We start from the raw sequence: 57,131 nt of genomic DNA, 5'->3' as shown, positions 1-57,131 counted from the left end.
TGAAAGTTCGGGTTGAGCTGCGCCATGATCTTGCGGCATTCGGCCTCCATGGCTGCGTCGTTGACCAACCCAAACGGTGTCGTCATCTCGCGCCCAAGAAAAAGGTTCGAGGTCGCATCCAGATTGTCGGCCAAGGCAAGCGTTTGATAGATGGTCTCAATATTGTTCGCCCGGGCGTCCCGGGGATTGCCAATCTCGACCGGCTTGCCATCGATCAGAATTTCGCCGTGGTCCATCTGATACGCGCCGGACAATACCTTGATCAACGTGGACTTTCCGGCCCCGTTATGGCCAAGCAAACCAACGACTTCACCCGGATAGAGATCGACCGAAACATGGTCGACGGCCTTGATCCCACCGAAGGAAATCGAGATGTCGCGCATCTCGACCAATGGCGGTGCGCCTGAACCGCGCCCTGCGCCGGAAGGTTTTTTCTGCGTATCCTGAGCTTGCATCACTTGGCCCCCAGTCGCTTGCGGTAAACGATGTCGATATAGACGGCCAACACGAGGACGCTGCCGACGACGATGTTCTGAAACGGTGCGTCAACGCCAACCATTGCCATGCCCGATTGCAGCGCCTGCATGATCAATGCACCCAGGATCGCGCCATAGATAGTGCCGATGCCGCCTGACAATGCGGTTCCTCCGATCACTGCAGCGGCTATCACCCGAAGTTCATCGAGCGTACCAATGTCGTTCGAATGGTTTGCCAGGCGGGCCGAGGCGACCACCGCGGACACAGCGCACAAGAAACCCATCAAAGCAAAGATTTTCACAGTCAGCAGCCGAGTGTTAATACCCGAAAGCTCTGCCGCATCAGGGTTGCCGCCAGTGGCAAAGATGTAACGACCAAACCGGGTTTTCCGTGCCACGATCGTCAGGGTAACCGCTACTATGATGAGAATTAGGACAGAAATCGGTATACCGTATCCTACAACCAGCCCTTCTGGCATTGTCTCGCCGCGCGCTTCGAACATACGTTGCAGCCGGCGTGTCGGTATGGCGTAGCTGTTTACGATGTAAACGTACCCAAGGATGGCGATTGCGATTATCCCGGCCAGAGTGGCCTCGGCCCAGACAGGTTTGACAGGGAAACCATGTGCCGCTTTTGCACGGCGGCCACTCCACAAAGCCCAGATCGCGATTGCGGTAGCAAACAAGCCGAACAGCCAGCTTGTCGTCGTTCCCAATGTTCCGTTGGTCCCGCCAAACATCAGGAATGTACTATCCAGAGGACCAATCGTCTGGCCGCTGGTCAAATACCACGCCACGTTTCGCCAAACCAGAAATCCACCAAGCGTAACGATGAAGGCTGGTATCGTCAGATAACCAACCATCCAGCCATGAAACGCACCAATCAGCGTGCCGACAAACAACCCGACGACAATGGTGATCGCCCAGGTTGCAGGATTGTTCAAACCCATCCCAAGCACCTGCGGCAAAAGCTCGGTCTGCGTCATTGCCATCACAGCCGAGGTTGTTGCCAATAGTGCGCCAACCGACAAGTCGATATGTCGCGTGACGATAATGAACACCATCCCACATGCCATGATAGCAACCGATACTGTCTGGATGGACAGGTTGAACAGATTGCGCGGCGTCAGGAACCTTCCATCTGTGAAGATGTTGAATCCGATGCACAAGATGACAAACGCGCCGATCATTCCCAAAAGCCGCATATCCAGTTCCAACTGCTGGAACAGGCTGGGTTTTGCTTTTTCCGGTATCGGCTGAGACGAAGTTTCGGTCATTTCCGATCTTTCATTGTCAGCAATTGTCCCCGGCCCACAAAGGGCCAGGGACCAGGGAGTTTAATTGCAGGGCGCAGGGCCGTTTTCGACACCCTGGCAGAGGTCAGCCAGCGGGATCCATCCGGCATCCACAACAACAGACAGATTGTCCTTGGTAATCGGAACCGGTGCCAGGAAAACCGAGTTCATCTCGGTGCCACCTGGTGAAGTCCAGCTCACTGCACCTTCGACATCAGCAGGACTTGTGCCACCGCTCAGCGCAACAGCGATTTCGCCAGCGGCCTTTCCAAGTTCGCGAGCATCCTTCCAAACCGATACCGTCTGCGTTCCCAGTGCAACACGGTTCAACGCTGCGTGGTCGCCGTCCTGACCGGAAACCGGAATGCCTTCCATGCCCTGTGCGGTCAGCGCTGCAACAACACCGCCTGCAGTACCGTCATTCGACGCAACGACTGCATCCACGTTGTTCTCGTTCGCGGTCAGGATTTGTTCCATGTTCCGCTGCGCGTTTGCGGGCAACCAGCCATCCGTATAGGCCTCGCCCACGATAACGATGTCACCACTGTCAACGGCCGCGCCGATGATCTCTTGCTGGCCACCCCGCAGGAAATCCGCGTTTGGATCGGTGGGTGAGCCCTTAATCATCACATAATTGCCCTTAGGCATGGCTTCAAAAACAGCCCGGGCCTGCATTCTGCCTACCTCGACATTGTCGAAGGTTAGATAGAACGCACGGTCGTCCTCAATCAGGCGGTCATAGGCAATGACCGGAATACCTTCGTCCGCCGCAGCTTGAACAGCCGGTCCGATTGCCTGCGCGTCCTGCGCCAGAATGATAAGCGCGTCTACACCTTGGGCGATCAAGCTTTCAATGTCCGAAAGCTGCTTTGCGGAAGACGACTGCGCGTCAGCCGAAATGTACTCGGCACCGCCTGCCTCAAGCGCGGATTTGATTGCGGCTTCGTCTGTTTTCCAACGTTCTTCCTGAAAGTTCGACCAGCTTACGCCGACCACTGGCTCTGCGAATGCGGTCGAAGCCAACAAAGTGGCCACAGCCGAAAAGCTGAGAATTTTTTTCATGATTTCCTCCCATTTGCCGAGCCATCGCATTTCGATTCGCGGCTCTCACAAATTTGAATACCACATTTATTTCAGTCGGTAAAATATTTACTCTACAAGAGGCACTCAAATTCAAATAGATTGGGCCAACAGCAAGATTCGCGAGGACAAGATGCTGAAAAGCAAAGCCTCTCCGGTTTCTTTGGAACAAAGAAACGCAACCCGATTGCGGGTATTGGAGCACATCAGAGCCAAGGGATCCGTCTCGCGGATCGATATTGCATCCGCCTTGCAAACCAGCCCTGCAACTGTCACCGCCGCCACGGCTGATCTCATCTCGGCCGGGCTGGTCAAAGAGACTGAAAGCCAAGCACAGTCAATGTCGGGGAAGAGAGGCAGACCCAGAGTATTGCTGCAACTGGACGGCCAGATGCACCTTGTGGCCGGCCTCAAGGTGGCTCGGCAAGTAATCTCAGTTATCTTGGTCGACTTTGAAGGTAACGAAGTCGCATCCCATAAATATGCTCTGGATCAAGCCAGAATGTCGCCGCAAGAATTTGTATTGGCGATCCGCGAAGCACTTGAAGAAACTTGCAGTCAGATCGACCGTTCCGTCGCTCATTTGGCAGGTGTTTCTATCGGGGTGGCTGGACTGGTCGATGCTAACAAGAATTATGTCCACTGGTCTTCCTCGATTACTGAGAGAAATATTGATTTCAGTCACTTGCTTTCAAATGAGCTGCCCTGCCCTGCATTCGTTGATAACGACGCCAATCTTGTCGCCAAGGCCGAACAGCTTTTTGGCTTTGGCAAAGGTTTGAAGAACTTCCTCGTCGTTACGATCGAACACGGTGTGGGCCTTGGCATCGTATTGGACGGTAAACTATACCGTGGAGAACGAGGCTGCGGCGCTGAGTTTGGGCACACCAAGGTTCAACTTGACGGAGCTTTGTGCCAATGCGGCCAACGCGGATGTCTTGAAGCCTATGTGGGCGACTATGCTTTGATCCGCGAGATGACGGTCACCGGTCATACCAACGGCATGGAATCCGTTTCCGACATACATGACCGCTCTAACTCAGGTGACGACAGAGCATCGTCGGTGCTTGCTCGCGCAGGTCAGATGTTTGGCCTCGGGATCTCCAACCTGATCAACTTGTATGACCCAGAGTGCATTATCGTCTCAGGGGCCCAAATGAGTTTCGAACATCTGTGTTCCAACGAAGTAATGAACCGTATTCGAAATGGGGTCGTGAAGGTCGATGCGCCTTTACCCGAGATCAAAGTTCATCATTGGGGCGACATGATGTGGGCAAAGGGTGCCGCAGCATATGGGATCGAGCAGATCTCGATCCTCAAAGTTAAGGAACTTTCTGCGAATGCGTCCTGAGCTTGCGATACTTTTGGTTTTTGCCTCTGTTGCGAACGCGAACACTGACGTTCCTAAGTTTTCAATCGTGGATGTGCCGAAACATATCTATGATGGCGGCTGGGAGCATTTTGTTGGCGGAGGCGTCGCCGTTTTTGATTGCAATGGGGACACCCTGCCAGAGCTCTTCTTAGCAGGCGGATCCAATAGCTCTCAACTGTTCATAAACACTTCGAGAGAACAGATATCATTTAAGACAGGAACACCAGAAAGCTTGTCGTTGACAGGCGTGACCGGGGCTTATCCTCTCGACGTTGATGGTGACGGCATTATGGATCTGGCGATTTTGCGTGTTGGTCCGGACCTGCTTCTTCGGGGCCATCCCGACTGTCAATTCAGCACTTTCACTGAACTCGGCTTTCAGTCCGAGGATCACTGGACCACAGGGTTTTCGGCAACATGGGAAAGCGGGCAAACCTTACCGACCTTGGCATTTGGCACTTACGTTGATCGGTTCGATCCCGAAGGTCCTTTTGAATCATGCGGCCCGACCCTTCTCTATCGCCCCGAAGGTGGTTTATACCGTGACCCGCTGCACCTTGAACCCGGTTATTGTTCGCTGTCTATTTTGTTTTCGGACTGGGCCCGAACTGGTCGCGCGGATCTTCGCGTCAGCAACGACCGTCACTACTATGTGCGCGGCGGTCACGAACAATTGTGGGCGATGGCGCCCGAACCCCGGCAATATACAGAAGACGAGGGCTGGCTTTCTTATTCAATCTGGGGAATGGGGATCGCCTCGCGGGATCTTACAGGAGATGGCTTTCCTGAGGTTTATCTGACCTCGATGGGTGATCAGAAACTCCAGGTATTTGACCCAGTTACAAACGGCCCGACTTGGCGCGACGCGACTTACGAAAAGGGTACGACCGCTCATAGGCCGCATATTGGAGGAGACGGAAGGCCATCGACCGGATGGCACGCACAGTTTGGCGACGTCAACAACGACGGCCGGGACGATATATTCGTGGCCAAGGGAAACGTAGAACAGATGCCCGATGCGGCTCTGAACGACCCCAATAACCTACTACTACAGAACTCCGACGGTCAGTTTATTGAAGCTGCTGCAGATGCCGGTGCTGCCTCGATGGCTAAGTCTCGTGGCGCGGCGCTTGCTGACCTTAACAACGATGGCAAGCTGGATCTGGTGGTCGTCAACCGAGGTTCTGAGTTCGAAGTCAGTCAGAACACTACTCAGGGTGGCAACTGGCTATTGCTGGATGTCACTCAGGATCAATCCAATCACGCAGCAATTGGTGGATTTATTGAAGTCAAAACCTTGCTGGGCGTTCAGACCCGCGAGCTTACAATCGGCGGCGGTCACGCTGGTGGTATCGCTGGGTTTCAGCATTTTGGGCTTGGGAGTGAGGACCAGGTGCAAGTTCGTATGATCTGGCCGGACGGGTCGAAAAGCGAGTGGTTGGACTATCAGTCCAACCAAATCATACGTCTTCGCCGCTAATTACTTTTCAAACGGTAACCCGCTTGGAACTTGGTCAGGCACACCTAGCCGCTCTGCCGGGTCTTCCAGGCTTTCCAGAAATCTTAGAAGAGCGTCGATTTCCTGATCCGTTAGGTTAACATTCGACAGGCTGTTGCTTTGGGCAATCGCCTCCACGTGCTGATTGTCCGACATTGCCCTTTGATCTTTGGAGCCCGGGAAGTCCGGCAATGCGGCCAACTCGATCGAGTAGTTTTTTAATGACGAAACCGCGTCCAAATGATGCCGCACGATGTCCTCAAGTTCGGCAAATGCTCCGTTGTGCCCGTACGGAGCTGTCAGTGTCACGTTGCGCAAAGATGGCGTGCGGAAAGCAAACGCGTCGTCGGGATTGCCGGTCACGCGAAGACGCCCGTCGTCCCTGACATGGTTTTCAAATCGCGCCGCCTTTCCGGGGCCAATCTGCGGTATTGCGATCGAATGAAACTTGTGATCCGTCTGGAACCAGCCCGAGTGGCAATTGCTGCATCCGGCTTTTCCATAAAACAAGCCCATACCAATCTTGGCCTCTTCTGACAGCTCAGCTTCACCTCGCATCGCGCGATCGAACGGGCTGTTATCCGCACGCCACTCGAATGCGATAAAGTCCGCGATTACGTTGGCAATCGCCGTGAACGTAATTTCATCATCCGGCGCTAAGTCATCAAACCTCTGCTCATACTCCGGAATGGCCGCAACACGTTCTGCAATCAGATCCCACGCACCGCCTTGCTGTGTCAGAAATCCGAGGCGAACCGCTTTGCTCACGTCATTCTCGGAATAGTGACCCGCCATTTCGTCTGGCGACAAAACCGGGAACATGGCCTGTGCGGCCAGCGCTGAATTGAAACCAGACCGCATATGAGTACCCAACGGGGTTCTGATACCATCAGGTTGCGTTGTGTCTGCCTCCAGCCGCCCATCATGGAAAAACGCTGTGAACTCAGTGGCTCCGAGGTTCCAGAGCCCTGGCGAGTTACGTGGGATACGCTGTTCCGGGGCGTTCTCTGGGTCTAATGTTCGCTCTGGACCCAACCCAATTCCCCCTTCCCCGATACCAAGGGAAACACCGTCGGACGTGCCAAGCCTGGGATGATGACAGGTCGCACAACTGATATTCTTGTTGCCAGACAAAATCGGGTCATAGAACAGCAAACGCCCCAGCTCAGCACTTGCAAAGTCGGGTTCGAGGAACTCTGGCAGAGGACCAAGCGATTGGGCACGCGCACCACCCACCGCTGAGATTGTTGAGCCAATAATCAAGAATAGCGAAACTGCTCTCATGTCATTCCTCAGAAACTTCTAGGATAAGTTCCTGCCGATACGGATTCTCCGGAGTATAGATGATTGAGGGAAACGACGAGATATTCGGTGCATTGGGATAACCCGATGGCTCGATACACACACCACGCGAAGCGCGACGCGGTTTCGTCAGCTCATAACCCGAATAAACCTGTGCTCCGGGCTGGTCAGAGTAGACTCTCAACGCAAGGCCAGAGGGTGAAGTGAGTTCCGCCACCGGAGCATTTGGGTCGCGATCATGATCAAAGCAAAAAAAGTGATCAATCCCTTCGGAAGCACTTCCAATCGTATTGGGCGTTGAAAAATCCAACCCGTTTCCGTTGATCGGAAGCACTCTGCCCGACGGAATACCCTGATCGTCGATTTCCAGATACCAATTTGAAGCGAGTTTTAGCTTATGCTCGTCTACCCCTTCTGCAGCACACAAAGTGTAGTAGTTGTGCTGTGTAATGCTTATCGGCGTCGGCCGGTCAGGCTGTGCAGTTATTGAATAGACCAAGCGTGAGCCCTGCAGGCGGATCCTGACTTCGAACCTGATATTCCCCGGAAAGCCTCCCTCTCCGTCGTGAGAAACGTAGCTCAGCAAAACCTCGTTCTGTGCAATCTGTTCGAGTTCCCAAAACTGTTTAGACAGCCCATCGTCGCCGCCATGCAAGGTGTTTTTGCCCTCGTTGGCGTTCAATTCAAAACTGGTGCCATCCAAGTCAAACGTCGCGCCGCTGATCCGGTTGGCAACGCGCCCAACAATTGCGCCCAGGTAACGCGTATCGGTGAGATACTCATTTGGGTCCTCGAACCCAAGGATGAGCGGGACGTCCTTGTACCACCACCCCAGCGTAATAGCCCCATAGTTCAGGACCGAAACACGCATATCCCCGTCCGTGATAATTGCAGCTTCAATCCCAGAGGCTTTACCCGTTTCTGGTTTCATCTTACTGCCAGCGGCGCAAGCGCCTGATAGAATTGCTTGTATCTCCGGTATTCGTTTTCGTAGGCGTCAATCAGATCGCCGCGTGGTTCGATGCGTTCCTGAATTTCCGGCGGCGTCATGACTTGCGCTGGTTCCGCATCGTTGGCTGCACATATCGCGAGGCGCGCAGCGCCCATTGCGGCACCGAATTCGCTGCCTTTTGGCAAATCCAGTGGAACTTGCAAAACAGTAGCTAAAGTTTCTAGCCAGAACCGAGATCGTGCACCTCCTCCAACTGCCATAAGGCTATTTGGCTGGGTTCTGGTGCTCTTCAGTGCTTCCAGGCAATCTCTCATTCCGAAAGAAACACCCTCCATTACGGACTGGGTCAACTCAGCGGGTTCCGACGAGATGTCCACGCCCAAAAACGCGCCTCGAATATGGCTATTGTTATGCGGTGTCCGCTCTCCTGAAAGATATGGCAGGAAGGTGATCGCTGTAGGTCCGTTTAGTTTTTCAGGCATAGATGCAGCAAGTTTTTCCACGGGTTCACCCAGATTGCGAGCAAGCCAGTTCATGCTGTTCGTCGCTGAAAGCATGACGCCCATTTGTATCCACCGATCGGGGACTGCGTGACAAAAACAGTGCACAGCAGATTCCGGATCAGGAGCATAGGTTTCCCGCGCAACAAGCAACACGCCAGACGTTCCGAGTGAGACAAAACCGGTGCCGTCGTTGATGCTCCCGATCCCGCAGGCAGCGGCAGCATTGTCGCCAGCACCGCCGGCCACGACGACGGAATTCGAAAGCCCCCACTCCTGCCTCAAATTGGCCCTCAACTCTCCACCCGGATCACTGCCCTCAACCAAGCGCGGCATCTGCTCGACACGCATGTGACCTACCGTTAACGCCTTTTCTGACCACCGCCGTGTGTCAACGTTCAACCACGATGTCCCTGCGCTGTCAGACATGTCTGAGACATATTCGCCAGTAAGCCAAAACCGCAAATAATCTTTCGGCAGCAGTACCTTGCCCACCTTTGAGAACACATCCGGCTCATGGCTGCGCAACCACTCGAGTTTCGGCGCTGTAAACCCGGGGAATACGATGTTTCCCGATATTGCGCGCATCTCTGGCGATTGATCCAGTATCCTCGCCTCATCAGCTGACCGTGTATCGTTCCAAAGAATACAGGGCCTCAATATTTCGCCATCAGAATCCAGTAGTGTAGCGCCGTGCATGTGTCCGCTTAGGCCAATACCTCGCAATTTTGAGAATGCTTGCTGGTTGCCGACGCGAAGCTTTCCAACAACCTCTTCACAAGCGTTGGTCCAATCCAAAGGATCCTGCTCAGACCAGCCAGGCTTAGGCGTTGAGGTGGAAATGCTGACTTCAGCATCACCGACGACGTGTCCTGTGTCATCTACCAGAATCCCGCGGAGACCTGACGTTCCCAAATCTAAGCCCAGATACATTGAGGACCACCTGCATAAATATTTTAATGATTAAAATTATTTGAAACAGGAATCTTGTCAAGGCTCCATCAAAGGAGTTCCCTCTAATCATATCTTGATCAGAAAGCGCGAACGTAACGTCCTTCGATACCCCCGTTAGCCAAAAGAAAGACAGAGCAAGAGTTGAGTTTAATCGTCTGACCGGACATGGCTCAAACCTCTTTGAAAAGCCACTTTGGCGGCGGCAAGGTCTAGGCGAGTATTTCCCCAGTTTGACCGACCGTTAGCGTTCCACCATTAACCACTTCGACATAGACGCCCATATCCATATGACCCATCAATTTCCAAATAAGGTAGGGTATTTTCAAGTCGCGCTCGGCCGTTTTTGGGTTCACCTCAGTTGCTGCACACCTTTTCGTACGTGAGAGTATCTTCAACTCGACATCGCCAAATCTTAAAACTGACCCAACTGCATCCAGCTCAGCAAACGAAGGTAATCCGTCTATTTCAATATTCGCTCGGAAGCGCGCCGGATGGATTTCTGCGTTCAGTTGTTCGCCCAACTCTTTCACAGAGGCCAGATTCAAAACGGATATCGCGTTCATCATTTGCGGTGATACGACAGATACATCTGTAAACCTATGTGGAGCAGAGGAGACAAACTTTGGCGGCTCTGGATCTTTTAAATCGATCTCTGAAGAAAGGAATTCTGCCGCCTTCTCCCGATCTTCAGACTCTCGCATATCAAAGCGTCGTGTCTTTCCGTTCGCATTTATCTCAAGTGCCTGGGACGTAATTTCAAAACTTGTCTGAATGCCTGCCAGTGCAGCCTCGTTCAACAAAACGACAAAACGATCTTTCGGCAATGGCATTGGATTTTGCATATCGAAACCGGAGTTGTAGCGAGCAAACCCAAACAGGCGATCGCCCGGAATGCCATCTCCTGCTTGCAGCGTCACAGTTCGCATAGGCTCGGAACTCAAGCCTTTTATAGGGTAACGGTTCAATCGGACGATGGAGAGATTGTTCATACGTCTGCACCTGACCAAGAAGTGTTACGCACGGTTCTGAGTTGTCCGCGCCGTTTGACGCTATCTCGAATTTTCAAAGGTATCGACCAAATAATCTTTGAGCGCTTCAGAAGCGAGTTCGCTGAACCTGTTGGCCGCATGACGGCTGCGCCTAATCAAGTTGATATGACCATTCAATACCGCGATGCCGAAAATACAGGCGCATCAAGGTCATGGGGATATTTCTATATAAATCAATAAGTAAGAGGAGAAACTAGCGATCTCTTTTGGTTTTTTGAGGTACGAACCTCAGAAATATCTGGACTTGAGGTGCGTACCTCAAATAGCCTTAGATGTATGCCGCGATTCGCACATCCTCGATTGACGGCGCAAAAAAGGGAGGAATGGATGACTTACACAAAACTGGCCTCGGTCAGCGCAATAGTCCTTGCCGCTACTACTCTTTCTACCAAGGCAAATGCCGAAGACCTGACGCTATGTTGGGCTGCATGGGACCCGGCCAACGCGCTTGTTGAGCTATCAAAAGAATTCGAAGCAGAATCCGGACACACGATGAACTTCGAATTTGTTCCTTGGCCTAATTTTGCGGACCGGATGCTGAACGAGTTGAACTCGGGTGGTAAGCTCTGCGACCTGCTGATTGGCGACAGCCAATGGATCGGCGGTGGCGCAGAGAATGGTCATTATGTTCAGCTGAACGAATTCTTCGATGCTGAAGGCATCAGCATGGACGATTTCGCACCGGCCACGGTCTACGCATACTCGACCTGGCCTAAAGGTACACCAAACTATTATGCGCTGCCTGCGATGGGCGATGCAAATGGCTGGTTCTATCGCAAGGACTGGTTCGAAAACCCTGAAATCCAAGCCGCATACAAGGAAGCGACTGGTCAGGACCTACGCGAGCCGCAATCTCAGAAAGAGTTGCTGCAGATTGCGCAGTTCTTCCAGGGTCGTGAAATCGACGGCAAGACAGTCTATGGGGCTGCAATCTTTACCGAGCGCGGCTCGGAAGGGATCACCATGGGTGTGACCGGGGCGCTGTATCCTTGGGGTTTCAAGTACGAAAACACTCCGGGTTCCTATGACATGGAAGGTGCCGTGAACTCACCGGAAGCGGTAGAGGCGCTGGAATTCTACAAGGAGTTCTACAAAACGGCGACGCCTCCGGGATATACCAACTCTTACATGGGTGAGAGCTTGGACGCCTTTAAATCCGGTCAGGTTGCCATGGCTATGAACTGGTTCGCGTTCTTCCCAGGTCTTTATGCCGACCCCAATACTGGCGGTGACAAGATCGACTTCTTCGTGAATCCACCACAAAATCAGGCAGGTTCAACGCTGGGCGGCCAAGGTATCTCTGTTGTCAGTTACTCTGACAAACAGGACGCAGCACTTGAGTATATCAAGTGGTTCGCACAGCCAGAAGTTCAGGCCAAATGGTGGGAGCTTGGCGGCTACTCAGCACATAACTCTGTGCTAGAAGATCCTGGTTTTGTAGACAGCCAACCGTTTGCCGGTGATTTCCTGGAAGCGATGGGCGGTGTGCAGGATTTCTGGCAAGAGCCTGCCTATGCGGAACTTCTGCTGGCCATGCAGAAACGCATCCACGACTACGTTGTTGCTGACCAAGGCACTGCGCAAGAAGCACTTGATCTTCTGATCGAAGATTGGACGGAAGTCTTCGAAGACGAAGGCAAGCTGTAACCCGGAAAAAGGCAGGAGCGGGTGCGAATCCGCTCCACCTTCACCCGTGAGTGGCAAACCAACAAGAGCTGGCAAAGAGATGTCTGACAGGACCGTAGATCGCGTTGCGCAAGCAACGCCCGTGCAAGTTGCGCGAAAAATCCGAGGGTTGTCCGACCGCGCAATCGCTTGGATATTCATCTCTCCAACGATTTTTCTGCTGCTTGCGATCAACATCTTTCCGTTGATCTGGACCATCCAGCTTAGCTTTACCAACTACAAAGCCAACCGGATCGGGCGCGAAGTCAAAGACGTCGGTCTCAGGAACTACGAGCGTATCCTGACGGACTCGGACACCTGGCTGAACATGCAGGCGACGGCGCATTTCCTGTTCTGGACGATCTTTTTCCAGGTGCTGATCGGGTTTACTCTGGCGTGGTTGATCAACAAGAAATTCAAGGGCAACGACCTTTGGACCACGATCATCGTGCTGCCGATGATGCTGTCGCCGGCGGTTGTCGGAAACTTCTGGAAGTTCCTGTATCAGCCCCAAATCGGCCTGTTTAACTACATCGTGTCCTGGTTCACCGGCAAGGACCCGTCGAGCTTTGAAATGCTGGGATCAGTCACGTTGGCCCCCTGGGCGATTGTGATTGTCGACACCTGGATGTGGACACCCTTCGTGATGCTGATTTGCCTGGCCGGACTGCGCAGCATCCCCGACTATATCTACGAGGCTGCCGAGATCGACAGGGCCAGCAAGCTGCGGCAGTTCTTCACAATCACGATCCCAATGGTGCTGCCATTCCTGATGCTCGCTGTGCTGTTTCGAGGGATCGAAAACTTCAAGATGTTCGACCTGGTGGTACAGCTAACCGGCGGAGGACCGGGGTCTGTTACGGAACTCACTTCGATCAACCTCAAGCGTGAAGCGTTCGAGAAATGGCGAACCGGCTATGCCTCGGCCTATGCGATCATCCTATTCGTCACCGTGTTCGGCCTTGCGTCGATCTACGTCAAAGCCCTGAACAAGGTGAAACAGAGATGAGCAGTTTTTCCGTCACCGAACCTTCAAACCGGTCCAAGTGGATCGCAGGCTTCCTGGTCATTACTTACGCGCTGATCACGATGATCCCGCTAGTTTGGATTTTTCTGACTGGCTTCAAGTCCCCGGCCGATGCGATCAGCTATCCGCCAAAAGTGGTGTTTGATCCGACGCTTGAGGGTTACGTCAACCTCTTCACCACGCGCACACGGCAAACGCAGGAGTTTCTGGAAGCCAACCCGCCGCAGAACTGGGCCGATGAGATCGTGCGCCAATACGACATGGTGATTGTCGGGCCATCCAAGTTTGGCGAGCGTTTTATGAATTCGGTTATCATCGGGTTTGGCTCAACGTTCTTGAGTATTTTCCTGGGCACGCTGGCCGCCTATGCATTCAGCAGGTTCAAGGTCCCGCTTAAGGACGATCTTCTATTCTTCATCCTGAGTACAAGGATGATGCCCCCGGTCGCCGTTGCCATCCCAATCTTCCTGATGTTCAGAAACCTTGGGCTAAGCGACACGCATCTGGGGATGATCCTGCTATATACGGGCGTGAATATTTCCCTGGCGGTCTGGTTGCTAAAAGGATTCATCGACGAAATCCCAAGAGAGTACGAAGAAGCCGCTCTCATAGATGGGTACACGAGGTTTCAGGCCTTCTACAAAGTTGTACTGCCACAAGCCGCGACCGGTATAGCATCAACCGCGATCTTCTGCCTGATCTTTGCCTGGAATGAGTACGCGTTTGCCGTGTTGCTGACATCCGCGAATGCGCAGACCGCACCGCCTTTCATCCCGACTATCATCGGCATCGGCGGTCTGGACTGGCCTGCAGTTGCCGCTGGTGCCACGATCTTCCTGATCCCGGTCATGATTTTCACCATCCTGATGCGCAAACACCTGCTGCGTGGGATCACATTCGGAGCCGTACGCAAATGAGCGATTTCCTTACCGGATTACTACGGCTTCGCCGCGGCCCATGGGAGATGGTCGCGACCATCCTGATCGCACTGGGTGTCTTCATGCTGATGCAGCCCTTTGTCCTTTGGGCTTTCACCTACTCTTTCATCGTCACGCTGATCGGAACCGTCATGTTCATCATCGTCAGCCATTTCCCGGAGTAGAAATGGCCCAAATCGTAGTCAAAAACGTTAAAAAGATGTTCGGCGACTTCACCGCTGTTCGCGAAAGCTCGTTCACGATCGAGGACGGTGAATTTTTCATGCTGCTCGGGCCGTCCGGGTGTGGGAAAACGACGACTCTGCGGATGATCGCAGGCTTGGAGCTTCCAACGTCGGGTGAAATCTATCTGGACGGCGAAGAGATTAGCCAGCGACCCCCGTCAGAGCGGGACATAGCCTTCGTGTTTCAGATGTTCGCGCTGTATCCCCACATGAACGTGCGTAAAAACATCAGCTACCCGCTGATATCGCAGGGAATGCCGCGTGCTGCTGTCAAAGCTAAAGTAGAAGAAGTCGCGGGAATTCTGGGCATACACGACATCCTCGATAGCCCGGTTGGTGGATTGTCAGGCGGCGACAGGCAGCGCGTGGCGCTGGGGCGCGCAATTGTTCGGGAGCCCAAGGCGTTTATGATGGACGAGCCGCTGGGCGCTTTGGATGCCGAGTTTCGGGAACACATGGCCGAAGAATTGCGTGCGCTGCATGATCGCATGGGCGCAACCACTGTTTACGTTACACATGATCAGTTGGAAGCCATGCAAATGGGCGACAAGATCGTCGTGATGAACAACGCGGTGATCGAGCAATTCGGCACACCTCAGGAAATTTACGACAAACCAGCCACAATGTTCGTTGCGGATTTTATCGGGTCTCCTTCAATGAATTTCCTGCCATTTCAGGGAAAGGTCGCGCCTGGCTCGGAAACGGTCCGATTGAATGGCCATGACGAAGCCGTGCCGAGGCTGATGGAAGGGGCAGAAGGTGACTTGGTTTTTGGTGTTCGCCCCGAACATGTTTTTCTATCCGATGCGAGCGAATACCGCGCCAAAGTCTTGGCGGCGGAATACCTGGGGACCACCCAGATCGTAACACTGCAAAGCCCGAACGGAGAGCTGAAAGCCCGGATTGATGCGCGCGAAGTCGTAAATCCCGGCGAGACAGTGGGGTTAGAGTTCCGCTCATCCGCAGTAACTCTCTTTGAAAAGTCCACCGGACGCGCGTTGAGGTCCGCTCTGAACGACGAGGTACTAAGCAATGGCTGAAGTCGTTTTAGAGAATATCTCGAAGTCATTCGGCGATCTAATGGCGGTGGATGATATCTCAATGACAATCCCCAACGGTGCCTTTGTGGTGTTGTTGGGCCCGACTGGTGCCGGAAAAACAACGACGCTGAGATTGATATCCGGGCTTGAGAAACTGGATTCCGGAACGGTGCGTATAGCCGGACGAGATGTTGGAATTGAAACGCCCGCCCAGCGAGATGTGGCGATGGTCTTTCAGCAATACTCGCTTTACCCGCATATGACAGTGCGGGAGAACCTGTCTTTCCCTCTGAGGTCGCCGATCCTGAAGACACCAGAGGATGAGATCACGAGGAAGGTTAACGAAGTCGCCGAGATCCTCCAGATCCCGCACAAACTGGACAACAAAGCGACTGAACTGTCTGGCGGTGAAATGCAGCGCGTTTCAATTGGACGAGCGCTGGTGCGTGATCCCCAGATATTTCTGATGGACGAACCGCTCAGTTCCCTTGATGCCAAGCTGCGGGCGGATTTACGGGTAGAGCTAAAGAGAATTCATGCAGATCTGGGATCGACTTTATTGTACGTGACGCATGATCAGGTCGAAGCCATGACAATGGCGACGCATATCGGGGTTTTGGAAAACGGCCGGTTGGTTCAGTACGGAACACCCCGGGACATCTATGAAAACCCGGGCAGTGTTTATGTGGCCAGCCGTTTGGGTCTGCCGCGGATCAACATCCTGCCCTCCGAGCTGTTCGGAGGCGATCACAAAGGTCCGCAGATCGGTCTTCGCCCGGAAAACATCATCGAAGGCGATGGCAGCGAAGCGCGGGTAATACGCGCTGAGCATCTGGGGGATCAAACGCGGCTGCATCTGGATCTGAACGGTCACCCGGTTGTGACCTTGATTGATGTCCATCAGGATTATCCGTCTGGAAAACTTATAAAAATCCGCCCACACAACCCGTTGTATTTTGACGCGTCCGGCGCGCGCGTGAATTAAGGAGCAAAAGCATGGCCCAGTTCCTCAACACAAAAGAAACTTTGGTGACAGAGGCCATAGACGGTCTTCTGGCGTCTTCCGGAGGGCAACTCACCCGGTTGGACGGCTACCCGCACATCAAGGTTGTTTACAGGTCGGATTGGGACAAGTCGAAGGTCGCCCTGGTATCTGGCGGGGGCTCTGGTCACGAACCCGCCCATGCAGGTTTCGTTGGCGCCGGCATGCTGACAGCCGCAGTCTGCGGAGAAGTGTTCGCCTCGCCCTCGGTCGAGGCGGTTTTGGCGGGCATTCTTGCTGTCACGGGTGAGGCAGGGTGCTTGCTTATCGTCAAGAATTACACCGGTGATCGTTTGAACTTTGGATTGGCCGCTGAACGCGCCCGTGCATTGGGCCGCAAGGTTGAAATGGTCGTTGTCGACGATGACATCGCCCTGCCCGATCTTCCGCAACCACGTGGCGTGGCGGGTACGTTGTTCGTTCACAAAATCGCCGGAGCGCTTGCTGAAAGCGGTGCCGATTTGGAGACTGTCGCCGCCGCTGCGAGACGCACCATAGCAAAGGTTGTCAGCATCGGTATGAGCTTGGACACCTGCACCGTTCCGGGATCTCCAAAAGAAGACAGGATTGCACCCGGGAAGGCAGAGCTTGGCTTGGGTATCCATGGTGAACCCGGCGTGCAGCAAGTCGAATTCTCAAATGCTGTATCGGCGATGTCCACAGTGGTGGAGAAGCTGAAACAAAGGGTTGGGTCCGGCGATTGTGTGGCGTTGGTCAACAACCTTGGTTCCACAACTCCGCTGGAAATGTCTGTCCTCACACACGCCTTGTCCGAAACCGAGATCGCTCACCATATCATCGGCCCGGCACCCATGATGACCTCTCTTGATATGCACGGGTTCTCCGTTTCCATTCTGCCAGTGGATCAGGACGACTTATCCGCACTCCTGGCTCCTGTTGATCTGGCGGCTTGGCCCGGCGTCAATTCCATCAATCCGATTAAAGTGGCGCCTTTACCGGATGGCCTGACCCCTATCGACCCAATCCCTTCAAACAATGCCGCCACAAGGGAAACGATCACCCGATTGTCTGAACTGCTCATCAACGCCGAGAAGAAACTGAACGAGCTGGACGCGAAATCTGGGGATGGCGATACAGGAAGCACATTGGCGACTGCCGCAAGAGCATTGCAAGGTAGCCTTGATCGCATGCCGCTTGCTGATCTGACACAACTATTTCCTGCGTTAGGCAATGAGTTAAGCCAGACAATGGGTGGTTCTTCCGGCGTGATACTCGCAATCTTCTTCAACGCAGCTGGAGATGCCTGTGCGAGCGGCGCGTCGGCACCCAAGTCTCTGGTCGAAGGTCTGAATCGCGTCAGCCAAGTTGGGGGTGCTAATGTCGGTGACAGGACAATGATTGACGCCCTGGCACCAGCACTTGCCGCACTGCCATCTGGTCTGACGCATGCGGCCGAGGCTGCCCGCGAAGGCGCGAATAACACCGCGAATATTCGACGTGCGAAGGCAGGCCGCGCAGCCTATGTTCCCGAAGAAAACCTAGTTGGACATAACGATCCCGGCGCTGAGGCTGTTGCTTTGTTGTTTGAAGGCTTAGCGCGGGAGATTGAGGGCTGAAGAACACGTGGAAGATCAAACACGAAAACTAGAATTGGTGAAAAAGCCAACTGTCAATGACATCGCTCGCGTGGCGGGTGTCAGCCTGGCGACCGTTGATCGGGTCTTGAACAGACGCCCCGGCGTGCGGGCCATTACCGTGCAGAAAGTGCAAAAGGCAATCGATGAACTGGGCTATGTGCGCGACACGGCCGCAGCCAACCTGGCGCGAAATCGCGTCTACAATTTCCTCTTTGTTTTACCAGACTCGGACAACGAGTTTGTGGAGGCAATAAGCAGTCAAATCGCTGAACAAACACGTGACCAATTTATTCAACGGACGCGCATTGCAGTAAAGAACGTCGCTCCGTTCGAGCCGCAAGATATCGTCAACATTCTAGATGCAGTCGACAGTTTGGACGTTGACGGTGTCGCCGTTTTCGGGCCCGAAACGCCTTCTGTCCGCGACGCTGTAAAAAGGCTCAGGGACAAAGGCGTTCCGGTGGTTGCCTTGGTGTCCGACTTGCCGAGTTCTGAGCGAGACCACTTTGTCGGAATTGATAACGTTTCGGCAGGACGAACTGCCGCTCGGCTGATGGGAAGATTTGTCCATCGCGAAGGTAAGGTCTTGGTTCTTACAGGATCCCGTTTGGCGCGAGACCACCTGGAGCGTCGTCAAGGCTTTGACCTTGTTGTGGCTGAAGAATTTCCGCACCTCGAAGTCGTAGCATCAGTCGAGGGCCGAGATGACCCAGATCTGATTTACAGGATGATGCCCGAAATATTTGAAACCTACCCAGATCTGGTCGGAATATACTCGTCAGCAGCGGGTAATGCAGGCCTGATTCAATTCCTTTCAGAGAACAAGCTCAGCGAAGATCTGGTGATCATAGCGCATGAGCTTACACCGCTCAGTCGTGAGGCGCTCATGCTCGGTACATTTGACGCTTTGATCTCGCAAGACACCGGGCACATTGTACGTTCAGCCGTCCGCCTGCTGCGTGCGACTTCGGATAAGGTTCCGTTCAACAAAGCGCAGGAACGTATCCGCATCGACATCTATCTGAAGGAAAATTTACCGCCATAGAGGCTTAGGTTTTGGGGAGGAGATTTTATGAAGACGATCAAAGGTCCAGCTTTGTTTCTTGCGCAATTTGCCGGGGACGAAGCGCCGTTCAATTCGTGGGACGCGATCACTAAATGGGCAGCTGACTGTGGATACAAAGGCGTTCAGGTTCCCAGTTGGGACGACCGGCTGTTCGACCTGGAACAAGCCGCGTCCAGCACCGGTTACTGCGATGACTTCAAAGGTAAAGCCAGGGAAAATGGTGTCGAAGTCACTGAACTGTCAACGCACCTTCAAGGCCAGCTTGTGGCCGTTCACCCGGCCTATGACAGTGCATTTGACGGCTTTGCGGCCGAAAGCGTCAGAGGGAACCCGAAAGCCCGGCAAGAATGGGCAGTAGACCAGGTCAAGAAAGCGCTATCAGCTTCAAAAAACTTGGGTATTTCTGCACATGCGACATTCTCGGGCGCATTGGCATGGCCTTATGTCTATCCTTGGCCGCAGCGACCCGCCGGCTTGGTTGAAACGGCGTTTGATGAACTCGCTCGTCGTTGGGTGCCCATCCTTGATCACGCCGAAGAATGCGGTGTCGATGTCTGCTATGAAATTCACCCCGGGGAGGACCTCCACGATGGTGTGACGTACGAGATGTTCCTTGAACGGACGCACAATCACCCACGCGCTTGCATGTTGTACGATCCGTCCCACTATGTGCTGCAATGCCTCGACTATCTGGACAATATCGACATCTACAAAGATCGAATCCGGATGTTCCATGTCAAAGATGCCGAGTTCAACCCAACCGGGCGGCAGGGTGTTTATTCCGGGTACCAAAGCTGGGTTGATCGGGCCGGGCGGTTCCGGTCGCTTGGCGATGGCCAAGTGGATTTCGGTGCGGTCTTCTCAAAAATGGCCGCAAATGACTTTGATGGCTGGGCTGTGGTCGAATGGGAATGCTGTCTCAAACACCCCGAGGATGGAGCGCGCGAGGGCGCTCAGTTTGTGTCAGATCACATCATCCGTGTGACCGAGAAAGCCTTTGATGATTTCGCTGATGGTGGCGCAGACGAAGCCGCCAATCGTAAAATGCTGGGGATTGAGTGATGGTCACAGGACGGAGTGAAGAAACCTCGGGCCGAATTCGGCTTGGCATGGTTGGCGGCGGAAACGACGCCTTCATAGGGGGTGTTCATCGCATAGCTGCACGACTGGACGACAAGTTCGAGCTGGTTGCCGGTGCTTTGTCTTCGACGCCAGAGAAATCCATGGAAAGTGGGCAGGCATTGGGGCTCGAACGGGTCTATGAAGACTTCAAACAAATGGCAATCAGGGAAGCTCGGTTGAAATCTGGAATCGAGGCGGTCTCAATCGTCACGCCAAATCACGTTCACTATGCAGCCGCGCGTGAGTTCCTGAAGCGCGGTATTCATGTCATTTGTGACAAGCCACTCACCTCGACTCTTGCCGATGCAAAAAAACTGGTCAAAGCAGCAGAAAGCGCGAATGCCCTATTCATTTTGACCCACAATTACACGGGCTATCCGATGGTTCGGCAGGCGCGTGAAATGGTCGCTAACGGAGATATTGGCAAAATCCGCGTGGTTCAGGTCGAATACCCTCAGGACTGGCTGACCGAGCAGCAGGATTTCAAACAGGCCGAGTGGCGAACCGATCCCGAACGCTCGGGCGCGGGTGGATCAACCGGTGACATCGGAACCCACGCTTACAACCTTGCTTGTTTTGTAACCGGGCTGACAGCGGAAAGCCTGGCTGCGGATTTGCAAGCATTTGTGCCTGGGCGCCAAGTTGATGATAACGCGCACGTCTTGCTTCGTTTCGACGGCGGAGCGCGTGGTATGCTCTGGTCCTCTCAGGTGGCGCCCGGCAATGAAAACGCACTTCGTTTGCGCGTCTATGGCGAAAAAGGTGGGCTGGAATGGGCTCAGGAAGATCCAAATTACCTGTCGTTTACCCCTTACAACGAGCCAAAGCGTCTGATCACCCGAAATGGAGCTGGAGCGGGCGATGCTGCCAATCGGTTGAGTAGAGTCCCTCCGGGCCATCCAGAGGGATATCTTGAAGGTTTCGCCAATATCTATGGAGAGGCAGCTGAGGCGATCCAAGCTTTCCGAAATGGGATTTCACCTGACGCGTCAGTTGTTTATCCAACGGTTCATGACGGGCTCAATGGTGTTAAGTTTGTAGCCGCATGCGTGCAAAGCTCTTCAAGGAATGCGGCTTGGGTAAGCTTGATCCATCCCCTCTGAAGTGGTCCGCCGTTGTGGTTATGAAAACGGAGGAACCACATGGCGAACAAGCGACCGAAGCCGGAAGAGATTGTCTCGAAGTTGCGGTAGGTTGAGATATTGGTGTGGCAAGGCATGTCCCGTCTGGATGCAATCCGTCAGATTGGTATTGTTGAACAGACCAATTATCGCTGGAAGAAGAAGTACGGCGGAATGTGCTCGGATCAATTGAAGGAATTCAAGCGTCTTCAAAAAGAGAATGGGCGTCTTCGAAAGGCCATCTCGGATCTTACCCTGGACAAACTGAGCCTGACGGAGGCGGCCAAGGGAAACTACTGAGCCCCGCTCGTCGCCGTGCCTGCATTAACCATGTGTGCCACAAACTGCGTGTCTCAGAACGTCCCGCTGCCCGGCAGTCGTTTGCAAAGCTAACGATGAAAGGGGCGTGTCGTGTCCTGAAACAGCACCGATCCATACCGCGAAAGCTGCCGAAAGTTCGAGCCGACAAGAAGCGCCTCGTGGCGGACATGATAGAATTGGCCCACCAGCACCGGCCGGTTCCAGCATTTGATTGGCTGCAGGATCGAGCTTGTTAGGCGCGTAGCTTTCATACTTCACCGACCCGTCAGGGTTTTACCAATACACATCCCAAGGCGGATTTAATGTCATCGTTCGGAAACGATTCACCCGACGTGATGTCGCCGGCGCAAGTCTTGGTCTTGTCATCATTGCTGAGTGCACAATCCGCAAACGCAGAGGACGGCACCAGAGCGCAAACTAAACATGTGATTGGCACGATGTGGTGCGCGGGATTAGCGAGTTGTATTTTCTTAGACTGGGTCATCGTCAACATCTCTTGCGTTTAGACTGCAAGCTATCATATTTATGATTTCGAAATTCACTTACGGTTAAGCTGCGGCAATTTCAACAATGCTCTTGTAAATTTGGATAGTTCAAAAAGCCCTTCTAGTATTGACAATTTCGACGGTAAGAACAGTGTTATGACCTGGAAAAGGCACCTCACATCGTAAGAAAAATGAACCATAGTTTTGATTTTACCAAATAACCAGCACTAAACTACAACCATTGAATCAGCGAACTGCATTTCTGGTGTTTCGTCTCATCGTTCCACCTGCTTGCATAAAGTGGGACAAAAACGCCCCTTTCCGAATAAAACGGAAATCGCCCCAGTTGCTTCGCCGCGGGACAAACAACGAAACCAGAGAGGATGATCACCGTTTGTTAAACGAGCGATCAGGCCGCCCAACCAAGCACATAAGTATCCAAGGGTAGGTCGTGGTGACATAGTACCCATACTGGCCATCGACAGTCATACCGTTGCACTGATCCAGATCGCCGGCACCCGTGAACTCGTAGTCGTCGATGTATGTCCCGTCTGGAGTGCCACCAGGCCCTGCAGGCGGAGCAGGTCTCGCTGTGGTTTTGAGTTCATATCCAGAGATCGCCGGTCTAGTTTTGCCGTCTCGTCTTTGAATATCGTCCCGTAGATCGGAAAGCCGTCAGCTGCGAAGCCAATCATTGGTGACTGCTTATCAAGGTCGTGATCCAAAAACAGAGCATTTGGATTGGAATGATAGTGATACCTACCATCGGGCTGGGCGTGGGCATTGTGAAGATCTACACCGAAATACTTATCGTAGGACGGAGGATCGAGCAGCCACGGATTCGTCTCCCGACATCCTGCCAATACGTTGCCGTTCTTGTCTGCTCGCCTTCCGCTTGGGCGATAGCAGCCGGCCGAAAGCAAATCGACCGGCACACCGTTGAGCAGTATTGCGTCATAGCTACGTTGAGATAGTGCAGTTTGGCTTCCGGTTTTTTTCGGCTTTCTGGGAATCCGAAAAGTGCCAGGCAATTCTCGTACGTCATTGGCAAAGTTGGCTGTAGGCCCGTTGAAATCGTGGTTTGGAATTCCGTTGGTTGTGATTGCACAACGCTGACTATCCGCCGAGATTTCGATTTTGGAATTGAAGCGTCGCTGGCGCGTTATGTCCTCCACTGAAGCGGAATACACTCCCGCATAGTCCGTGCAGTCTCCAGATCGATTGCTGAGCAAGAGATTGGTGAAGTCTTGGGTTGCGTATTGCGCATGAGCCTGCACGGTACCAAAGCCAACCAAAAGCGCGCTGATTGCCAAATATTCCAATCGCATAGTTCAATCTCCGAAGGTTTTTCGAAAATCCAAAAAGTAAGTCACTCGATGAGCGGTTAGGCCAAGCGTCCAATCCTCAGAACGCGACGTGGTCCCCTCCTTTCAAGTCTAGGATTTCCCTTGCTTCATCAGGTTTCGCGACCTCACTGCCCAAATCTTCGACGATGCGTCGAATTTTGGCGACTTGCTGCGCGTTACTTTCGGCCAGTTTTCCGCGAGAAATAAACAAACTGTCCTCTAGGCCGACACGAAGATTGCCGCCCATCTGGCTTGCCGTTGTGGCAAGCGACATCTGTGAGCCACCAGCCCCGAGTACAGACCAGCGGTAATCGTCGCCAAACAGTCGGTCTGCCGTGCGTTTCATGAAGATCAGGTTGTCGACTTCGGGTCCGATGCCGCCGAGGATGCCAAAGATGAACTGAATGAAAATGGGTGCTTTGAACAGCCCAATATCCATGCAGAATTTCAAGTTATACAAATGGCCCACATCATAGCATTCATGTTCGAACTTGATGTCATGCGGCGCGAGTGTTTCCGCCGCCTCGCGAATATCCCGGAACGTGTTGCGAAAGATATTCTGATCGGAGTTCGCGACGTAGTCTTTCTCCCAATCAAATTTCCAATCATCATCGCCATACCGGTTGGCCAATGGATGAAACGAGAAGTTCATCGAACCCATGTTCATCGAGCACATTTCGGGGCTGAAAGTCTTGGCCGGATTGATCCGGTCCTGAATGGACAGAGTCAGCGATCCGCCGGTCGATAGATTCACAACGGCATCTGTCGCCTGTTTTATCCGGGGCAGGAAAGGCGCGAAGTCATTAGGGTCGACCGATGGAGAACCGTTCTCGGGGTTGCGCGCATGCAGGTGTAGGATCGACGCTCCGGCCTCGGCGGCCTCGATCGCCTGCCGCGCGATGTCATCATAGGTGTACGGAAGTGCATCCGACATAGTTGGCGTGTGGATTGCGCCTGTTACAGCGCATGTGATGATCGTTTTTTTCTGACGGGCCATGGGTTCAGTTTTCCTTGGATTGTCCGGTGTGCTTAACGCGATAGCCCAGCGGGAAAAGTTGCAGATCATAGCGGCTACGGATCACGCCCCAGATGCCTTTTGGCGCTTTGAGCATGACAACGATTGCGACCACACCGAGAACGATCAGGTAGGTTGTTCCAAGGTCAGCCAGCGTTTCTCGCAAGGCAAAGAAGACAAGCGTTCCGATGATCGGTCCTTCGATGGTGCCAATACCGCCGATCACAACGATGAATATGACGAAGGCGGTCCAGTCATTGACGTTGAACGCCGCATCCGGTGAAATGCGCAGCTTCTGAAGGAAAATAAGAGCGCCGATCATTGCCGTGAATGCCGACGTGACGACGTACACTATGAACTTCGTTCGCCAGATATCGATGCCGAGGCTACCGGCAGCCAATTCGTTATCGCGAATTGCAGTCAACGCCAAACCTTGGCGCGAGCGCAGAAAGAGATACACGGCGGTCACCACCAGCACAGCGGCTCCGAGCGCCAGCCAATAGCTTAGCGCCTCACGCATCGCGCGCCCGGACGCCAGTGATTTAACGATGGCGACGGGCAACGAAGATCCTGACCCTCCGCCAAGCGCTGAGATTTGCGCGAAGCTTAGCCGAAAGACTTCAGCGATGACCCAAGTGCCTATTGCAAAATATGCACCTCGAAGCCTGAAGATGAGGACGGCGACCGGAATCGAGATCAACGCCCCGAGTACACCCGCGGCTGCGACAGCAACCAATGGATGCAAACCGCCCAACATTGTAAGCGCAAAGAGCATATAGCCGCCGAAGCCGACATAGGCTTGCTGACCGACCGAGACGAGACCAGCGTAACCCGCCATGAGGTTCCAAAGGGTGGCGAGGGATAGGTAGAGGAAAAGTTCACCCATCAGGCGCATGTCTGCGCGGCCTGCCCACCAGGGCGCTGCAATCAGAACAAGCAAACCGATTGTGGCCAGGATCGCGGCAACCCGCGCTGCTTTGGATGAGCGAGATACGAAATAATCCTGTAGGTTCATCCGGAAACCCTCGGGAACAGGCCGTTCGGACGAACGGCAAGAATAACAAGGAAAGCGATATGGCCGGCTAGCAGTTGCCAACCCGGATCGATCTTGGCTCCGATGGTTTGCGCGACACCAAGAATGACGCCACCAATCAGTGTGCCCCAAAGATTGCCGAGCCCACCGATAATAACGGCCTCAAAACCAAAGATCAGGCGACCACCACCGATGGACGGATCAAAGCTGGTCCGAATACCAAGAAGGATACCGGCAATCGCGGTCACGCCCAGCGCCAGCGCCATCGCCAGTCCAAAAATATGCCGTCGATTGAGGCCCATAAGCTGTGCAATGTCTTGATTGTCGGACACAGCCCGAAAAGCGCGGCCAAGCGCGGTGTGATAGAATGTCCATTGCAGCCCCCAGATCACCACGACAGCGATCCCGAAGGTCAGGAGCGGAAGAAGCCCAAGCGTCAACCCTCCAACCGCGACGCTCGCCGTTTCCAATGCGCCTGCATCAAGGTCCTGCGGGTCAGCGGTGTAGACCTCTAGCAACCCGTTCTGGATAATCACGCTCAGTCCGAAGGTGACAAGCAAGGGCGGAAGGATATCGTCGCCCAGAGTTTGGTTCAGCAGGCCGCGTTGAAGGGCGTATCCGATCAGCGCCATAGCAGGCACCACGACCACCAATGCGGCCATCGGATGCATCCCTGTGGCTGTCGTCACAGTCAGCCCCAGATACGCGGCCAGAACAATCAAATCGCCATGGGCGATATTGACGAGCCGCATGACTCCAAAGATCAACGACAGACCCGCGGCAAACAGCGCGTATAGCCCACCCAGCAAAGTTCCCTGCACGATAGCGTTCAGCCATTCCATATTATTCGATCCCGAAATACGCGCGCGAAATGTCTTCGCGCGAAACGGTGTCGGACGCACTTTCCAGCGAAACGCGCCCCTCTTGCAGGCAGTAGACCCGGCTTGAAACCGACAGTGCCTTGGTTATGTCCTGTTCGACGATGATTGCGCTCATGCCCTCGCCGATGATGCCGGGCAGCGCTTCGTAGATGTCTTTGATGATGATCGGTGCCAGTCCGAGGCTGATTTCGTCGAAGAGGATCAGATCAGGATTGGCCATCAAAGCGCGCCCGATGGCGACCATCTGCTGTTGACCGCCTGAAAGCGATGTTGATGCCTGATCTTTTCGCTCCTCCAGGATCGGAAAAAGATCGTAGACGGCTTTCAGATCCCAAGGGCCTGCGCGGCCAATCTGAGCACCGATCATCAGGTTTTCTTTGACCGACAAAGAGGGGAACAGCTGACGACCCTCAGGCACCATGGCCAGGCCCAATTCGGCGACTTTATCCGCACGAAGGCGGCTGATGTCCTTGCCCCTGTATTGGATCTGCCCCGGTTCGTTCGCCAGCAACCCAGTGATAGACCGCATCAGGGTCGTCTTGCCTGCGCCATTCGCACCGATTATGGCCAGAACTTCGCCCTCGCCAACGTCCAGATCGACATCATAGAGCGCTTGGAAATCGCCGTAGTAAGAATTCAAACCGCGTGTCTGGAGGATCGGATCAGGCATCGGCTTCGATCCCCAGATAGATCTCTTTGACTTCAGCGCTTTCCATGATTGCCTGCGGCTCTCCCTCGGCGATCTTCTTGCCAAAGTCGATAACGATCAGGCGGTCGACGACGGCCAGCAGCGCGTGAACGACATGTTCGATCCAAATTATGGTAACGCCCGAGGCGTGGATGTCCTTGATGGTCTGAACCAGTGACTTGCACTCGGCTTCGGTCAAACCACCTGCAATCTCATCGAGCAACAGCAGTTTGGGCTTGGCACACAAAGCACGTGTCAGTTCCAGGCGTTTCCGTTCCAGCAATGTCAAGCTTCCGGCAAGAACGTTTGCCTTGGGCAGCAGCTCTGTCTGGTCCAGAACTTTCAGACAAAAACGTTCTGCCTGATGTCCACGCATGCCCGCCAACTGCGTGGCGGCGATCATCGCGTTCTCAAAAACGGTCATTCCCGAAAACGGCTGCGGGACCTGAAATGAACGCGCAATACCAGCATGACTGCGCTTTGCCGCGCTCCATTTCGTGACGTTCTGCCCACTGAATTCTATCACCCCGGAATTTGATTTGAGCGTCCCGGTGATCAGATTGAACATCGAGGTTTTACCTGCCCCATTAGGGCCTATGACCCCAAGCGCTTCGCCTTGCTGGACCTCATAGCTCATGGCATCGGCGACAGTGACCGCGCCAAATGCCTTGCTCAGGTCTTGGAGTCTCAAGATTGTCGTCATGCTTCTCTCGGATGGAAGGTTCGGCGCCAAGATCGGCGCCGAATGTCTGGTCAGCCCAGCAGTTTCATATCTGCGGTCACCGGAACTTCGGGCGCGGTGCTGTTTGCAACGATCTGCAACTCGTACGCATCGCCGTTTTTTTGCCACTGACCACCAACCAGAGGTGTTTTGGTGACGTTGTTCATAGGCCCATCACCCCAGTTCACCGGCCCAACAATCGTGTTCAGGTTCGTGGAGGTGATTGCCGAAATGATCGATGACGGGTCTTCCAGATCATCCGCTCTTTTGACGACATCCGCGACGACCTCGAACAAGGCGTGTTTAAAGCCAAGCGGCTGAGTCCATGGGCGGCCCGACTCTGCCGTGTAACCCTCAGCTAGGTCTTTCGAGGAAATACCGGTCAGAGAAGACGAGAACGGATGGTGTGGAGACCACCAGACCTCGGTCGACAACCCGTCCCCACGGTCACCGAGCGATTCAATGACGGATGGGAACAGCAGTGCTTTGCCAATGGTCACGACCTTCGGGTTAAAGCCTTGCTGGGCGGCCTGGCTCCAGAACGTTGCGAAATCGGGTGGGATCATGTTGCCAGTGACGATTTCACAGCCCGCGGCCTTGAACGCAGCGATTTGATTTGAGAAGTCATCGGACAGAGGCTGATAGCGACCGGGATCGGTCAGCGTATAGCCAGCTGCGGCCAAAGGTTTTGGCAGGCCCAGTTCCGCATCACCCCATGCATTGCCGTCAGCATCGTTGGGGAATAGACCACCCACTGTCTTGGTCACGCCAGTTTTGTCCCACATATCAAGGAACGCTGCGATCACATCTTCTAGGCCCCAGAAGAAGTGATAGGTCGTTTCAAACCCCTCACCCGGAACACCATTGCGACCAAAGAAGTAAGGCTGCCACGGACAGTCGGTCGTGATGCAGGGAACTTCGTTGATCTCTGCCTGATCGGCGACCGGGTTCACCGTATCCGGGGTAGAAGCGGCGACAATGATATCGACCTCATCACCCAGGATCAGATCTGCGGCAACCTCGGCTGCGCGGTTCGGGTTGGACTGGCTGTCTTTTGATATGATCTCGACATTCCAAGTCTTGCCGTTGTTCTCCATCCCGGCTGAGAACACTTGTTGGATGGCCTGAAGCACGTATTCATCAGCCTCGGCAAAACCAGCCAGCGGTCCGGTGCGCGGGCTGACATTGCCGACACGCAAGGTCGGGTTCGCAGCATAAGCACGCGTCGCCATCAGGATTGCCGGTGCCGCAATTGCTGCCGTTGCCCCGGCGATGAAACTGCGCCTAGTGGCCGTTTTGAATGTCCTTGTCATTGCGTCCTCCCTTCACCGGCCTCCCGCCAGTGTTTGATTGATCTTGCAAAGTCTTTTCGAGATTTTTCAGATGCTTCGCGACACGTTGGCGAACCTGATCTGCCTCGCCCTCGGCCCATGTCCTGAACCCTTCGCCGGATTTCATGCCCAGCTTGCCCGCTTCGACAAGCGACTTAAGATAGGATGAAGGGCCCCTTTGTGCCTCAAGATCGTGCAGCACGTTTTCGTGGATATCGAGCGTCAGGTCAGTGCCGACCAGATCCGCGTTCTCCAGCGGACCAAGAACAGCAAGCCTGCGCCCAAAGCTGGACTTGATCACGGTATCGACGGCTTCGGCGTCACAAATACCGTTTTCCACCAGACTGACCGCTTCGCGCCACAACGCATGTTGAAGGCGATTGCCGATAAAGCCGGGCACATCTTTTTCGACCATAACCGGCGTTTTCCCAGCATCTTTCAGCAGATCGAACATCGTCTGTGCGATCTCAGGGTCTGTCCACTGGGTCTTGATGACCTCGACCAAAGGGATCATGTGCGGCGGGTTCCACCAATGGGTTCCCAATGCTCGGTTTTTCAACCGCAAACCGGACATGATCTGGGTGATTGGCATGACCGACGTATTCGACGCGAGTATGCAAGTTTCTGGTGCATGCGCCTCAATCTCAGCAAAGATCGCTTGCTTGAGCTCGAGCTTTTCGGGTGCGGCTTCGAACACGGCAACAGCGTTTCGCACAGTACCTTCCGTCGTCGCAAAAATCTCAATCATCTTGAGGGTTTTCGTGATTGTAACCTCATCATCCCCCATTGCGGCCATACTGGCGCGGATGCGGTCAGGCACGCTGGCTCGTGCCTCCTCAAAGGGATCTGTGATGGCGACATATTGACCTGCTTTTGCCAAGGTCAGGGCGATACCATGCCCCATCAGCCCCGCGCCAATTACCGCTATTTGCTGCTTCTTGCGCACCATTCTTTATCCCGCCGTATATCCGCCGTCGGCATGAAGGATATGCCCGGTGTAAAAATCAGAGGCGCGTGAGGCGAGAAAAAGCAGGGGTCCGGCAAGATCTTCCGGCTCACCCAGCCGCCCCTTAGGAACACGGGTCAGGAAGCCATCGCGCACTGCCTTCGCTTCGTCGGTGTCTTCAAACATCCAAGCCGTCAAAGGCGAACGGAACACTGTCGGTGCGATCGCGTTGACGGTGATCCCTGTCGGACCCAGCTCACATCCCAAGGCTTTTGTTATCCCGTTCACGGCGGCCTTTGACGCGCAATACGCCGTGTATCCGGCAGGGTGTCCAAGGGTGCTGCGCGCGGAACTGACGAATATGATCTTGCCATATTCGCTTTGCTTCATATGCGCTGCCGCTGCGCGCGCCAACAGCCAGCTTTGGTTCACGTTGGCGTCCATCACTGCATCAAAGGTTTCCGGCGCCATGTCGTTGATCAGAGCAACTTTGTTCATACCGGACGCGACAACGAGAATGTCGAGCCTACCAAAGGTATTGACGGCTTCGTCGACCAAAGCATTACAGGATGCTTCATCGGTCGGGCGTGTATTTTTCGCAACGACAGTCGCACCAAGTGCTTCGCACTCTTTCGCAATGCTATCCAGCGCCTCTTGGTTTCCCGCCGCCAAAACAAGGTTGCAACCAGCGCCGGCCAGGACGCGTGCCGCAACCATTCCAAATGCGCCCGAAGCTCCGGTGATCAATGCGACGTTGTCTCTGACATCAAACATCTTGAGTGGATCAGACATTCTCTTGTCCTTAGTTTTCTGGCTGATACGGAATGACAACCAGCATTTTGCAGGTCTGGTTCGCGCGATTTTCAATTTTGCGCACTTCGCTCGGTGCGATCGTGCAGCTGTCCATGGGTCTAAGAGTGGTTTCTGTGCCATCAACGATGACGGTCATTTCGCCCTCCAGAACGACGTAGACTTTCTCGAACGGAGTGGAATCCGGCCCGGCACCACCGCCCGGCAGGAACTGGCTGAAGCCAATCCACTGATTTGTCGGCCCGCCTTCCTCAAACCCTTGTAAGCGTAGCCCATGACATCCGAAGTGGTTCGGTGCTTCGTAGGGCTGGGCGTCTTTAAACCGCTTCAGATGCATGTCCATCTCCGCTCAGGTTTAGTGGCGGCCACCGGCGAACCGGCGACCGGTCCGTGAGTGTTCAGAAGTCTTCGCCAGCCTCGATGCGGTAGGATTGGGTCTTGTCGATCATCGCCACCAAGCGGATGATGCAGCCATCGCCGCGGTCCCAGTTCCAAGGAAAAAACGCAAACGTACAGCGTTTGCCTGTTACCGCGTCCAGGTCCCCCCCGACATTTTCGATGCCCAGAATACCTTTGGAGAACAGCATGTTGTGCACCGGCTCCCACTCGGGGAAATCAACCTCCCACGGTGTCCCGCCAGACCACTCAAGATACTCTTTTTCGAGGTGTGGCATGATTGGACCGTTTCGCTGCGGACCAATGGCCGTGGCCAGCGGGTGATCGTTCGCCTGGGTATCGTGGCCAACGACTTTCACACCTTTCTCGATCATCCATTCAGCGGCGGAAGGAACGAGACCCGGGCAATAAGCAAAATAGTCGCCATCTTCATACTGCTTGTGCCAGCCGGTATTGATGATCAGCACATCGCCTTCGCGGATAGCATGTCCACAGGCCTTTTCCAGATCATCTCCGGTGATTTGCTCCCATTTCTTTTTTGGTATGGAAACCACCAGACCCGAGCCAAAGAAATGGGGTAGCGGAACCTCGTCGATGAAAGGTGTTCCTTGAACAACGTGCGCTGGGGCATCAATATGTGTGGTCACATGCATCGTCGTGGTAATTGTCTGAGACAACACGCCGGACTTGGCCATATAGTGCTTTCGGTCGATCTGGACGTCCTTGAAATACGGCCAGTTGGGGCACTGAAACCCGTATCTGTGGCTCAGGTTATAAAACTCAAGCCCCATGTCATTGTCGGTGTTTGCCTGAAACTCAATGCCGCGGATTTCGACCATTGGGCACGTCTCCTCTGTTCGCCGTCGATGCGGCGTTGTTCGCGTATCGATTGTCCGGGTGGCCTCCCCACCTGTCCCGAATGATGATGCATGCGCACCGCATTGCGGTCAACTAAAAACTCGCAATACGGTTGACTTGCACCGCATTGTGATACATCACTAATGAACCGGTTAGCATCAAAACCTGCGATACCATGAGAAGTTGAGGACAGTTAAATGACTGAAAAAACGGACAAAGGTGGCATACAGGTCATTTCCAGAGCGGCCTCGATTCTGCGTGTGTTGAAAGAAACGCAATCCGGGATGAGCCTGGGAAAAATCGCGGAACGTGTTGATCTGCCCCGCTCTACGGTGCAGAGAATCACGAGTGCTCTTGCTGAAGAGAAACTTGTCATAGCGGATGCAAATGGGGGTGGTCTGAGGCTTGGCCCCGAACTAAGCGCACTTGCCGGCGCGGCGCACTACAGCATCGTCGAACACTGCCGACTTCTTTTAACGGAGCTGACGCAGAAGACTGGGGAAACTACAGACCTCGCTGTGATGCGCGGTATCGGCATGGTTTTCTTGGATCAGGTACCAGGCGTTTACCGATTGACGACGGTTTCGCAAGTGGGAGAGGTTTTTCCGTTGACTACGACGGCGAATGGAAAAGCTTGTCTCGCTAAACTCGGAATCGAGGAAGCGACAAAGCTTATTCAGAACGAATGGGAGCGGAACGGTATCCAAAGAAACCTGGATGAGTTCCTTTCCGAGTTGGCTACCGTCCGCGCGAAAGGCCTTGCCTATGATTTGGACGAGCATTCTGCCGGCGTATCGGCGATCGGATTCGCCTTTATCGATTGGGTCGGAGATCTGCACGCGATCTCAATTCCAGTGCCAACGACGCGATTTGCACGGCAAAGAGCAGCCATCGAAAAAGCGCTAATCGAGACATCTACGAATATACATCAAACGTTCCAATAAGCTTGTGAAGCTGACTTGAGGCAGGTTGGTCTCTCTCGACCGACATTGTCCGGCAGCCCACGCTTCCAACGGAAAAAATCCATACAATACACCCAATGTATTGCGGTTAGTTCCGCATGATTGCGAAGGTTGGCATTCGTGTTGGATCGCAAGTTTTGCAATCATTGGATGTTTGTTGACATCGTTACGAAACGGGAAAATCGCAGAGGGTGTTATGTGAAGCGATCTCTGGTTGTATCGTCACCCATCTCAGTCTTCATCATTCGGGTCTCCTGGCTCATAAAACCCCAGCCTTTTCAAACGCCGAATGGTTGCAATTCGATTTATGACCTGATCGATCTTAACCGCGTTTCCTCTGGCATAGTGGCTCGTGAAATCGGCCGGGCCAAGCCGAGCCAATACGGGCCTGAACCGCAGGCCTACCGATTACAAATACCTAGGGCTAGACGCTACAGACCTCCGTTTCTTGCACCGGAGGGCCGCAGTTAGTTCGACGCTGACCTCGTCAATTCTCACTTGGACGGCAAACCGAGGATAGCTCTGGCTTGCGCCGGTGTTGCAACTGGTCGGCCGTACTTTAGGCAAATATCCGACGTGCGTTCGACCAATGCGGCGTTTGATGAGGCTAAAGTGTTTTTGTTCAAACGAACATTGTCTTCCAGACCTGTTCGCGCATGGCCTCCTGATGAAATTGCCCAGTCGTTCAAGACAGTCTGTTGCGCACCAATCCCAGCGGCACACCAGGGCGCGCCAGGAAACAGCCTGTTGACAGTTTTTACATAGAAATCAAAAACCTCACGGTCTGCTGGCATCGCGTTTTTGACACCCATGACAAATTGGACGTAAGGCGTATCTTTGATTTGTCCCTTCCGGTGCATCTCAGCCGCCTTCAGAATGTGGCTCAGATCGAAGGCTTCGATCTCGGGCTTGACGCTGTGGGTAACCATCTCCGCCGCCAACCAGTCGACAAGATCAGGCGGGTTCTTGTAAACACGCGTTGGGAAGTTGTTCGATCCTACCGATAGTGAGGCCATATCCGGCCGCAACGGCAACATGCCACCACGCGCCTTGCCTGCCCCGGACCGCCCGCCTGTCGAAAACTGAATGATCATGCCGGGGCAGTGTTTCTCGAGCCCCTCTTTCAATTTTGCGAATTTGTCAGGATCGCTTGACGGCGTTTCGTCATCATTGCGCACATGCGCGTGGCAGATGGATGCCCCCGCCTCGAACGCTTCATGGGTGCTTTCGACTTGTTCTTCGACTGTTATGGGCACGGCCGGGTTATTGGCCTTGGTTGGCAAAGATCCGGTTATCGCGACGCAAATGATGCACGGATCGGCCATTTCACACCTCTTTGGGTGCTAAGACGAAATCGAACTCGACATCCCAATAGGGACCCTCAAAGCCAACTTCAGCAGAACGTGCCGGGTCATCGACGCGGTTGAATTCGGCAATTAAGCTTTCCTTGACGCCAAAAACGGAATCCGAATGGAGATATTTGTCCTCGGGGTCAAAAATGTGGGTTGTCAGCTCGTCATACCCGTCCTTTGACACAATGTAATGCAAATGGGCTGGGCGAAACGGATGGCGACCCAGCCGCTTCAAGAGGTCCCCTACGGGGCCATCGTCAGGAATCGAATAATGTTTGGGCCTGACGGCGCGAAACCAGTATTTCCCGTCCGGTCCTGTTCTAAAAACACCGCGCAAATTGAAATCGGGTTGGATGCCCTTTTGCTGAACGTCATAGAATCCTTCGTCGTTTGCCTGCCAGACGTCGATTTTGACGCCTTCCAACGGGTTGCCGTCAACGTCGGTTACACGCCCGCGCACAACCATGTCTTCGCCCTTTTGATCGAGGCATATATTGTGCCCCATTGCGTATTCAGGGGCATCGCCGACGTGAAATGGGCCCAACACAGTGTTCTCCGAAGCGCCCGAGGGGCGGCGAGAGTTTACAGCATCCACCAACATCGACACGCCCAGGACGTCAGACAAAAGAATGAACTCTTGCCGCCAGTCGTCGCACATATGACCAATCTTGGTCAGGAACATGATGGCTTCGAACCATTCCTGCTGTGTCGGTTCGATTTCTTTGACCGCTTCATGAAGCTTGCGGGTGATCACTTCCATCACCTCTTTAAGCCGTTCGCTTTCCGCGTTTTTGTTGCGGGCCGCTACCACCTCGGCCGAGTTTTCCTCGGTGAAGTATCCCATCTCATGCGCGTCCATTGTGATCTCCTAACCTGTAAAACCTGATCCGTTTTTTGCTATCGTGAAAGCACTGTGGTCAGAGCGCGACGCAACTCAGCTTCGGCATCTGCGGCCATTTCAGCTGCGCGCCATGCGACGTGTTGATCGGGGCGGACCAGTAAACAGCCGGTATCCGAAATTTCCGACGCCCGTGCCCAGTCTCCCGCATGATCGACATAGGTCTGGCGCGGGCCAATGACGTGGCATCGAATGGGCATCCCCAGTTCCCGAGAAACAGTCTCGGCAGCGGCGACCCACGATTCTCCACCTATGCCGGTCAGAATTGTGAACTCTCCGCGACCGCAAAGATCAAGTGTTGAATACTTGTTACCCGTGTCGTGATCGAACACCCAGACATGTGGAATGCGCGCGCCAGGCCAGGTTGTTGGCTGGTAGTGCAGCTCGGCATCCTGATCAAAACCAGGATTTGCTTGCCCATCTGTTTCAATCGCCCCGGAATCGTAACGCTGGTTCATTTCGACACCGTGGGCGTCAAATTCATATTTCTTAAAGGCTATGGCCTCGCGGATTGCCTGTCGTTGAGCGGCCGCTTCCGGCGTCGATCCGGTTCGCGCCTCAAGGTTGCTTTGCATGACCTGCGGGTCGACCCCTTCGGCCATACCAAGTGCTTCGAAGATCGGTCCGAATTCACCAATCGACTGGTTGGCACGTGTGACGATTTGCTTTGCCACCGGTGCGCGTTCTTCGCTGTAGCTGTCCAGCAAACTCTCTCCGGCATGGCCTTTCAATACGGCCGCCAGCTTCCACGCGAGGTTAAAGCTGTCCTGGATCGACGTGTTCGATCCCAACCCATTGGACGGCGGATGGCGATGCGCGGCGTCACCCATGATGAACACGCGATCCTTTTGCATATGGGTCGCGTACATATTGTTGACGGTCCAGGTGTTGGCGCTGATCAGTTCGATCTCAAGCTCGGGGTCGCCGACAAGTTGACGCGCAACTTGTGTGGCCATCGCCGCGTCCACCTCTGGCGCGGGTTGGTTGATGTCATAGCCCCAGACGATCAGCCATTCGTTCCACGGGCGCACCATGCGGACCAGACCCATGCCGATGCCGCCCACGTTTGCCCCGGGTTGCATCACCCAGTAAAGAACCGATGGGCGATGCGCGACATATTTGCTAAGATCGGCCCGGAACAGAATATTCATAGACCCGCCGACGCCCATCTGTCCTTCGAACGGTAGACTGGCATGCTCGGCGACCAGTGAGTTACCCCCATCCGCACCGACCAGGTATTTCGACCGGATGGTGATTTCTTCACCCGACAAGCGATCCAGGCACGTCGTCGTCACGCCGCCTGCGTCCTGTTCATGGCGCAGGTATTCGGTGCTCATCCGTGCCTGAGTGCCACGGCGGCAAGCAGTGCCGAACAGTATAGGTTCCATGAAGGTCTGCGGTAGATCATTCATCATGGTCGGGCTGGACAACAGGTGTTCGGCCTTGGAAAGCGGGTGATTCCCCCAGCTTTTCATGCGTCCGATTTCCTCACCGGCGAGGCTTTCGCAGAACACATTCTCGCCCATCAGATCCTGATGCGCGGCATGCATATAGGCTTCGGCCTCGACCTCGTGACCAAGGTCGCGCAGCACCTCCATCGTTCGCTGATTGGTGATATGCGCACGCGGCGTGTTGGCCAGCCAGCGATAGCGGTTGATGACCATGTTCTCGACGCCATAGCTGGACAGCAAAGCCGCCGTTGCAGACCCCGCCGGGCCGGTGCCGATGATAAGGACATCCGTTGTGATGGTGGCCATGTTACGCCTCCCTTTGTTTGTCAGATTGAATTGAACGGGTGCCGTCGGCTTGGTTCGTCAGCACCAGGCGACGGCGCACGGGAAATATTTGAAGTCCGGTTTTTTCGGTGATCAGTCCCCAGATGCCGCGCGGGGCGAAAAGCATGACGGCGATCCCGATCAGACCAAGCACCATGAGGTACCAGGAGCCGTAGTCGGCCAGCAGGCTTTGTAGGACAAAGAAGATCAGCACCCCCAGGATCGGGCCTTCGATGGTGCCGATGCCTCCGATCACGACGATGAAGATCACATAGGCCGTCCAGTCGGTGACCGAGAACGCGGCATCCGGTGAAATCCGCAGCTTTTGCACATAGATCAAAGCGCCGGTCAGCCCGGTTCCTGCGGCCGAGACCAGGTAGACCAGCCACTTCATCCGCACCGCATCGACGCCAACGGATTTGGCTGCCTCGACATTGTCGCGGACGGCAGCCAGCGCCAGCCCGCGTTTGGTTCTGAGTAGCCAGTAGATGCCCGCAATCGTTGCGATCACCAGCGCCAAGGCCAGCCAGTAGGTCAGGATATCGCGCGCTGCAGCTCCGCGCACATCAAACGTGGTCTGGATCCAGTCGGTCGCCCACATTTCGCGCGTTGCTGTGCGCGGCAGAGAAGTTCCGGTGCCGCCGCCGAGCACTTTCCATTGGGCCACCAGCAGGCGCATGACCTCGGCGATAACCCATGTTCCGATGGCGAAATAGGCCCCTTGCAGGCGGAAGGCGAAGAAGGCTGTAGGTATGGCTACGATCAGGGCTGCAATACCGCCCAGAAGGATCGCTGGAACCGGGTCCATACCCCACAGGATGACACCGCCGAACATGGCGTAAGCGCCCATGCCCACGAAGGCTTGCTGGCCGACGGACACAAGGCCACCATACCCTGCTAGCAAGTTCCAGAATTGCGCTAGTACGAGCATGGTGAAGATGAAGAACAGGTCTTGAATCAACCCTCTGCTGGCAAATGTCGGCAGCAGGATGAACAGGATGATCAGAGCGATACAGACGGCTCCGGCACTATAGGACGCGCGGGTCTGCGTTTGGACGCGGTAAATTGAGGTATCAGCCATCAGTCCACCGCCCTTGGAAACAGGCCTCTGGGTTTGATCAGAAGCACGATGAGAAACGCCAAGTGACCGGCCAGAATTTGCCATTCGGGGTTGATTGCCGCACCAACGGTCTGTGCGACCCCAATGATGATGCCACCGATCAAGGTGCCCCAAAGGCTGCCGAGACCACCGATGATCACGGCCTCAAATGCGTAGATCAAGCGTGCCGGGCCGATATTGGGGTCAAAATTCGCCCGCATACCCAGATAAAGGGCCGCCAGTGTAACCACCAACATTGCGATGGCCGTCGCGGTGGCAAAAATACGTTCGGGGCGGATGCCCATCAGACCCGCTGTCACCGTATCATCCGAGGTCGCGCGGAACGCCCGACCCAACTCTGTGCCATAGAAGAGCTGGTTCAGACCGATGATGACAAGGATCGCTGAGGCGAAGGTCAACAGCGGCAGAACACCGAGGTTCAGCCCGCCCATCTGCACCGAAGCCGTCGCGATCTCAACCGCGGGCAAGCGTTGGCTGTCGGCCGAGAACCCTTCGAGCAATGCGTTCTGCAAAACGACCGACAGACCGAATGTCACAAGCAAGGGCGACAGGATATCTGGCCCCAGCACGCGGTTCAGCACATGTCTCTGCAAAGCCCAACCCACGCAAAACATAATCGGTGCGGCAATGATTGCTGCCAGAAACGGCGAGAGTCCGAGCAGCGAGACCAGCAAAAGGATCAGATAGGCGGCAAATACGATTAGATCGCCATGAGCCAGATTGACCAATCGCATGATCCCGAACACAAGGCTCAGGCCTGCGGCGAACAGTGCGTAGAGCCCGCCCAACAGAACGCCCTGAATGATGGTGTCGATCCAGATCATGCGGCGGCTCCTCCGAAATAGGCATCGTGAATGGCCTCGCGGCTGAGCGTATCTGCGGTGCCTTCCAGCGTGACGCGACCCTCCATCATGCAGTAGACGCGATCGGCGACTTTCATCGCCTGGCCAATGTCCTGCTCCACCACGATCAGGCTGGCTCCGGCTTCCTGAATGCGGGGGACGGCATCGTAGATGTCTTTGATGACCACCGGCGCGAGGCCAAGACTGATCTCGTCACAGAGCAGAGCACGGGGGTTGCTCATCAGCGCGCGACCGATTGCAACCATCTGCTGTTGCCCGCCAGACAGGGCGGTACCGGGATGGTTCCGGCGCTCTTTCAGAATCGGGAACAGCTCGTAGATTGTTTGCAAAGACCAATGGCCAGATACCTTGCGGCCATAGGTGCCGATCAGCAAGTTTTCCTCGACGCTTAGGGAAGGAAACAGCCGGCGCCCCTCGGGCACCATGGCCACTCCGCGCGCCATGATTTCATCCGCTGCAAGGTTTCCGATGGGTTGGCCATCAAATCGCACCTGGTCGGGCCCGTTGGTCAGAACACCTGAAATCGAGCGCATGAGGGTCGATTTTCCGGCCCCGTTTGCACCGATGATGGCGACGGTTTCACCTTCGTCCAGATGGATATCCACGCCGAACAGGGCTTGGAAATCTCCGTAGTGCGCGGTCAGCCCTTGGGTCTCTAGCAGGTTCATCAGACTTCGATCCCCAGATAGATTTCTTTGACTTCCCGGCTGTTCATGATCTCGTCCGGATCACCGAGACCGATGACTTTGCCGAAATCTAGAACCAGCAGCCGTTCAACGACCGAGGTGAGCGCATGCAGGACGTGTTCGATCCAGATGATCGTGACGCCGCTACTGTGCAGTCCCTTGATCGTGTTGATTAGCGCTGTGCATTCCGCGTCGGTTAGACCCCCGGCAATCTCGTCCAAAAGCAACAGTTTTGGATTGGTTGCCATCGCGCGGGCCAACTCCAGTCGTTTGCGTTGCAATAGCCGCAATCCTCCGGCCGTGTGGTTGGCCACATCCAACAACTCCGTTTGCTCGAGAATACTGGCGCAGTCCTGTTCGACCTCGTGTTCGGATTTGCTCTGCCCGTGCGTCGCGGCCACCAGCAAGTTTTCGAACACCGTCAGATGATCAAACGGCTGAGGGATCTGGAACGAACGTCCTATGCCCGACAAGCAGCGCTGCATGGGCGGCACGCGCGTCACATCATCTCCATCGAAATGGATTGACCCTGCATCAGAGGTCAAATTACCCGTTATCAGGTTGAACAGCGTCGACTTCCCGGCGCCATTGGGTCCGATAATCCCAAGGGCCTGCCCCTGCGCGACGTCAAAGCTGACATCGTTGGTAACGGTTAGAGCACCAAAGCTCTTGGAGACATTTTTGAGCGAAAGAATGGTCATGCCGGTATTCCTATCCCGGACTGCAGTCCGGGACGTTGGTTTCGTTGCAATCAGGAGATTTCTTCCATCACACCCGCGGTCGGGATTTCGGGCGCTGAGGAATTGTCGACGATCACGAGGTCATAGCTGCCGTCGTCGAGAAGCCTCCATTGCCCGCCAACCAAAGGCGTCTTAGCAACGTTCTGCGCAGCGAAGGGCGGCAGGCCCGCGCCATCAAAGGTGATCCGGCCGACAATCGAGTCCAGCTGCGTAGCTGCGATAGCCTCGGCGACCGCATCCCCATCACCCGCGTCATCAACGCGGCCCATGACGTTGGCTGCCATTTCGAACAGCGCGTGCACAAAGCCGATGGGTTGGGTCCACTGGCGGCTTGTGGCGGCCATATACCCCTGCGCCAGGTCAGCCGAACTCGCACCGGTCAGTGATGACGAGAACGGATGCGTTGGCGACCACCACACCTCGGAACTCAGGTTGTTGCCTGCGTTACCCAGGGCCTCCACGGCTTGCGGGAATAGGATGGCTTTGCCGATGCTCGCGGCTTTCGGAGTGAAGCCTTGCTGCTTGGCTTGGCTCCAGAAGGTGGTGAAATCAGGCGGAATGGGAACGCCGGTTACAATTTCAACATTCGCTTGGCGAAATGCGTTGATTTGGGCCGAGAAATCATCGGTCAGGTTCTGATATCGTCCGGGATCTGTCAGGCTATATCCCAGCTCAGACAGAACCGGGGGGAAGCCCACATTCGGATCACCCCAGGCATTGCCATCGCCGTCATTGGGGAACAGTGCGCCGACCTGTTTGTTGGTTTCCAACTGGCTCCACATCGCCGTGAAGACCGAGATCACATCCTCAAGCCCCCAGAAGAAGTGATAGGCGTAATAGAACGGCTCCCAGCTGGCTGGATCGCCGGGGTTGCCCTGTTGGCCGATGAACCACGGTTGCCACGGCGCAACAGTTGAAATGCAGGGCACTTCCTCGGCCTCACAAGTCGAGGCGACCGGGTTTGTGGTTTCCGGAGTCGAGGCGACCAGCATGAGGTCGATCTCATCATCCACGATCAACTCGCCCGCCACGTCTGCTGCCCGGTTCGGGTTCGACTGGCTGTCTTTGACGATGACTTCGAATTTTGCGCCGGCATCGGACGCGGCAAAGTTCTCCAGAATGAACTTGTCGGCCTCCGAGAAAGCGGCCAGAGGACCTGATTGTGGGCTGACATAGCCCAGCTTGATCTTCGCGCCCTGTGCGATAGCAGGCGCAGCGAGCGTGCCGGCGGCCAGCCCGAGGCCGGTTGCGGCGCTGGATTGCAGCAATTTGCGTCGTGTGATCATGTGTCCCTCCCTTGACACGGTGAACTCAAACGCTTGGGGCTGTGCCTGCCCAAGCATTTTGCAATAGCGCCCGCAGTCCGTCAGCCGTGACAGAGCGCGGATTCCAATACGGATTTTTGAGTGCGATTTCGGTGGCCCGATCCAGATCGCTTTCTGAAAGGCCGAGGTCTTTCAAAGCCAGGGGTGCGCCCATGGCTTTGGCAAATTCCCAAAGCGAGTGTCCAGGCTCAGAACCTCCAAGAATGTCCGACACAGGGGCCAGTAACTCGCACACACTTACCGCATTGTAAGCAATGGCATGAGGCAGAACGATCGCGTGGGTTTCTGCATGCGGTAGATTGAAGGACCCGCCTAGCGTATGGCAAAGCTTGTGGTGCAGGGCCATTCCGACCAACCCAAGTACTGTGCCGCAAGCCCATGCACCGCGCTGCGTTTCTTCTCTGGCGTTCAGATCGTTAGGGTTTTCAACAACGGTCGGCAGGCCTTCGGCGAACGCTTTCAGGCCGTCGATCGCCAGTACTGTGGTTTCCTCTGTGCGATCTTTGGCATAGAGCCCTTCGGCCGCGTGCGCCATCGCGTTCAGGGCGCTGGTCACGGTCATTGCGGGCGGCAACGAGGCGACAAGTTCGGGATCGTATAGAATAACGCTAGGCAGAACCTTTGGGTCTGTCAGGGTGGTTTTGATGCCGTCCTTTGTCTGACCCAGGATCGGAGTAGCCTCACTACCGGCATATGTGGTGGGGATAGAAATTTGGGGTAGCCCAGTGCGCAGGGCAATTGCCTTGCCCAATCCGATCGTCGAGCCGCCTCCGATGGCCACGACACTGTCTGCCTGCACTAATTGGGCGTGTTCAACCGCCTCTACGGTGACGTCGACTGGCGTGTGCATTGTGGCGCGGGAAAAAACACCTGATGCGCGATCGCCGATCTTCGTCGCCAGTTCCATCGCCATATCCACCTGTTGTGGTGTGGAAAGAATCAGCGCTTTTGTCGAACTCAGTTCGGACAACTCGGAACAAATGTCGTTTCGCAAACCCGCGCCGAACCGAACTTTCTGACCGTTAATGCTGGTGATGCTGAGACCCATTAAGAGGTTTCCCGACCTGCGCAGAATTGTGAATTTGGTAAACGCTAGCAGGGCACGAACGGGTTCTTGATCGAATTTGGAACTGTCAATATAACCTTGGGTTATGAAATTAGACCCACGACATCTCGAAATCCTCGCGGCCATCGTCGAAGCGGGTGGTTTGACCGAAGGCGCTGTTTTGCTTGGTAAATCTCAGCCCAGTGTCTCGCGCAGCGTGTCCCTGCTGGAAGATCGCGTGGGAGAACCCCTGTTCCTGCCCGCACGGCGACCTCTGCAACCTACCGAACTTGGTCTTTCATTGGCGCGTGAGGGGCAGAGGATTCTGGATGCCGGTCGTCATGCGAGCCGTCTGGTGGACGAATACCGGCAAGGCCTTACCGGCGCGGTGCGGGTGGCGGGCACGCCGATCTTCATGGACGGCGTCATCTCCAGCGTGATTGCAGAATTTCAGGCAGAGCACCCTAACATCCGGATCGATCAATCCTATGGATACCCCGCCGATCTGTTGTCGAAGATTTCCAATGAGACATTGGACGTGGCAATTCTCCCTATTCGTCCGGCCGACGTGTCGGAAGAGTACGAGTTTCGCCAAATCCTTCCTGGGCGAAATGTTATTGCTTGCCGCATAGGGCATCCTTTGGCGCGCAAGAAAGAGGTGAAACTCGATGATATTACCAACTATCCTTGGATCGCCCCGCCCGCGAATAGCCCACTTTTCCGCGACCTGAGAAATACCTTGGATGGAATTGGTGTGCGTGACCTTAAGATAAGCTTTACCGGAGGGTCTCTCAGCGCGGTTGCAAATGTCTTGACCGGCTCAGACTCTTTGACCGTGTTGCCGTTTTCGGTTGTCTTCATGATGCAACGCCAAAACACCCTGACATCTCTTCCCATCAAGATCGGCGACCCAGACCGCCACTTGGGCTGCGTTACGCTTTGCGATCGAGTAATGTCCCCTTCATCGAGCCGGTTCATAAGTTTTGTTGAACAAAAATTTCAGGTCTTGGATCGATTGATTTGCAATGCCTGAGTTGACCACTGATGCAGGTCAATGGTGCTACCCCAAGGTTACTTTACCAACCATCGCATCGCGGTCATAGACGCGCTCGACATCAACGCGAACTGGAAGGTTCTGATCGAGGGTGGCCTGGAGGCATATCAATTTCGAATTGCGCACAAGAAGACTTTTGGACCGCATTTCCCCGACAACCTTCTGACGTACAAGCAATTCGGGCCACACATGCGGGCGGTACTGCCACGCAACGCTATCTCAAAACTCGACGGCACAACCGAAGAGGATTGGAACCTGCGCCGTGACTCCAACATGGTCTACACCGTTCTGCCCAACACCCAATGTTAGTTCAGCAAGATCATTTCATGTGGTTTCACATTGAGCCGATTTCTGAGGTCAAAACACGGTTTCACATGGCGACCATCGTCCCAACTGATGCTCCAACTACTGAAGACATGGATAAACACTGGCAATTGAATCACCGAATATCACTGACAGCGCTTTAAGAAGATTTCGAGATGGGGGAGGGGATCCAAGCAGGTTATGAATCACGCGGCAAACCCACGCATCTGTTTGGCCGATTTGAGGGCGCGCTCAACCGCTATAACCTCGCGGTCGAAGTGATGATCGGGAGTTAGCCTGTTGGCGTTACTTTACAACAACGAACATTCAATCGGCGCGCTAAATCTCGCAGGCTTAGGCTCAAAACGGCCGAACGCTTGTTTAGCAGTGCTATTGGGACACTTTGGTCAGGCTTTCAGTCGAGGGCACGAATACGATGTTTGTAGAGATGATCATAGTGTGGCTTCATCCGGCGATGCACACGGCGTACTCGCTCCGGCGCGTCGTCGACTTCCACATATCGGCGCTTCTGCGGCTTGAGGCCGGTCGATTGCGCCAGGTTGGCGTGGAATGAACCACCATCCCACCAGCTATGCTCGGACGGATCGCCCCCTGCTTCCCAAGTGAGCGCCTCTGGGACAAAGGGGATGGTCACTGCGTCACAGAATGCTTCTATCATGTCGTGAGGGTTTTCCAGCAAATCGTCGCTATCAATCACGGCGGGAGGCGTCCCGTGAAGCACAGCGAGCAAATCGAACAGTGCACGCTGTTCTGGAAAACCGACTTCAAGCTCATCGAAGTCCGGCCACTTGTTGTACATCGACGAAATCGTCTTGGCGGGGTCTCGGATCAAGAATGCATGAGTGAAGTGTGAAAGAAACTCGGCGTCCCACATGTGGTTGATGTAGTGAGGGAAATCCTTGATAAATACTGCTTCCTTTTCCGCCCGGGCTTTGATGTCGGCCCATACGCTTTCCAGAGTTAGGCCGGGCGTGGTGACATCACCTTCCTTAAAGCGTGGCCACATCGGATCCTCGCCCTGATACCAGGCCTCGCCAAACGGCTCATGCAAACAGTTCAGATCACCCCGCTGGCGCATCATCCATTCGAAGGCGGTCGATGTCGAGCGGGGGATGGCCCAAAGTGCAACGATTTTATGCATGTGTTTCGTCTTTCAGAGCGGAGAGCAGGCTACCCTGCTCGGTTTCCGGGGCGAGGCCGAGTGTCTTGAAAATACGCCAGTACAGCGCGGTATCGTGTCCAATGACAGGCGTCCCGAGACGCGCCTCTAGTTCAACCTCATAGTGCACGGGGCGCTGCGCGATCCCGTCGGAACCGCGGCGATAGTTGCTCATGCCATTGATTAGATAGGCATCCACATTGGGAGCTTTGGCTGCAGTAAAATCAAAGCTCTTCCAGATCAGGTCTTCGTCAAAGCACCATATACAGTCGTCCACGGCCTCCTGGCTGTCAAACCAGCCCTGATCAAAGAAGTTGCCTGCCCAGACCACGTCAAAACCGGCCTCTTTCAGAAAGCCAACCGTACCTTTGTACCAGGTGTCCCGGTGATAGCAGGCGTTCAGTGCAACCTTTTCGACATTGCGGTCACGCAGTGCTTCGACCATGGCATAGCCCGCCATGTGGAACGGGGTCTCATATTTATCGCTTAGCATCTCGCAATGCTCTCGAATACCTTCCACACCCAGGCCGCTGGCGTGGACCCAATTCGACCCGACCTGACCGCAGACATCCGCTCCGTTGTTGGCCATACATTCCAAGTATTCTTCCAGCAGGCCAAAGTTCTTTTGGCGTTGATCCAGCCGATGTGCATAGTCCGGAACATGTAGCATACGACCATGCACGCCAACGCTGCGCGGGGCCATGCGCAGGAAATCCGATGGCGCTGCATCGAAGTCATGGGGAGGTGCCGTGAAGCCCACCTGGTGTGCGAAGAGCTTGATCTTCGGGTTCTTCCACTTGGTCGGTTTGTTGTAGGCAGACATATTGGTTCTCTATTAATCGGCATCACATTCGGGGCGAGTATGGGTGGCCCGTTCCACGAAATGCCATTGCTTTTGCTTGTAGGTAGTCATATCAAAAATGATATGAAGAGGCGCCGCTACAAACTTCCCTCAAACAGCGCAATTGTGGCGTTTGAAGCTGCGGCGCGCTTGCAGGGATTTGCGCGAGCGGCCGAGGAGTTGAACACGTCACAACCTGCAATAAGCCGTCATATCCGAAATCTTGAAATTCGCTTTGGTGTGGAGCTGTTTGATCGGCGAGGCCAGCAGGTGGCGCTAACGCAGAAAGGTCGTGATTTTTATGCAGCAGTCGTCCATTCGATGGATTCGCTTCAGGATGCGATTGCGGTATTGTCTACACCCAAAAGAGATATCACATTGGCATGCTCTCACTCGGTATCTCACCTTATATTCATGCCCAGATTTGCGCATTTCAGAAGCGAGCTTGGGAAACACGCGGAGCTGCGTCTTCTAACCGTTGAATACAGTCTTCTAGATACCGCAATTGATAACGGCGCAGACATTGTTTTCGAATACACATCCTCGGCGCCCAAGGTGCCTCACGCAGTGGTTTGTCGTGAGGAAGTTAAACCTGTTGGCACGCCTGAAGTCATCAAATCCGCCAAAAGTGCGTTAATCAACGGGACACCTGCTCCACCGTTGCTCAGGCTAAAAAAGGCAAACTATGGGTGGATGGATTGGCCCGATTGGAGCAAAGTCCATCCTGAATACACCGATTGGCCTAAAGGTGAAGAATTCGACAGCTACGTCTATTTGCTTGAAGCCGCGGTCCAAGGTGCAGGTCTGGCGCTCGGCTGGCGAGGTTTTATTGATCGTTACGTTGCTCGTGGTGAACTCGTTGAGATCGAGGGCAAGTGGCACAGTACCGGAACGTCCATCGTCGCTCGCGCGACGCGCACTGGACAAAATCACCCTGCTCTTTCGACATGCTTGTCGCTCTTGGAAGGCTTAACTGGTGAATGACGCTGGAAGCCACAGAATGCTAGGCTTAACCCGCCTCTCCGAATTCACGTATCACCTGACCCGCGTTTACCGGGGTTCGTTTGCCATCACGCATGGACAATTGTCCGTTGACCAGCACATGGGCAACGCCGGACGCATATCGGCGCGGGTGTCGGGCCGTAGCGTTGCTGGCGATATTGACCTGATCAAAAACACAGATGTCCGCCCTGTTACCCGGCTTCAGGTGTCCGCGATCTTTGAGGCCTAAGCGCCTGGCCGGGATAGAGGTCAGTTTGGCAATGCCTTGTGTCAGGGTAAGCGCCTTTCGGTCACGGACATAATACTGCAGGAAGCGTGCCGCCCATCCGTATCCGGAAAGCGAGCCAACGTGGTCTTTCAAAACGCCCTCGTTGGCAATTGCTACGGTGTCCGAAATCACAGCGCATTCAGGTTGTTCAAGGCACAGTTCCACATCGGAATCGCGGAAAGACTTTGAGGACCACATGCAGGCCATGAGATTTTCACCCTCTTCCAGCAGTATGTCCAAAACAGCGTCATAGGGGTCGCAACCACGCATTCGACCGATCTCGGCAAAGTCAGCCCCGACGAGATCTTTGTTGACGGTTGCATTCAGCAACACGATGTCAGACCATTTCTCGGCCTTGACGATCAGCCACATGGGTTGCGGGTTGGCCTTTATCTTTTCCCGACATTCCGGATCAGCGAGGCGTGCCAGTACATCGTCCAGAGTTCCTGCCTGCGCCCATTTGGGTAGGATGGCCACCATGAGCGTGTGGTTCCAGTCGTGGGGAATGACGTCAAAGGCAATGTCAACGTCCTGCTGTCGGGCCAGTTCGATCATTTCAAGCGTATGGTTCATCGCATGATCAGGTGCGCCGAATTTAGGCTGGATATGGCTGATCTGTAGCTTGCTTCCGGATTTCTGGGCGGTTGTGATTGCTTCTGAAAAACCCAGATCATACTGTGTATCGCGATTGCGCACATGGGTCGCGTAAAGGCGTTTGTACTTTGCCGCGATTTCGCACATCGGTACAAGGTGTTCAGGAGACGCCAGAGAACCGGGAAAGTACTCCAGCCCGGACGAAAAACCACCCGCCCCTTCATCCATGCATTTATCGACAAGTCGCGCCATTTTTGCGATGGCAGCTGCGTCACCTGGGTGAAGCTCATCCCCGAGCACAGCGCGATGAACGGTGCCATGCCCGACAAAGGCCATCACATTTACGCCTAAATCGGTCTTGTCCAAGACATCTAGATAATCGCCGAATCCCAACCAATGGTCGTGTTTGGCATTTGCTGTATACCAGGGGGCCACGCGTCGGATATCACCAGGCGCGTTGACCGGAGCGCAGCTTATGCCGCACTGTCCAATCACTTCGGTTGTCACGCCCTGATGCACCTGACTTTCGGCGCGGCCATCGGCGATGAGGGTAAAGTCGGAATGCGTATGCATGTCGATAAACCCCGGAGCAACGACGAGCCCCGATACGTCAATCACTTCGGCTGCCTCCGACGACTTTAGCGTGCCGGTACGCTCGATTGCGCTGATGGTTTCCTCTTTGATGGCAAGATCACCAACAAACCCATCTGCACCCAATCCGTCGAAGATCGTACCGCCTTGCAGGATCAGGTCGTGCGTGGTCACTTTGCCTCTCCGTAAAGCCAGTTGGGCAGGAATGTTGTCAGTTCTGGGAAGAAGATCAAAACGACCATACCGACAACATAGGCCAGAATGAACGGCAAAACCGCGACCGATATTCGTTCGATTGAAACGCCGGATAGGCGGGCGGCGACTGTCAGATTTGCGCCCAACGGTGGGGTCAGAAAGCCAATCTCACAGGTTATGACCGTAAAGATACCAAACATTACCGGATCGACGCCTAGCGAAGATACCAACGGCAGGAAGACCGCTGTGAACAAAACGATCTGCGCTAGGCTTTCCATAAAAGTGCCAATGAAGATGTAAAAAATCCCGATCAATAACAGCACCAGAAAGACATTTGTGGTCAGCGACGTAATCCCTTCCTGAACCGCCGTGGGTACGTCATAGAAAGCTGTTAACTGTCCAAAGGCCAGAGTCGGCGTCAACAGGATCAGAATACCTGTCAAAAGTGCAGTAAAGCGCAATGCTTCGATTACTTTTTTGACCGTCAGTTCGCGGTATATGAACAACCCGACGAATAGCGCATAGAAGACCGCAACACCTGCTGCTTCGGTCGGAGTGAACGCCCCGCCATAGATACCGCCCAGGATCAATACGGGCGCACCGATAGACCATTTTCCATCCCATGCCGCTTTTAGGAAAGGCCCCCATGAGAACGGTTTGCCGTCACCACCATAACCTCGCTTGCGGGCGATGATGTAGGTGGTGATCATCAATAGCGTCGTGACCAACACACCTGGGATAAGTCCTGCCAGAAACAGGCGCGGGATCGATGTTTCTGACACGAGGCCATAGATAATCAGAAGGTTCGAAGGCGGGATAAGACTGCCCAAAGCTCCTGCACTCGCGGTGATTGAGGCGGCGAAAGGTACATCATATCCTTCCCGTTTCATTGCCGGGACGGTGACGGAGCCAATGGCGGCCGTGGTCGCCGGCCCCGACCCGGACAGAGCAGCAAAAAGCATACAGGCAAACACGGTCACCAAACCCATCGAACCGCGATACGCGCCTACCAAGTTGGTCGCGATGGCGATCATTCGGGTCGCCATTCCGCCTACTTCCATCAGGCGCCCCGCCAAAACAAACAGCGGAATCGTCAACAGGGGAAAGGGTGTCAGACTGCCATAGCCGGTTTGTGCGATCAGCGTATAGGGTATGTCGATCAAAAAAAGGGCCAAAGCTGTGGTCAGCCCCACCGACACAAACAACGGTACGCCCATGATTGTAAGAACGACAAAGGCTACTGCGAGGATCATCAAAGGGCTCATAGGGGGCGCTCCTGATCCCGGGTCGTGGTCTCCCACTCTTCTTCAAGCATTCCCGGTAAACCGTTTCTGCCGTCCTGCCACCAGACCACGTAGGTTTGGAACAGCCGGATCAGCATCAGTGCGTAGCCGATGACAAGGATGGTTTGCGGGTAGAACTGGTTGATGCCCAGACTGGGGCTGGTTTCAGGGAACCGCCAGAAAACATGGAGGTAATCCCAGCTGATCCGGATCATGAAAAGACAAAAGAAGGCCCAGAGAATATCCGCGATGAAAATGACGTATTTTCCCATGGTTTCCGGCAGAGCCTGAACAGCGACCATGATGCGGATATGAAAACGCTCGCGCACGCATAGTGACGCTCCCATATAAACGGCCCAAACCATGCAAATCGCAGCCGTTTCTTCGGTCCAGTGCAGCGCAACTTCGAATATGTAACGGGCGACAACCTGTGCAAACACTGCAACGGCTATGATCGCCAGACATGTGCAGCAAATAAGCTCTTCAAAATGCCGCTCGAGCCATCGTATGCCTGACATCGCATCCTCCCGGTTGTCGAAAAAAGGGCGCCTTGGTTGGCGCCCTCTTCGTATCGTCTTTGTGGATTATTGCGCTGCGGCCTGAATGGCCTCGACTAATGCAACGAATTCCGGTCCGCGCTTTTCAGCGAATTCCTGCTGCACACCCTGAGCTGCGGCGATGAAATCGGTCCGATCTGGATCGGTGCGCGCCATCCCACCTTCGGTTGCCAGCCAGTTGCGAATTTCTTCAGTCTCACTTGCGACTTCTGCTGCGAAAGTTGCGCCCGCATCCTCGGCGGCTGCCAAAATCTGCGCGCGCTGCTCATCACTCAGTTTGTTCATGAACACGTCAGATGCAAAAAGCGGTGCAAAGGCCACGAAGTGTTCAAGGATCACAAGATGCGGCTCAAACTCGAAGAATTTCATATCGCGAATGAAGGAGGTTCCGTTGTCGCCGCCATCCACGGTGCCGGTTTGCAGGGCGGTCGGGGTTTCGGACCAGGCCAAAGGCACAGGGTTTGCGCCAAAGGCTTCAAACGTCGCAATCATAACTTCATTCTTGGGAACCCGGATTTTCAGGCCCTGCATATCAGCCATGGTGTTCACGGGCCGAACCGAGTTGTAGAAATCGCGATACAGCGCCGGGCCGAAAGCCAGCAGATGCACACTGGTATCCGCCTGCAACTGATCTTTCATCATCTGCCCGACATCGCCATTCAGTACGCGGTCAAGATGTTCCTTGTTCTGAAAAATATATGGCAGGACGGTGACATCCATCATTGGCCAGTGCGGCGACACGTTGTTGGCCGTAATGAAAAACCCGTCAACCGTGCCCAATTGCATGGCCTTGAATGCCTCATCCTCGCTAGAGATCTGATTGCAGCACCGCAGCTTGACCTCGATTTCGCCATTGGTGTGTTCGGCAACTTTCTCCTGGAATATAACGCCAAAGCGGCCGTAAAGAGATTCCTCTGGCGCACCAAACCCAACATTCATCGTAATGTCAGCTGCCCACCCGGACGCAGCAGTAAGTGTGAACATCGCTGCTGTTAGCGACAACTTCTTTAAGTTTTTGAACAACATACAGTCCTCCATGCGGTATTTTTTATCTCTCAGACCGGCTTCGGCCTGGGTAATTATACCTGGGAACTCTAGCCACTCGCCTATAACCCACAAAACAGTCTTTTCCCGGACTATTGATTTATTTTTTAGCGGATACCTCCTCGACAATCTCATCTGCAGTCAGCAGATGATCAAATCCACCTTCTTCGGCAATTTCACGACAGGTCTTTAGGACGTTTTTCACAAGCGACGATCGCTTACCCGAACTTGTATACGCAACGCCGTAATGCGGCGCGTCGTGTTTGCCCCTGATGGGCTTGGCAACATAGCCGTTCTGGCCCTTTCGGTCCAATGGCCCGCAAATGTTAAGCAAAGCGTATCCAAGGTTCGCACCGACAAGACCACGCAGCACGGATGAACTTTTGGTGGTATGCGCGACGTTTGGAAACAACCCTTCGGCTGCGAACAGGTTTTCAAAGTAACTGGGCGCGCCCGGCAAATCGAGCAGGATCATCGGCAAGTCAGCCAAATCGGAAAGCGCAATTTCCTTGTGATGCAGCAAAGGCGAGACATCGGGTATCAAGGCAATCGGCTTGGCTTCGAACATTGGCAGAAAAGGCTGCGCCTTTGGGGCAGCACGTCGATACGTCAGAGCCAAATCGACAACGCCTGCATTCAGGAGTTTTGCGATCGAGACCATGTCGCCTTCTTTGATCTCGACGCGGATATGCGGGTAATCTTGTGAAATCCGCTTTAGGATTGGCGGCAATACATAAGGGGCGGTTGGCGCATAGCACCCAAGTCTTAGCGTTCCGGCCGGATCGCCCGTCAAGGTCAGAAGATCTGCCTCGAATATACGAGCTTGTTCGAGAAAATCGCGAATGCGTGCTCCGACCTCCAAGCCCTTGTCCGTCGGTACAATCCCTTTTGCTGGCATCCGCCGCAGTAATTCTGCACCGGTTGTTTCTTCGATTATGTCGATGGCTGCCGTTATTGAAGATTGAGAAATATTAACTTCGGCTGATGCCTTTGCAATCGAACCTGTTCGAAGGGCAGCGTCAAAGTACGTCAGTTGCTTGATTGAGAAACGCACGTCATAACCATCATTTTTTACCAGATAGTCCAACAGTAATACTATTTTTCACAGCTTCCAAGCTTAGGTAGCTGTGAAAGAAATCCACAGGTTTAAAATGGCTAAAACAACACTTTTCGCTGCAAAATCAATATTGACCATGGATAAAACCCAACCCAGGGCCACCCATGTCGCTGTGCGAGATGGGCGGGTGTTGGCAGTAGGCGGGGCGGATTGCGCTGATATCTGGGGCGGTGCAGAAGAAAACATTGACCTGTCGGATAGTGTGCTGATGCCCGGGTTTGTCGAAGGCCACGCGCATTTGATGGCGGGGGCCATGTGGTCCTATGCTTATTGCGGTTTTCATGACCGGCTAGATCCCGATGGCAAGATGCACAAGGGGATGACGGATATTGATCAGGTCATCGCGCGCCTGCGCGAATTCGAAGCCACACTTGGACCGGGTGAGCCGCTGGTAGGCTGGGGCTTTGACCCGATTTTTCTGACCAGCGAACGCCTCAGCAAAACACATCTGGATCAAGTCAGTGTGGACCGTCCGATCGCAATAATCTTCTCCAACTTTCACTTGCTCTGTGCCAACAGCCCCGCACTTGCTTTGGCCCGCTATGATGTAACGACCAATCTTGAAGGGGTCATCAAGGGTGCCGATGGGACCCCAACCGGCGAGTTGCAGGAAATGGCCGCAATGTTTCCCGTAATGCGGCGCATGGGGATCGACTTTCGTGCCCTGACACAGACAAAAGAGGCATTGCTAACCTATGGGCAAGTCTGCCGGCACGCAGGCGTCACAACCGCCACCGATCTGTTTGCAACGTTGGATGATGATGACATAATGCGGTTGACGACGGTCACCGCGCGTCGCGATTTTCCAATTCGACTGGTGCCGGCAGTGGGTGCCATGGGGGCCACGCCTTCAGATATTGCCGCCTACGCGCTGGCTCTGCGCAAGGCCTCAACCGACAAGCTGCGTCTGGGGGCGGTGAAGTTGATGACCGATGGATCCATTCAGGGTTGGACCGCCCGGGTGCGGGCGCCCGGTTATGTGGGCGGACAGCCGAACGGGATTTGGAACACGCCACCAGAACTGATTTTTCAGCTCTGCGAAGAAATGCAGAAGAACGGCGTGCAAATGCATATCCACGTCAACGGGGATGAGGCCGCCGAAGTATCTTTGGATGCGCTCGAAACGGCGGCGCGGAAATACCCATGGCCAGGCGCACGCCATGTTTTACAGCATTGCCAGATGATGGACGCAGCCCTGTTTCGCCGCGCCGCAGAGCTTGGGGTAGCCTGCAACATTTTCGCAAATCATCTGTGGTATTTTGGCGATCAGCACGCAACGCTTACGATTGGACCGGATAGGGCGCATGCCATTGATGCGGTAAGAGACTGCCTGGACGCCGGTGTGATAACCGCCATTCATTCTGACGCGCCGGTTACTCCTATGGCGCCATTGTTTACCGCTTGGTGTGCGGTCAACCGCCTGACGATGAGCGGCCAGACACTTGGCGCGGCGCAAAAGACTTCGGTCGATGAAGCACTCTATGCGATCACTTTGGGCGCTGCGCAAACCCTTAAAATGGATGATGAAATCGGTTCGATTCAAGTGGGCAAGCTGGCGGATTTTGTATTGCTGAAAGACGACCCCACGCAGGTCGACCCCAGAACGTTGAAAGACATTGAGGTGCTGGGCACCATCCTCGGCGGTGAGGTGCACAAGTAATGAGCCCGCTGCCCCTTTCCGTTATCGGAGGTTATCTCGGCGCTGGGAAAACCACGCTGATCAATCGCCTTTTGTCGGAAGCTCATGGATTGCGCATTCTTATTCTAGTGAATGATTTCGGCGCGATCAACATTGACGCAACCCTGCTAATATCTGCCGACGAAGACACCATTGAACTGGCCAATGGATGCATCTGTTGCACTATGGGTGCAGATCTTTTCATGGCTGTGGGTGACGTACTGTGTCGCCGACCACGACCCGATCATCTGCTCATCGAAGCCAGCGGCATCGCGGACCCGGCCCGCATCGCACAAGTGGCCCGGGCCGAGCCTGATCTGGCCTATGCGGGTATCGTCACCGTTGTAGACGGCAAGCAGATTGACGATTTGCTGGGCGATGCAAGGATCGCCCCACAGATCGAAGGCCAAATTTCCTGCGCCGACCTTCTGGCGATCAGCAAATCGCCTGTGACCTCACCATTGCGACAGACCTTGTCTGACCTGAACCGCAACGCCCACGTAACAGCAACTGATGTATTGGACTTCTCATCTATCCTGCTGCCCGAAGCCGTTTTGGAGGATGCTGCTATCCTTCCGCATGCGGCCTACACCAAATGGTCACACGTGAGCGATCTGAGCTTTGACCCGAAACACCTCGTCGCTGCGCTGTCATCACGCCCGGATGCGTTGTTCCGGGTCAAGGGGCACCTCATAGGCCCGAACGATACTGGCATTCTGGTGCAGGTCGTTGGACGTGACCTAGGTTTGAGCAGTGTCGCACAACCCAAACGCAGCAAGCTGGTTGGTATTGGCCTGGCTCAATCCCTTGCCGAAAGCGAATGCGCCATTTGGGAACGGCAGCGTTTGACGACATCTTCTTTGAAATTGCAGGAGCAATCGCAATGACCCCCGATCCCAACGGTGATTTTGCTCCGCTGAACAATCTGTCCCAGGTGCTGTCAGAAGAATTCGAACCAGTCTCAGTTTGCCACGAAACCGCGAGCCTATCCGGAACAAAGTTGACGCCACTCGCTAAGAGCGGCGCTGCGTGTCAACTTGAAGGTGTCTCGGCTGGTCAGCGATCTTCCCTGGTTGAAGTGGTTGTAGACGGAGGAATGGACGGAGGCGAATTTCTGCAAGCTTCGCATTCGCCTGAAACGTTGCATGGCGCGTTCGCGTCGTCGGAAAGGCAGGTGCGAGTTCTCGACGCGGTTGTTGAGCCACCTGCCCGTCCTTTGTTTTTCGAGCGCACCCAGTTCTCTGAGCGCGGCTCTGTATGAGTCAAAGCGATCCGTGACGACGGTTTCCGCTTTGCCGTGTCGCTTCATTAACTTCTTGAGGAATTTCAGTGCCGCAGCTTTGTTGCGGCGTTTGGTGACAACGGCTTCCAGCACCTCGCCTTCGTGATCAACAGCCCGCCAAAGATAATGCCGTTTGCCATTCACATTCACAAAAACCTCGTCCACGTGCCACTTCCAATTCGAGAATGCGCGCAGCTGCTGAACACGCTTTCGTCGGATCTCAGCGGCAAACTTCGGTCAAAACCTATTCCACCAATATCGGACAGTTTCATGGCTCACATCGATGCCTCGCTCATGAAGCAGATCTTCGACATTCCGAAGCGAGAGCGGGAAACGGATGTACAGCATCACTGCAATGCGGATGACCTCAGGACTGGTTTTGAAGTACTTGAATGGCGATTGTTTAATCATGCGCGAAGGCTACGAGAGCACCCTGCCCCGCTCAAGCAAAGTTCTACTGACAAGACCCCTGAAACCATCATCCCAATGGATTACAGGCCGACGATGCACTAACAATCAATTTGGACCAGTCAGATGAGGCTGCTCACCGAAGCGGACGGCGAAATTGCTCAAACTAAAGGTCTCTTACAAGTGAACAGCCTGGTCCAAGATAGATCACTGATTTCCAAATCTCTTCTGTCACTTTGCAGTTGTAGGTTCCTCTACCTTGGTCATCTGTTTGGTTGAGTTGTTCTGATGCGGACCTCTTCGGAAAGGTCTGCTTTTTGGCGTGGGAAACTAGAATCCAGATTGCGTTCATTTTTATTAAAACCTCCAACGGGCTTCGTGCCCTTGGAGACTGCGCGAGATTTTTCGTTGGGCGTGAGTGGAGGAACAGCTAAAAAGGGGGCAAATTCACCACTTTGGGAATTTACCGATGCCATTTTCGGTTCAGATCGTTGCCACCCCAGAAACCAGCGCGTCCAGCGTGTTTGGCCTGTATGACACCTTGGTGGCCGCTGGGCGGGATTGGGAACATTTGGTGAGCGGCGAGGAGCCTGAACCGGTGTTTGACGTCAGCCTCGTTGGCCCAGACACCGAGGGATTTCGTTGCGGAAGTGATGTGTGGATCGCGCCAGACCAGTCATTCAACAATGCGGGAGATGCAGATATTGTGGTCGTACCCGGACTGACGCTTTCACCGCACGACCGACTCGATCCCGAACAACATCTTTGTTTGACGTGGCTGGCTGAGCGCGATTTGGCCAAGACGCGTATCGTGTC

53 protein-coding genes and 4 pseudogenes (2 of these 57 only partly in view) are annotated in these 57,131 nt (G+C 54.5%); 22 read left to right on the top strand and 35 right to left on the bottom strand.

The genetic code is table 11. From position 1 onward, the window contains the following. The 3 genes in view from ACR0NN_RS17285 to xylF are tightly spaced (at most 60 nt apart) and all read right to left on the bottom strand, a layout consistent with a single transcriptional unit that may run on beyond the window. Positions 1-455, bottom strand: partial view of an ATP-binding cassette domain-containing protein gene (locus ACR0NN_RS17285; RefSeq protein WP_170724766.1) — the 5' portion only. The gene continues 349 nt to the left of window position 1, outside the view; the window shows 455 of its 804 coding nt (coding positions 1-455); its start codon is at positions 453-455; the stop codon falls past the left edge of the window. After that, complete coding sequence (locus tag ACR0NN_RS17280; protein WP_170685390.1) at positions 455-1,753, bottom strand: sugar ABC transporter permease; 1,299 nt, start codon at positions 1,751-1,753, stop codon at positions 455-457. The genes ACR0NN_RS17285 and ACR0NN_RS17280 overlap by 1 nt, the downstream gene beginning before the upstream one ends. A 60-nt stretch (positions 1,754-1,813) precedes the next feature. Then, positions 1,814-2,833, bottom strand: coding sequence for a D-xylose ABC transporter substrate-binding protein (xylF, locus tag ACR0NN_RS17275; RefSeq protein WP_170663757.1), 1,020 nt, complete (start codon positions 2,831-2,833; stop codon positions 1,814-1,816). A gap of 151 nt (positions 2,834-2,984) precedes the next feature. Here xylF and ACR0NN_RS17270 point away from each other — a divergent pair. The 3 genes and pseudogenes from ACR0NN_RS17270 to ACR0NN_RS17260 form a co-directional block, all read left to right on the top strand. Then, positions 2,985-3,161 (top strand): annotated as a pseudogene (locus ACR0NN_RS17270) (winged helix-turn-helix transcriptional regulator); the annotation flags it as partial. Between the two features lie 90 nt (positions 3,162-3,251). Then, positions 3,252-4,202, top strand: a complete 951-nt coding sequence (locus ACR0NN_RS17265; RefSeq protein ID WP_480685203.1) for an ROK family protein — start codon at positions 3,252-3,254, stop codon at positions 4,200-4,202. Beyond that, complete coding sequence (locus ACR0NN_RS17260) at positions 4,192-5,703, top strand: CRTAC1 family protein (RefSeq protein ID WP_480685196.1); 1,512 nt, start codon at positions 4,192-4,194, stop codon at positions 5,701-5,703. The genes ACR0NN_RS17265 and ACR0NN_RS17260 overlap by 11 nt, the downstream gene beginning before the upstream one ends. Here ACR0NN_RS17260 and ACR0NN_RS17255 read toward each other — a convergent pair whose 3' ends face one another. From ACR0NN_RS17255 to ACR0NN_RS17240, 4 genes are all read right to left on the bottom strand, one after another. Then, positions 5,704-7,005 (bottom strand): cytochrome c peroxidase, encoded by a 1,302-nt coding sequence (locus ACR0NN_RS17255; protein ID WP_170724774.1) that lies wholly within the window; start codon positions 7,003-7,005, stop codon positions 5,704-5,706. It lies immediately after the preceding gene. Between the two features lies 1 nt (position 7,006). Continuing rightward, positions 7,007-7,954 carry an aldose epimerase family protein gene (locus tag ACR0NN_RS17250; RefSeq protein ID WP_170724776.1) on the bottom strand — a complete coding sequence of 316 codons (948 nt, stop codon included), beginning with the start codon at positions 7,952-7,954 and terminating at the stop codon, positions 7,007-7,009. Next, positions 7,951-9,408, bottom strand: coding sequence for a xylulokinase (gene xylB / locus ACR0NN_RS17245; RefSeq protein ID WP_170724782.1), 1,458 nt, complete (start codon positions 9,406-9,408; stop codon positions 7,951-7,953). The genes ACR0NN_RS17250 and xylB overlap by 4 nt, the downstream gene beginning before the upstream one ends. A gap of 230 nt (positions 9,409-9,638) precedes the next feature. Then, positions 9,639-10,418, bottom strand: coding sequence for an MOSC domain-containing protein (locus ACR0NN_RS17240; protein WP_480685193.1), 780 nt, complete (start codon positions 10,416-10,418; stop codon positions 9,639-9,641). A 387-nt stretch (positions 10,419-10,805) separates the two neighbouring features. On the opposite strand from ACR0NN_RS17240, the gene ACR0NN_RS17235 reads away from it, so the two are divergent. From ACR0NN_RS17235 to ACR0NN_RS17185, 11 genes and pseudogenes are all read left to right on the top strand, one after another. Then, a complete protein-coding gene (locus ACR0NN_RS17235; protein ID WP_170685384.1) occupies positions 10,806-12,125 on the top strand; it encodes an extracellular solute-binding protein in 1,320 nt (439 codons plus the stop codon). A 79-nt stretch (positions 12,126-12,204) separates the two neighbouring features. Next, positions 12,205-13,152: a carbohydrate ABC transporter permease gene (locus tag ACR0NN_RS17230; protein ID WP_170724784.1), complete on the top strand. Its 948-nt coding sequence runs from the start codon at positions 12,205-12,207 to the stop codon at positions 13,150-13,152. Beyond that, complete coding sequence (locus ACR0NN_RS17225) at positions 13,149-14,087, top strand: carbohydrate ABC transporter permease (protein ID WP_170685383.1); 939 nt, start codon at positions 13,149-13,151, stop codon at positions 14,085-14,087. The genes ACR0NN_RS17230 and ACR0NN_RS17225 overlap by 4 nt, the downstream gene beginning before the upstream one ends. After that, a complete protein-coding gene (locus tag ACR0NN_RS17220) occupies positions 14,084-14,272 on the top strand; it encodes a hypothetical protein (RefSeq protein ID WP_170685382.1) in 189 nt (62 codons plus the stop codon). The genes ACR0NN_RS17225 and ACR0NN_RS17220 overlap by 4 nt, the downstream gene beginning before the upstream one ends. A 2-nt stretch (positions 14,273-14,274) precedes the next feature. Beyond that, positions 14,275-15,372, top strand: a complete 1,098-nt coding sequence (locus tag ACR0NN_RS17215; RefSeq protein ID WP_170724786.1) for an ABC transporter ATP-binding protein — start codon at positions 14,275-14,277, stop codon at positions 15,370-15,372. Continuing rightward, positions 15,365-16,357 carry an ABC transporter ATP-binding protein gene (locus ACR0NN_RS17210; protein WP_170724793.1) on the top strand — a complete coding sequence of 331 codons (993 nt, stop codon included), beginning with the start codon at positions 15,365-15,367 and terminating at the stop codon, positions 16,355-16,357. Before ACR0NN_RS17215 ends, ACR0NN_RS17210 begins: the two co-directional genes overlap by 8 nt. A gap of 11 nt (positions 16,358-16,368) precedes the next feature. Further along, positions 16,369-17,991: a dihydroxyacetone kinase subunit DhaK gene (locus tag ACR0NN_RS17205; RefSeq protein ID WP_170724797.1), complete on the top strand. Its 1,623-nt coding sequence runs from the start codon at positions 16,369-16,371 to the stop codon at positions 17,989-17,991. 37 nt (positions 17,992-18,028) lie between these two features. Then, the gene (locus ACR0NN_RS17200; protein ID WP_480685189.1) at positions 18,029-19,057 is read left to right on the top strand and encodes a LacI family DNA-binding transcriptional regulator; all 1,029 of its coding nucleotides are present in this window, start codon (positions 18,029-18,031) and stop codon (positions 19,055-19,057) included. 27 nt (positions 19,058-19,084) lie between these two features. Continuing rightward, complete coding sequence (locus ACR0NN_RS17195; RefSeq protein WP_170724806.1) at positions 19,085-20,140, top strand: sugar phosphate isomerase/epimerase family protein; 1,056 nt, start codon at positions 19,085-19,087, stop codon at positions 20,138-20,140. Further along, the gene (locus ACR0NN_RS17190) at positions 20,140-21,303 is read left to right on the top strand and encodes a Gfo/Idh/MocA family protein (protein ID WP_170724809.1); all 1,164 of its coding nucleotides are present in this window, start codon (positions 20,140-20,142) and stop codon (positions 21,301-21,303) included. The genes ACR0NN_RS17195 and ACR0NN_RS17190 overlap by 1 nt, the downstream gene beginning before the upstream one ends. Before the next feature lie 96 nt (positions 21,304-21,399). Further along, positions 21,400-21,833: pseudogene (locus ACR0NN_RS17185) on the top strand (transposase); the annotation flags it as partial. Between the two features lie 681 nt (positions 21,834-22,514). Here ACR0NN_RS17185 and ACR0NN_RS17180 read toward each other — a convergent pair. The 11 genes and pseudogenes from ACR0NN_RS17180 to ACR0NN_RS17130 form a co-directional block, all read right to left on the bottom strand. Further along, positions 22,515-23,455 (bottom strand): annotated as a pseudogene (locus ACR0NN_RS17180) (YHYH protein). A 76-nt stretch (positions 23,456-23,531) separates the two neighbouring features. After that, positions 23,532-24,470, bottom strand: coding sequence for a 3,5-dioxohexanoate:acetyl-CoA acetone transferase (kce, locus tag ACR0NN_RS17175; RefSeq protein ID WP_170724824.1), 939 nt, complete (start codon positions 24,468-24,470; stop codon positions 23,532-23,534). Between the two features lie 4 nt (positions 24,471-24,474). Further along, positions 24,475-25,503, bottom strand: coding sequence for a branched-chain amino acid ABC transporter permease (locus tag ACR0NN_RS17170; RefSeq protein WP_170724827.1), 1,029 nt, complete (start codon positions 25,501-25,503; stop codon positions 24,475-24,477). Next, the gene (locus ACR0NN_RS17165; RefSeq protein WP_170686568.1) at positions 25,500-26,363 is read right to left on the bottom strand and encodes a branched-chain amino acid ABC transporter permease; all 864 of its coding nucleotides are present in this window, start codon (positions 26,361-26,363) and stop codon (positions 25,500-25,502) included. The genes ACR0NN_RS17170 and ACR0NN_RS17165 overlap by 4 nt, the downstream gene beginning before the upstream one ends. Position 26,364: 1 nt before the next feature. Further along, positions 26,365-27,072 carry a branched-chain amino acid ABC transporter ATP-binding protein gene (locus ACR0NN_RS17160; protein ID WP_170724829.1) on the bottom strand — a complete coding sequence of 236 codons (708 nt, stop codon included), beginning with the start codon at positions 27,070-27,072 and terminating at the stop codon, positions 26,365-26,367. Then, entirely contained in the window at positions 27,065-27,793 is a 729-nt protein-coding gene (locus ACR0NN_RS17155) for an ABC transporter ATP-binding protein (RefSeq protein ID WP_170724831.1), read from the bottom strand. The genes ACR0NN_RS17160 and ACR0NN_RS17155 overlap by 8 nt, the downstream gene beginning before the upstream one ends. Positions 27,794-27,843: 50 nt before the next feature. Then, positions 27,844-29,124, bottom strand: a complete 1,281-nt coding sequence (locus tag ACR0NN_RS17150; protein WP_170724834.1) for an ABC transporter substrate-binding protein — start codon at positions 29,122-29,124, stop codon at positions 27,844-27,846. Next, positions 29,096-30,091 (bottom strand): 3-hydroxyacyl-CoA dehydrogenase family protein, encoded by a 996-nt coding sequence (locus tag ACR0NN_RS17145; protein ID WP_170724836.1) that lies wholly within the window; start codon positions 30,089-30,091, stop codon positions 29,096-29,098. The genes ACR0NN_RS17150 and ACR0NN_RS17145 overlap by 29 nt, the downstream gene beginning before the upstream one ends. Before the next feature lie 3 nt (positions 30,092-30,094). Then, positions 30,095-30,880, bottom strand: a complete 786-nt coding sequence (locus ACR0NN_RS17140; protein ID WP_170724838.1) for an SDR family oxidoreductase — start codon at positions 30,878-30,880, stop codon at positions 30,095-30,097. A 10-nt stretch (positions 30,881-30,890) separates the two neighbouring features. Next, the gene (locus ACR0NN_RS17135) at positions 30,891-31,241 is read right to left on the bottom strand and encodes a cupin domain-containing protein (RefSeq protein WP_480685185.1); all 351 of its coding nucleotides are present in this window, start codon (positions 31,239-31,241) and stop codon (positions 30,891-30,893) included. Positions 31,242-31,296: 55 nt separating this feature from the next. After that, on the bottom strand, positions 31,297-32,133 hold the full coding sequence (locus ACR0NN_RS17130) for a cyclase family protein (protein ID WP_480685183.1): 837 nt from the start codon (positions 32,131-32,133) through the stop codon (positions 31,297-31,299). Between the two features lie 216 nt (positions 32,134-32,349). On the opposite strand from ACR0NN_RS17130, the gene ACR0NN_RS17125 reads away from it, so the two are divergent. Then, positions 32,350-33,096, top strand: a complete 747-nt coding sequence (locus ACR0NN_RS17125; protein ID WP_170724841.1) for an IclR family transcriptional regulator — start codon at positions 32,350-32,352, stop codon at positions 33,094-33,096. A 512-nt stretch (positions 33,097-33,608) separates the two neighbouring features. Here the strand turns inward: ACR0NN_RS17125 and ACR0NN_RS17120 are convergent. From ACR0NN_RS17120 to ACR0NN_RS17080, 9 genes are read right to left on the bottom strand one after another with little or no spacing between them, the layout of a single operon-like run. Next, positions 33,609-34,439, bottom strand: a complete 831-nt coding sequence (locus ACR0NN_RS17120) for a 3-oxoadipate:acetyl-CoA acetyltransferase (RefSeq protein ID WP_170724843.1) — start codon at positions 34,437-34,439, stop codon at positions 33,609-33,611. Position 34,440: 1 nt separating this feature from the next. After that, positions 34,441-35,325: an intradiol ring-cleavage dioxygenase gene (locus tag ACR0NN_RS17115; RefSeq protein ID WP_170724845.1), complete on the bottom strand. Its 885-nt coding sequence runs from the start codon at positions 35,323-35,325 to the stop codon at positions 34,441-34,443. 38 nt (positions 35,326-35,363) lie between these two features. Continuing rightward, positions 35,364-37,121 carry an FAD-dependent oxidoreductase gene (locus ACR0NN_RS17110; RefSeq protein WP_170724849.1) on the bottom strand — a complete coding sequence of 586 codons (1,758 nt, stop codon included), beginning with the start codon at positions 37,119-37,121 and terminating at the stop codon, positions 35,364-35,366. Position 37,122: 1 nt separating this feature from the next. Continuing rightward, positions 37,123-38,220: a branched-chain amino acid ABC transporter permease gene (locus ACR0NN_RS17105; protein ID WP_170724853.1), complete on the bottom strand. Its 1,098-nt coding sequence runs from the start codon at positions 38,218-38,220 to the stop codon at positions 37,123-37,125. Next, positions 38,220-39,083 (bottom strand): branched-chain amino acid ABC transporter permease, encoded by an 864-nt coding sequence (locus ACR0NN_RS17100; RefSeq protein ID WP_170724855.1) that lies wholly within the window; start codon positions 39,081-39,083, stop codon positions 38,220-38,222. Before ACR0NN_RS17100 ends, ACR0NN_RS17105 begins: the two co-directional genes overlap by 1 nt. Then, complete coding sequence (locus tag ACR0NN_RS17095) at positions 39,080-39,790, bottom strand: branched-chain amino acid ABC transporter ATP-binding protein (protein ID WP_170686770.1); 711 nt, start codon at positions 39,788-39,790, stop codon at positions 39,080-39,082. Before ACR0NN_RS17095 ends, ACR0NN_RS17100 begins: the two co-directional genes overlap by 4 nt. Beyond that, positions 39,790-40,509: an ABC transporter ATP-binding protein gene (locus tag ACR0NN_RS17090; RefSeq protein ID WP_170724861.1), complete on the bottom strand. Its 720-nt coding sequence runs from the start codon at positions 40,507-40,509 to the stop codon at positions 39,790-39,792. The genes ACR0NN_RS17095 and ACR0NN_RS17090 overlap by 1 nt, the downstream gene beginning before the upstream one ends. Before the next feature lie 50 nt (positions 40,510-40,559). Then, positions 40,560-41,834: an ABC transporter substrate-binding protein gene (locus ACR0NN_RS17085; protein WP_170724865.1), complete on the bottom strand. Its 1,275-nt coding sequence runs from the start codon at positions 41,832-41,834 to the stop codon at positions 40,560-40,562. Positions 41,835-41,859: 25 nt separating this feature from the next. Continuing rightward, entirely contained in the window at positions 41,860-42,921 is a 1,062-nt protein-coding gene (locus ACR0NN_RS17080) for a maleylacetate reductase (RefSeq protein ID WP_170724866.1), read from the bottom strand. Between the two features lie 103 nt (positions 42,922-43,024). Here ACR0NN_RS17080 and ACR0NN_RS17075 point away from each other — a divergent pair, with 103 nt between their 5' ends. Both ACR0NN_RS17075 and ACR0NN_RS17070 read left to right on the top strand, forming a co-directional pair. Beyond that, positions 43,025-43,951, top strand: a complete 927-nt coding sequence (locus tag ACR0NN_RS17075) for a LysR family transcriptional regulator (protein WP_170724869.1) — start codon at positions 43,025-43,027, stop codon at positions 43,949-43,951. Positions 43,952-43,972: 21 nt separating this feature from the next. Next, entirely contained in the window at positions 43,973-44,281 is a 309-nt protein-coding gene (locus ACR0NN_RS17070; RefSeq protein ID WP_170724871.1) for an SRPBCC family protein, read from the top strand. A 409-nt stretch (positions 44,282-44,690) separates the two neighbouring features. Here ACR0NN_RS17070 and ACR0NN_RS17065 read toward each other — a convergent pair whose 3' ends face one another. Further along, positions 44,691-45,437 (bottom strand): sulfotransferase-like domain-containing protein, encoded by a 747-nt coding sequence (locus ACR0NN_RS17065; RefSeq protein WP_170724873.1) that lies wholly within the window; start codon positions 45,435-45,437, stop codon positions 44,691-44,693. Further along, positions 45,430-46,278: a hypothetical protein gene (locus tag ACR0NN_RS17060; protein WP_480685177.1), complete on the bottom strand. Its 849-nt coding sequence runs from the start codon at positions 46,276-46,278 to the stop codon at positions 45,430-45,432. Before ACR0NN_RS17060 ends, ACR0NN_RS17065 begins: the two co-directional genes overlap by 8 nt. Positions 46,279-46,317: 39 nt before the next feature. Here ACR0NN_RS17060 and ACR0NN_RS17055 point away from each other — a divergent pair, with 39 nt between their 5' ends. Then, positions 46,318-47,280, top strand: coding sequence for a LysR family transcriptional regulator (locus tag ACR0NN_RS17055; protein ID WP_170724879.1), 963 nt, complete (start codon positions 46,318-46,320; stop codon positions 47,278-47,280). A gap of 25 nt (positions 47,281-47,305) precedes the next feature. Here ACR0NN_RS17055 and ACR0NN_RS17050 read toward each other — a convergent pair whose 3' ends face one another. The 5 genes from ACR0NN_RS17050 to ACR0NN_RS17030 all read right to left on the bottom strand — a co-directional run bounded on the left by ACR0NN_RS17050 (position 47,306) and on the right by ACR0NN_RS17030 (position 52,917). Continuing rightward, a complete protein-coding gene (locus ACR0NN_RS17050) occupies positions 47,306-48,925 on the bottom strand; it encodes an amidohydrolase family protein (RefSeq protein ID WP_170724881.1) in 1,620 nt (539 codons plus the stop codon). Further along, complete coding sequence (locus ACR0NN_RS17045) at positions 48,922-50,211, bottom strand: TRAP transporter large permease (protein ID WP_170724886.1); 1,290 nt, start codon at positions 50,209-50,211, stop codon at positions 48,922-48,924. The genes ACR0NN_RS17050 and ACR0NN_RS17045 overlap by 4 nt, the downstream gene beginning before the upstream one ends. After that, the gene (locus ACR0NN_RS17040; RefSeq protein ID WP_170724888.1) at positions 50,208-50,747 is read right to left on the bottom strand and encodes a TRAP transporter small permease; all 540 of its coding nucleotides are present in this window, start codon (positions 50,745-50,747) and stop codon (positions 50,208-50,210) included. Before ACR0NN_RS17040 ends, ACR0NN_RS17045 begins: the two co-directional genes overlap by 4 nt. 66 nt (positions 50,748-50,813) lie before the next feature. Then, positions 50,814-51,812, bottom strand: a complete 999-nt coding sequence (locus tag ACR0NN_RS17035) for a TRAP transporter substrate-binding protein (RefSeq protein WP_170724890.1) — start codon at positions 51,810-51,812, stop codon at positions 50,814-50,816. A 118-nt stretch (positions 51,813-51,930) separates the two neighbouring features. Continuing rightward, positions 51,931-52,917, bottom strand: a complete 987-nt coding sequence (locus ACR0NN_RS17030) for a LysR substrate-binding domain-containing protein (RefSeq protein ID WP_170724893.1) — start codon at positions 52,915-52,917, stop codon at positions 51,931-51,933. A 106-nt stretch (positions 52,918-53,023) separates the two neighbouring features. Between ACR0NN_RS17030 and ACR0NN_RS17025 the strand changes: the two genes are divergently transcribed. Together ACR0NN_RS17025 and ACR0NN_RS17020 are read left to right on the top strand one after the other, a co-directional pair. Beyond that, a complete protein-coding gene (locus tag ACR0NN_RS17025; protein WP_480685174.1) occupies positions 53,024-54,607 on the top strand; it encodes an amidohydrolase in 1,584 nt (527 codons plus the stop codon). Then, positions 54,607-55,512 (top strand): CobW family GTP-binding protein, encoded by a 906-nt coding sequence (locus ACR0NN_RS17020; RefSeq protein WP_170724897.1) that lies wholly within the window; start codon positions 54,607-54,609, stop codon positions 55,510-55,512. Before ACR0NN_RS17025 ends, ACR0NN_RS17020 begins: the two co-directional genes overlap by 1 nt. 98 nt (positions 55,513-55,610) lie before the next feature. Here the strand turns inward: ACR0NN_RS17020 and ACR0NN_RS17015 are convergent. Beyond that, a pseudogene (locus ACR0NN_RS17015) lies at positions 55,611-56,255 on the bottom strand (IS6 family transposase). Between ACR0NN_RS17015 and ACR0NN_RS17010 the strand changes: the two are divergent. Next, positions 56,178-56,420 (top strand): hypothetical protein, encoded by a 243-nt coding sequence (locus ACR0NN_RS17010; RefSeq protein WP_480685206.1) that lies wholly within the window; start codon positions 56,178-56,180, stop codon positions 56,418-56,420. The pseudogene ACR0NN_RS17015 and the gene ACR0NN_RS17010 overlap by 78 nt on opposite strands. A gap of 364 nt (positions 56,421-56,784) precedes the next feature. Then, positions 56,785-57,131 carry the beginning of a helix-turn-helix domain-containing protein gene (locus tag ACR0NN_RS17005; protein WP_170747003.1) on the top strand. 667 nt of this gene lie beyond the right edge of the window, so 347 of the gene's 1,014 nt are visible here — the first part of the coding sequence; it begins with the start codon at positions 56,785-56,787; the stop codon falls past the right edge of the window.

This window comes from Ruegeria sp. BA2 (assembly GCF_056539605.1).
Note: the sequence above shows the minus strand (reverse complement) of the source record. Positions and strands in the feature narration are given on the sequence as shown.

Coding starts and splice junctions, on each gene's coding strand:
- ACR0NN_RS17280 (WP_170685390.1), bottom strand. CDS start 1,753: ATGACCGAAACTTCGTCTCAGCCGATACCGGAAAAAGCAAAACCCAGC.
- xylF (WP_170663757.1), bottom strand. CDS start 2,833: ATGAAAAAAATTCTCAGCTTTTCGGCTGTGGCCACTTTGTTGGCTTCG.
- ACR0NN_RS17260 (WP_480685196.1), top strand. CDS start 4,192: ATGCGTCCTGAGCTTGCGATACTTTTGGTTTTTGCCTCTGTTGCGAAC.
- ACR0NN_RS17255 (WP_170724774.1), bottom strand. CDS start 7,005: ATGAGAGCAGTTTCGCTATTCTTGATTATTGGCTCAACAATCTCAGCG.
- ACR0NN_RS17250 (WP_170724776.1), bottom strand. CDS start 7,954: ATGAAACCAGAAACGGGTAAAGCCTCTGGGATTGAAGCTGCAATTATC.
- xylB (WP_170724782.1), bottom strand. CDS start 9,408: ATGTATCTGGGCTTAGATTTGGGAACGTCAGGTCTCCGCGGGATTCTG.
- ACR0NN_RS17240 (WP_480685193.1), bottom strand. CDS start 10,418: ATGAACAATCTCTCCATCGTCCGATTGAACCGTTACCCTATAAAAGGC.
- ACR0NN_RS17235 (WP_170685384.1), top strand. CDS start 10,806: ATGACTTACACAAAACTGGCCTCGGTCAGCGCAATAGTCCTTGCCGCT.
- ACR0NN_RS17230 (WP_170724784.1), top strand. CDS start 12,205: ATGTCTGACAGGACCGTAGATCGCGTTGCGCAAGCAACGCCCGTGCAA.
- ACR0NN_RS17225 (WP_170685383.1), top strand. CDS start 13,149: ATGAGCAGTTTTTCCGTCACCGAACCTTCAAACCGGTCCAAGTGGATC.
- ACR0NN_RS17220 (WP_170685382.1), top strand. CDS start 14,084: ATGAGCGATTTCCTTACCGGATTACTACGGCTTCGCCGCGGCCCATGG.
- ACR0NN_RS17215 (WP_170724786.1), top strand. CDS start 14,275: ATGGCCCAAATCGTAGTCAAAAACGTTAAAAAGATGTTCGGCGACTTC.
- ACR0NN_RS17210 (WP_170724793.1), top strand. CDS start 15,365: ATGGCTGAAGTCGTTTTAGAGAATATCTCGAAGTCATTCGGCGATCTA.
- ACR0NN_RS17205 (WP_170724797.1), top strand. CDS start 16,369: ATGGCCCAGTTCCTCAACACAAAAGAAACTTTGGTGACAGAGGCCATA.
- ACR0NN_RS17195 (WP_170724806.1), top strand. CDS start 19,085: ATGAAGACGATCAAAGGTCCAGCTTTGTTTCTTGCGCAATTTGCCGGG.
- ACR0NN_RS17190 (WP_170724809.1), top strand. CDS start 20,140: ATGGTCACAGGACGGAGTGAAGAAACCTCGGGCCGAATTCGGCTTGGC.
- kce (WP_170724824.1), bottom strand. CDS start 24,470: ATGGCCCGTCAGAAAAAAACGATCATCACATGCGCTGTAACAGGCGCA.
- ACR0NN_RS17170 (WP_170724827.1), bottom strand. CDS start 25,503: ATGAACCTACAGGATTATTTCGTATCTCGCTCATCCAAAGCAGCGCGG.
- ACR0NN_RS17165 (WP_170686568.1), bottom strand. CDS start 26,363: ATGGAATGGCTGAACGCTATCGTGCAGGGAACTTTGCTGGGTGGGCTA.
- ACR0NN_RS17160 (WP_170724829.1), bottom strand. CDS start 27,072: ATGCCTGATCCGATCCTCCAGACACGCGGTTTGAATTCTTACTACGGC.
- ACR0NN_RS17155 (WP_170724831.1), bottom strand. CDS start 27,793: ATGACGACAATCTTGAGACTCCAAGACCTGAGCAAGGCATTTGGCGCG.
- ACR0NN_RS17150 (WP_170724834.1), bottom strand. CDS start 29,124: ATGACAAGGACATTCAAAACGGCCACTAGGCGCAGTTTCATCGCCGGG.
- ACR0NN_RS17145 (WP_170724836.1), bottom strand. CDS start 30,091: ATGGTGCGCAAGAAGCAGCAAATAGCGGTAATTGGCGCGGGGCTGATG.
- ACR0NN_RS17140 (WP_170724838.1), bottom strand. CDS start 30,880: ATGTCTGATCCACTCAAGATGTTTGATGTCAGAGACAACGTCGCATTG.
- ACR0NN_RS17135 (WP_480685185.1), bottom strand. CDS start 31,241: ATGGACATGCATCTGAAGCGGTTTAAAGACGCCCAGCCCTACGAAGCA.
- ACR0NN_RS17130 (WP_480685183.1), bottom strand. CDS start 32,133: ATGGTCGAAATCCGCGGCATTGAGTTTCAGGCAAACACCGACAATGAC.
- ACR0NN_RS17125 (WP_170724841.1), top strand. CDS start 32,350: ATGACTGAAAAAACGGACAAAGGTGGCATACAGGTCATTTCCAGAGCG.
- ACR0NN_RS17120 (WP_170724843.1), bottom strand. CDS start 34,439: ATGGCCGATCCGTGCATCATTTGCGTCGCGATAACCGGATCTTTGCCA.
- ACR0NN_RS17115 (WP_170724845.1), bottom strand. CDS start 35,325: ATGGACGCGCATGAGATGGGATACTTCACCGAGGAAAACTCGGCCGAG.
- ACR0NN_RS17110 (WP_170724849.1), bottom strand. CDS start 37,121: ATGGCCACCATCACAACGGATGTCCTTATCATCGGCACCGGCCCGGCG.
- ACR0NN_RS17105 (WP_170724853.1), bottom strand. CDS start 38,220: ATGGCTGATACCTCAATTTACCGCGTCCAAACGCAGACCCGCGCGTCC.
- ACR0NN_RS17100 (WP_170724855.1), bottom strand. CDS start 39,083: ATGATCTGGATCGACACCATCATTCAGGGCGTTCTGTTGGGCGGGCTC.
- ACR0NN_RS17095 (WP_170686770.1), bottom strand. CDS start 39,790: ATGAACCTGCTAGAGACCCAAGGGCTGACCGCGCACTACGGAGATTTC.
- ACR0NN_RS17090 (WP_170724861.1), bottom strand. CDS start 40,509: ATGACCATTCTTTCGCTCAAAAATGTCTCCAAGAGCTTTGGTGCTCTA.
- ACR0NN_RS17085 (WP_170724865.1), bottom strand. CDS start 41,834: ATGATCACACGACGCAAATTGCTGCAATCCAGCGCCGCAACCGGCCTC.
- ACR0NN_RS17080 (WP_170724866.1), bottom strand. CDS start 42,921: ATGGGTCTCAGCATCACCAGCATTAACGGTCAGAAAGTTCGGTTCGGC.
- ACR0NN_RS17075 (WP_170724869.1), top strand. CDS start 43,025: ATGAAATTAGACCCACGACATCTCGAAATCCTCGCGGCCATCGTCGAA.
- ACR0NN_RS17070 (WP_170724871.1), top strand. CDS start 43,973: ATGGTGCTACCCCAAGGTTACTTTACCAACCATCGCATCGCGGTCATA.
- ACR0NN_RS17065 (WP_170724873.1), bottom strand. CDS start 45,437: ATGCATAAAATCGTTGCACTTTGGGCCATCCCCCGCTCGACATCGACC.
- ACR0NN_RS17060 (WP_480685177.1), bottom strand. CDS start 46,278: ATGTCTGCCTACAACAAACCGACCAAGTGGAAGAACCCGAAGATCAAG.
- ACR0NN_RS17055 (WP_170724879.1), top strand. CDS start 46,318: ATGGGTGGCCCGTTCCACGAAATGCCATTGCTTTTGCTTGTAGGTAGT.
- ACR0NN_RS17045 (WP_170724886.1), bottom strand. CDS start 50,211: ATGAGCCCTTTGATGATCCTCGCAGTAGCCTTTGTCGTTCTTACAATC.
- ACR0NN_RS17040 (WP_170724888.1), bottom strand. CDS start 50,747: ATGTCAGGCATACGATGGCTCGAGCGGCATTTTGAAGAGCTTATTTGC.
- ACR0NN_RS17035 (WP_170724890.1), bottom strand. CDS start 51,812: ATGTTGTTCAAAAACTTAAAGAAGTTGTCGCTAACAGCAGCGATGTTC.
- ACR0NN_RS17025 (WP_480685174.1), top strand. CDS start 53,024: ATGGATAAAACCCAACCCAGGGCCACCCATGTCGCTGTGCGAGATGGG.
- ACR0NN_RS17020 (WP_170724897.1), top strand. CDS start 54,607: ATGAGCCCGCTGCCCCTTTCCGTTATCGGAGGTTATCTCGGCGCTGGG.
- ACR0NN_RS17010 (WP_480685206.1), top strand. CDS start 56,178: ATGGCTCACATCGATGCCTCGCTCATGAAGCAGATCTTCGACATTCCG.